Raw genomic sequence first — 57,671 nt, 5'->3', positions numbered from 1 at the left:
GCGAACAGGTTGACCCAGTCCATCGCGCGCATCGGATCGGAGGAGTCCGGGCGCGCCGTCAGCTTGACCGCCAGGGCGTGGGCGCGGCGCGGGACGTCCAGGCCGCCGGGGAGGATCCCCTGGGCCTCGCACCCCGACCGGATGCACGTCATCATCGTGTCGACGATGCGGTCCAGGTAGGCGTCGACCAGGCCGCGCGGCCGGGCCGACTCCTCGTTCGCGCGGACCAGGGACGCGATGGACAGCCCGCCTCGGGTGCAGAGGTCGACCAGCTCCCGTGCGGTCGCGAAGGGGTGGGGCGCCGGCACGTCCATGACGCGCGTCGCGTCGGGCGCCGCCAGGGACGCGAGCCGGGGGTGCGCGGGATCGTCGTTGACCTGGGCCATGACGAAGCCGCCGCCGACCGAGTAGTAGGTGCGTGCCAGAAGGGGCCGCGGCGGCCCGGCCGGCGGGGAGGGCCAGGCCGTGAGGGTGAGCGCGTTGACGTGGTACGGCAGGCGGGTCGACGGGCGGAACCGGATGTCCGCCGAGACGTCCATGGGGATGCCGCCGCCCGGCGAGCCGACCAGCGCGAGGCGTCCTGTGCGCGCGATCTCGGGCAGCACGGACTCGACGGCCGCGGTGCCGACGGTCTCCGGCGCGTGGCCCTCCAGGCCCAGCAGGATCGCGCGGTCGGTGGAATGCCCGCGGCCGGTGGCCCCGAGCGAGCCGAAGAGGTCGACGGTGAGGCGCCCGGTGCGGGCGGAGAGGGCCCCGAGCTCGGCGGCGAAGGCCCGGGCCGCGCGCATCGGGCCGACCGTGTGCGAGGAGGACGGCCCGATGCCGATGCGGAAGAGATCGAAGAACGACAGGGGGTGGGGGGCGTCGGCGGCCGCGACCGCGCCCGAGACCAGGGCGGCGGGCGCGGGGACGGGATCTCCGTCGGCGTGCGTCGGCGCCAGTCCCGGAGGGGTCGCAGAGCGTTCCATGGCTCCATTGTCGCGGTTCGCGCCCCGTGGCGTCGCACCGCCTGGCGCGGCGGGTGTTGCTAGCCTGTAGCGCACGGATCGAGGTCGGACCCGGTGGCGCCGAGGCGGTCGGTTCACGTCCCGTCCGCCTTCCCCTGGACACGGCAGCGAGGAGACCGGGGAGGCGACGCGCATGAGGGCCGGGACGAGCTTGCCGGATGTCGCGCGTTACAACCAGAACGTCGTCATCCACGCGTTCCGCCGGATGGGCCCGTCCAGCCAGACCGACGTCGTGGCGTCGACCGGGCTGTCGGCCCAGACGGTGTCGACGATCGTGCGGGGGCTGGTGTCCGGGGGGATGCTGCGCGAGATCGACACCGTGGTGGCGGGGCGCGGGCGTCCGAAGACGATCATGGACATCGTCGGTTCAGCGAGGTTCGCGGTCGGCGTGCACGCCGACCCGTCGCTCATGACGGCGGTGGTGCTCGACCTGCGCGGGTCCGTGGTCGGAGAGGCGAGGACGGCCGGGGTCGACACCGAGGACCCGGAGCGCGCCATGGACGAGGCCGCCGGCCTGGCCACGGAGGCCATGACCGCAGCGGGCGTGGACGGGAGCCGGCTGGAGGGAGCCTGTCTGGCGGCGCCCGGTCCGGTCGATGCCCGCAGGCAATGCCTGGTGAACCCGGTGTGGCTGCCCGGGTGGGCCGGCGCGCCGATCGGGCAGATGCTCGGATCCCGGCTGGGCATGCCGGTCCCCCTCGTCAAGGACACGCTGGCCGCGGTGATCGGGGAGAACTGGGTCCGCGGCGGACAGACCCTGGACTCGACCATGGTGTTCGTCTACCTGGGAGCCGGGACGGGGCTGGGGATCTCGGTCAACGGCGAGCCCCTCCGGGGGGCCTCCGGGAACGCCGGAGAGGTCGGGTCGATCCTGGTCGCCCTGTCGCCGGGCGGGAGGCGCGTCGGGGACGGGCTGGACAATGATCCCGCCGTCGTGGTGGAGAAGGCCCATGGGCTGGGGATCCTCGGGGGCGAGGCGCCGCCCAGGACCGTCCAGACCGCTGTCGCACGGGACCTCCGGCGTCTGTGCGAGGCCGCGGCGTCCGGGAACGCCGACGCCTCCCGCCTCCTCGGCGGCGGGGCGGCGAGGATCGCGGACGTGGCGGTGATGGCCGCGGAGATGGTCGACGCCGACATGGTGGTCTTCGGCGGGCCCTACTGGCAGATGGTCGCCCCGTGGTACGAGGGCGCCGCCCGTGAGGCCCTGGGGCGCCCGTCGGCGCGCGGTCCGCACGCGGTGGAGATGCTGTCCACGGTCATGGGGGAGCATGTCGGAGCGGTGGGCGCCGCCTCGGTGGTCCTCGACGACAGATTCGTCCCGCGGACCCCGCGCGCGGCGCGGTCCTGATCCCGAAGGAAAGTCACAGTTCGATCACGGCAGCGGAGGAAGGGTTGACGCCGTTTATTCTGATATTCAGAATAAACGGAGGTTCCCGGACGTCTCACATCCCTCGATGAAGAGGAGGAGCGGGCATGGTGATGACCGTCGCCAACGCGCCTGTGTCCTACGGGGTCTTCGGACTCGCACGACCCGACCGCGTCCCCCTGCCCTCCGGTGAGCGGCTGCTCGACCTCGTCCGTCGCGCCGGCTATCAGGGCATCGACTCCGGAGCGTCCGGACTGCTCGGCACCGGCACCGCCCTCGTGGACGCCCTGGACGCCCGCGGGCTGCGCCTGTGCGGCGGATGGGTCGACTTCCCCTTCGCGGGGACCGAAGGGGCCTTCGCGGAGGCGTGCGAGCGGGCCAGGCCCCTCCTGGACGACCTCGCGCTCGCGGCCGACGCCCAGGGAGGGCCTCTCCCGGTTCCGACCCTCGCCGATGCGGGATCCGACCTCAGGCGGGCGCACCCGGGAGGAGGGCCGGACCTGGAGCTGGACCCGCGGAGCTGGTCCGTCCTCGTGGACCGGGTCGAGCGCGTCGCCGAGGAGGTCCGGGAACGCGGGCTTGAGCCGACCTTCCACCACCACGCGTCCACCTACGTCGAAACCCCGCGGGAGATCGAGCGGCTTCTCAACGACACCTCGGTCGGACTGACGCTCGACACCGGGCACCTGGTGCTCGGCGGCGGTGACCCGGTGGCGTGCCTGTCGAGGTGGCGCGGGCGGATCAACCACGTCCACCTCAAGGATGTCGATCGATCCGTCCTCACCGGCGCCGCGGGGAGCGCCCATCCGATCCGGGACGTCTGGGAGAAACGGGTGTTCGTCGCGCTCGGGAGGGGCGACCTTGATGTCCCGGGGTTCATGGACGAGCTCGCGGCGACGGGATACGGCGGATGGGTCGTCGTCGAGCAGGACGTCGTCATGCTCGACCCAGGCGACGTGGATCGGGCCGCGGCGGACCAGATCGCCAACCGCGAGGCATTGAGGAGATGGATCCCATGACGCCGCCCCGTCTCGCCGTGATCGGCCTGGGCGGGATCGCGCAGGCCGTCCACCTCCCCCTCATCCAGAGGAACAGGGATCGCGTCGAGCTCGCGGCGGTGGCGGACCTCTCTCCTCGGGCTCTTGAGGAGGTCGCGGGCGGATACGGGCTCGGCCCCGCGCATCGCTACCGCAGCGCCGCCGAACTGGCGGAGGCCGTGCGGGAGCGCCATGAGCAGGTCGACGGCGCCATCCTCGCGACGTCCGGAACCCACGCGGACGACGCTCTGATGCTGGTCCGCGCGGGCGTGAGAGTCCTCGCCGAGAAGCCCCTCGCCTACTCCCTGGACGAGGTCGACAGGCTGGTCGACGGCGTCGAGAGGCTTCACCGGGATCCCGCCGAATGGATCCGCGTCGGGTACATGAAGGAGCACGATCCCGCGGTCGAGGTGGCGTCGAGGCTCCTGGAGAGCGCCTCCGTGCGCGCCGTGGACGTCGAGGTCCTCCACCCGGCGGACGACCGGCAACTGCGGTTCGCCCGCGCCAGGGCCTGGGGGGACGCGGATCCGGAGGCGCTCGCCCGGAGCAGGTCCAGGATGGACGAGGCGCTGGAACGGGCAGTGGGAGGCGTCCGGGACGACAAGTCCGGCCGCGCTCTCTACGCGACCGTCATCCTCGGATCGATCGTGCACGACCTCGCGCTCACCCGGCACCTGGGGGTGCCGCTCGAGCGGATCTTCCACGCCTCCCGGACCGGGCCGTCCTTCCCCGGCTCGGTGACGGTCTCGGGATCCACACGGGGCGCGCCATGGACGCTCGGATGGCACTTCATCGCCGGCTACCCGGAGTACCGGGAGACGATCACCATCCACCACGAGTCGGGAAGCCTGGAGATCGCCTTCCGAACGCCCTACATCCTCAACGCCCCCACGGTGATCACGTGCCGGAGCGCCGGCGGAGCCGACCGGAGCGACGTCGCCGCCAGTGCGTGGCCTCAGGAGGAGGCGTTCGACAGGGAGCTGACGGCGTTCCTGGGACTCATCCGAGGGGAGGACGCGCCCGGATCGGGGCCGCGCGAGGCGCGGGAGGACCTCGTCGTCGCGCAACGGCTGTGGCGGGCGTGCGCCGTGTCCGCGGGCGTCCGCGTCGACCCCTCATCTGAAGCGGGAGGGCGCGTTCCGGACGGCGCGACCTTCGACGACGTGAGGAACGGACGGGAGAGATGACCATGCGAGAGAGGAAGACGACGATGTCAGACGGCAAGCGCGGGCTGCCCGCAGCGGGCGCTGCGGCGGTGGCGGTGGGAATGCTGGTGGGAGCCTGCTCCTCCGGCGGTGCCGACCAGTCGGGAGAGGCCTCCGGATCGGGCGCGGCGACGCTGACGATCACGGCGAACGCGATCGCGGGCGGGAAGAACGCGGCGGAGGCCGAATGGATCGCCGATTGGGTGATCCCCCAATTCGAGGAACGGCAGAAGGCCCAGGGCAGGGACGTCACAGTGACCTTCGAACCCCAGGGCGTGGACGACGAGGACTACAAGACCAAGGTCGCCCTCGACCTGAAATCGGGGAAGGGCGCGGACATCCTCGGCATCGACGGCATCTGGGTGGGGGAGTTCGCCCAGGCGGGCTACATCGCCCCGCTCGAGGACGTCGTCGGGCAGTCCTCGGCGGAGTGGGACGGGTGGGAGCAGATCCCCGACGCGGTCCAGCAGGCGGCCTCCTTCGAGGGAAAGCGATACGGCATCCCCCAGGGAACCGACGGCCGGGTCCTCTACTACAACAAGACCCTGTTCCAGGAGGCCGGGCTCCCCGCCGACTGGGAACCGACGTCCTGGGATGACGTCATCAGCGCGGCGACGGCGCTGAAGGCCGTGGACGGGGTGACCCCCCTCCAGATCGACGCGGGCACGGCGATGGGCGAGGCGACCTCGATGCAGGGCGTGCTGCCCCTCCTGGCCGGCACCGGGGAAGAGCTCTGGACGGACGGCAAGTGGACCGGTGACACCCCGGGGCTGCGAGCGGTCCTGGACCTGTACAAGACGATCTACGTCGACGACGGCCTGGGCGACGCGATCCTCCAACAGGAGGCGTCCGGCAGGGACACGTCCTTCCAGGAGTTCGCCGACGGGCACATCGGGATCCTGCTGGAGGGCGACTACTTCTGGCGGTCGGTCATCAATCCCCAGGAGGGCGTGGGGACCGCTCCGATGGAGGATCGCGACACCGCCGTCGGATATGCGAGGATCCCGGCGATGAGCCCGGGGTCCGGGATCGACGGCCAGGACTATGTCTCGATGTCCGGCGGGACGGCACGTGTCCTCAACCCCGGCACCGCGGATCCGGCCCTGGCCTGGGACCTGCTCACCTTCATGAACTCGCCGGAGGCTTTCGAGGCGCGGGCCGCGGGCACGCTGTCGATCTCGCCGCGCACCGATGTCAACGAGAAGCTCCTCAGCTCGGACCCGATGCTGAGCTTCGTCAGCGACGAGGTCCTGCCGATCACCGCCTATCGCCCGGGGCTGGCCGAGTACACCGAGGTGTCCGCCGCGCTCCAGCAGGCCACCCTGGACGTCGTGACCGGCTCGTCCGTCGACGACGCCGTGTCGGCGTACGTGGACGCCCTCACGGGCGTGGTCGGAGCGGACAGCATCGACTCGGGGAAGTGACGGTCCCGTGACGACCACGGGGGCGCCGGGACGGGAGAGGCCGTCCCGGCGCCGGGCGACGGACGTCGCCGGGCTCGGAGCGCTCAGGGCTGGCGCCTTCATCACGCCGGCGCTGGTGGTCATCGCCCTCTTCCTCTTCTTCCCGGCGGTGTGGACCGTCTACCTCGGCATGACCGACTACCGCCTGACCGGGCTCGAGGCCGCGAACACCTCCTTCGTCGGGCTGGACAACTACGCCCGGGCGCTGGGGGACGCCTCGTTCTGGAACTCCCTGAGGCTGACCGTCGTCTTCGTGGCCGTCTCCGGCGTCCTCGGGCAGTCCCTGCTGGGCTTCACGCTGGCATGGTCGACCCGCCGCCTCGCAGGATGGGCGCGGACCCTCCTCGAGACGGTCGTGCTGGCCGCATGGGTCGTGCCCGGCAGCGTCCACGCGTTCCTGTGGATCGCGCTCCTGGACCGCAGGGGCGGGACGCTGAACATGCTCCTCGGCACGCCGGGGAAGGCCTGGCTGATCGAGCACCCGATGGCGGTCATCATCGTCTTCAACATCTGGGTCGGAACGGCGTTCTCGATGCAGCTGTTCTCCTCGGCGCTGTCGGCGGTTCCCCCGTCCCAGTTGGAGAGCGCCCGCATGGCGGGGGCCTCGGGCTGGCAGCAGCTGCGCGACGTGGTCCTGCCGACCATCCGCGGGCACATCCTGACGAACACCCTGATGATCACCCTGTGGACGTTCAACACGTTCACGCCCTACCTCCTGACCGCGGGAGGCCCCAACGGCAGGACGGAGATCCTGTCGGTCTACATCTACAAGACCGCGATCCCGGGCGGGCAGCTCGGCTTCGGAGCCGCGCTGTCGATGATCATGCTCCTCATCAACCTGGCGATCGCCCTCGTGTACATGCGCGTGGGAAGGAGCCGGCGATGACGGCCGCATCGCGGAGAGATCCGCACTCCCGGCGGCTCTCCGTCCACTTCCGCCGGATCGCGGGGCGGATCCTCTTCGTCGCCCTCATGGTGGCGATCGGCGTCTTCTTCGCGCTGCCCCTGGTCTGGCTGTTCGTCGCCCCCTTCGACGCGAACCCGACCATGGCGGTGAGATGGCCGGACTGGACGCTGGGGAGCTTCCAGCGCCTGGCGGACAACCCGTACGCCCTGCGATCGATCCTGAACTCCCTGATCATCGCCGGGGGGACGATGGCGGTGACGGTGGCCTTCGGGACCCTGGCGTCATATGCGCTGTCCCGCGTGCGGATCCCGGGCCGCGACGCCCTGCTCTACGGCCTCCTCCTGCTGTCCTCCATCGTGACGGGCACGGCGGCGATGGTCCCGACCTTCCAGCTGATGAACGCCATCGGGCTCATCGACACGCAGACGGGGGTCATGCTGGTCCTGGCCGGCGGCCTGCTCCCGACCGTGGTCTTCATCCTCAAGGACTTCATGGACTCGGTGCCGAAGTCCTATGAGGAGTCTGCACGACTGTACGGGGCGAAACCCCATCAGGTGCTCAGGGACGTGGTCATCCCCATCGCGCGTCCCGGGATCGCCTTCGTGGCGATCTGGACCGTCGTGCAGGTCTGGGGGAACTTCCTGGTTCCGTATCTGCTGCTCCGAGAGCCGACGAGCCAGCCGGCGGCCGTGCTCATGTACACCTTCTACACCGAGTCCGGGCAGGCCGACCTCAGGCTCATCTCCGCCTTCTGCCTCGTCTTCGCGCTGCCCGTCATCCTCATCTACTTCTTCGTCAACCGACGATTCGGATTCCGCTTCTACGGAGGGATCAAGTCATGACATCCGCGATCACCATGCGATCCCTGGTCAAGCAGTACCCGAACGGCGTGCGCGGAGTCGACGGAATCGACCTGGACATCGGGCAGGGCGAGTTCTTCGCGCTCCTGGGACCCTCCGGCTGCGGGAAGACCACGCTCCTGAGGTCGATCGCCGGGCTGGAGAGCATCACCGAGGGGAGCCTGGAGATCGACGGGGAGGACATGACGGAGCGCGAGCCCGGGGAACGCGGCGTCGCCATGGTCTTCCAGGACTACGCCCTGTTCCCCCACATGGAAGTCGCCGACAACATCGCCTATCCCCTCAGGATCCGCAAGGTCGACCGCGCCACCCGCCGGGAGGCCGCCTCCCGCACCGCCGCGGGCCTTTCGCTCGACGGCCTGCTCGACCGCCGGCCGGGCCAGCTCTCGGGAGGCCAGCAGCAGCGCGTGGCGCTGGCCCGCGCGATCGCCACCCGCCCGGACGTGCTCCTCCTCGACGAGCCGTTGTCGAACCTGGACGCTCGGCTGCGCCTGGAGGCCAGGTCCTTCCTCAAAGAGCTGCAGCGGGACCTCGGGGTGACGTCGGTCTTCGTCACGCACGACCAGGCGGAGGCGCTGGCGCTGGCCGACCGCATTGCCGTGATGAGGGAGGGGCGGATCCAGCAGGTCGGGACGCCCCGACAGGTCTTCCACGAGCCGGCGAACACCTTCGTCGCCTCCTTCATCGGGTCGCATCCGATGAACCTCAACGAGGGCGTCGTCCGCGGCGGAAGGCTCGTCGCCCTCGGCGCGGAGCTCCCCCTGCCCGCCCCCGGCGCCGACGGGTGCCCCGACGGCCGCGAGGTCACGTGGGGCGTGCGCCCCGAGTACGTCGAGTGGTCGGACGCGGAGGTCCCCGGCGCGATCCACGCGGACGTCTCCACCCTCGAGAACCTGGGCGCGCAGGTCCTGATGAGCGCGCGCATCGGGGAGGCGAGGTTCCAGGCGGTCGTCGACGAGGACCCGCTCCCCTCGGTCGGACAGCACTGCTGGTTCACGTTCCCGGTGGCGAAGACCCTGGTGTTCGACCGGTCGACCGGCCTGCGGATCGGGGGAGGCGAACGATGACGGCGCGCCGGGGGGAACCCGCGATGTGGCTGGTGCCCCACACGCACTGGGACAGGGAGTGGTACGAGCCGCACGACGTCTTCCGCGCGCGGCTCGTCATGATGGTGGACGGGCTCCTGGACCTCCTGGAGGCCGAGCCCGAGTGCCGTTTCACCCTGGACGGCCAGGCGGCGGCCGTCCTCGACTATCTCGAGATCCGCCCCGGGGCCGCGGGCCGCGTGCGCGGCGCGGTCGAGCGCGGACAGCTCGACATCGGCCCGTTCCTCATCCTGCTCGACGAGTTCTGCTGCGACGGCGAGTCGATCGTGCGGAACCTCGAACTGGGCGTCGCGGCGTGCGAGGCGATGGGCGGGGCCATGCGCGTGGGATACCTGCCCGACATGTTCGGGCACGCCGCCCAGATGCCGCAGATCCTCCGCGGCTTCGGGCTCGCCGACGCCGCCCTGTGGCGCGGCGTCCCGGCCGGGGTCGAGCGCGACGCCTTCATGTGGCAGGCTCTGGACGGCGAGGCCGTGCGCGTCGAGTACCTGTGGGACGGCTACGGCTCCGCCCTCAAGCTCTTCGAGCCCCCGGAGAAGGCGGACCGCCTGATCGGGGCCTACCTCGAACGCCATGCCCGCCGGTTCGCCGGCGCCCCGCCCGCGGGGATGTACGGGACGGACCACATGGCGCCCCGGACGGACCTCATGGGGATGGTGAGGGCGCACAACCGCTCGCATCCCGGCACCGCCGTCGGCGTCGCGACGCTCGGCCAGGTCGTCGCCTCCCGGGATCACTCCGACCCGGCCCTGGCGGCGCTCCCGGTCGTGCGCGGGGAGATGCGATCCCATGCGCTGGGCAACATCCTGCCGGGGGTCCTCTCCGTGAGGACCGGGCTCAAGCAGGCGATGGCCCAGGCCGAGAGGGCGCTGACCACGGCCGAGCGCTTCGACGCCTGGATCGGCGGGCCTGATCGCGCCGCCTTCTTCGCCCGCGGGTGGGGTCTGGTCGTCGAGTCCAGCGCGCACGATTCGGTGACGGGGTGCGGGGCGGACTCGACGGCGGAGGAGGTCGAGGCGCGCCTGCACGTCGCGGCCCATGTCGCCCGCGGCGCCATCGACACCGGCTTCGCCGATCTGGGACGGCACGCCCCCTCGGGAGACGTCGCCGTCTACAACCCCTCCGGATGGGACATGCCGGTCCAGGCCGAGCTGGTCGTCGAGGGGGAGCCGTCACAGCTCCCCGGCTCCGTCCAGCTCCTCGAGGTGCTGGGGACGACGCTCGGGGACGAGGACGTCGCCGCGCGCGACCTGCCCAGGATCCTGCGGAGGATCCACGGCCGGGAGCTCTTCGGCCGGCAGATCCGCGAGTGGGGATTCCCGGCGCCCGGAGAGCTGCGCCTCGTGGTCGCCGACATCGCGCCGGGGGTTTTCGACCTCGACGCGTTCGCCACCGAACTGGAGAGGCGGCGGCGCGAGTGCGATCCCGGACAGAGGTGGCGCGTGCGCATCGTGACGCCTCCGTCCATGCGCGTCCTCGTCGGCGCGAGGGCGCCGGGTACCGGCGTCGTCGCCGTGGGGATCGGGAGGCGCGGGCCCCACGGGCGCCCGGTCAGGGCCGGAGGGGCCTGGCTGGACAACGGCCTCGTCCGCGTCGAGGTCGAGGAGCCGGGGACCGTCTCCGTGACCGATCTGCCGACCGGCCGGACGGTGCGCGGCGCCCTCGCCCTCGTCGACGAGGGCGACCGCGGGGACTCGTACAACTTCGGACCCCTGGACGCGGGGGCGGTGGGCGAGCCCGCGCGCGTGTCGGTGAGCCTCCTGGAGGGAGGCCCCCTGCGCGGAAGGCTCGGAATCGACCGGACCTATCGCCTGCCCGCCGGACTGGACGCTGAGGACAGGTCACGGCGCTCCTCCGCCGTCGTCGACCAAGTCGTCCGCACCACGGTCGAGCTCCGGGAGGAGGAGCCGTTCGCGCGGGTGTGCGTCGACCTCGTCAACGCCGCCGCCGACCACCGGCTGCGCGTGCTCGTCCCCACCGGGGAGCGCGGCGTGGGCGGGTCCGCCTCGGCGGGCCAGTACGGGGTGACCATGCGGGGGCGCGGCGGCGAGGGCGGGTGGGGGGAGTACCCCCTTCCGACCTACCCCGCCACGCGGTTCGTGTCGGCTGGGGGCGTCGCGATCCACACCGACCGCCTCATGGAGTACGAGGTCGTCGACGGGGACCCGGCGGACGCGATCGCGCTCACCGTGGTGCGCGCCGTCGGGCTGATGAGCGTGAACCTGCACCCGCTGCGCGACGAGCCCGCCGGATCCGAGATCCCGGTCCCGGGCGCCCAGTACCTCGGCCGCCGCGTGCGCACGGAGTTCGCCATCGATCTGTCCTGCCCCGACTGGTCGGGATCCGATGTGGTCCGCCATTCGGACCAGTTCCGCCTGGCTCCCGTCGTCGCCGAAGGGACCGGGCCCGCGGCGGACCGGGGGCGCGCAGACGGGTTGGCGCCGAGGGGACGGCCGGCGGCGCGCACCACGGGGCGCGTCTGCCTGGAGTCCCTGCGGCGCCGCGGCGGCGGCCTCGAGGCGCGCTTCGTGAATTACCACCACCGCGACGAGGTCCTGGGGGCGATGATGAGGGGGCTCTGGGACCGCGCCGGCCTCGACGGCCGGATCGTCGAGGAACTCGTCGACCCGGCGACGATGGTCGTCCCGGCCTCGACGATCCTCACGCTCCGAACCCACGCGGGGACGACGACAGGAGCAGAGGCATGACCACGACACGCATGAGGCGCCACGTGACGCTCACGGACCAAGCGCGGGAACGGTACCCGGGACTTCCCTTCGACGTCGACGGAGCAGCCGAGTCCGTGGAGGTCTCCCTGCGGGTGACCACGACGGGCGCGCGTGCCGTCGTCGACCTCGGATGCGAGGGCCCGCACGGGCTTCGCGGGTGGTCGGGGGGCGCGCGCACCGGCTTCGTCATCACCCGCGCGGACGCCACCCCCGGATATCTGCCCGGGCTGGAGACCGGGCGCTGGAGGGTCCTCCTAGGACTGCACGTCCTCCCCGAGGACGGAGCCGACATCGAGGTGGTCGTCCGCTCTCCGGCGACGCGGCTCCCCGACCACGGCCGGGCCGAGGATCCGGTGTCGCGCGGGATCCGCGGCTCCGACCGCGGGCTGCCCGCCCCCGCCGGCCTCACCTGGTACGCCGGGGACCCGCACAACCATTCGCTGCACTCCGACGGGGAGCTCTCCTTGTGGGAGCTGGCCAACGAGGGGGTCCGCTCCGGTCTGGACTACCTCGGATGCACCGATCACAACACGGTCAGCCACCACGCCCACCTGGCCGCCGTCGGGGCGAGGCAGGGCATCACCCTGGTGCCGGGCCAGGAGATCACCACCCACCGCGGCCACGCCAACGCCTGGGGGGACATCGGCGTCATCGACTTCCGCAGGCCCGCGCAGACGTGGGTGGACGAGGTCGACGCCCGCGGCGGCGTCATGTCCGTCAACCATCCCGTGTCCGGCGACTGCTCCTGGACTCAGCCTCTGGAGCGCGCGCCACGGGGGGCGGAGCTCTTCCACGGGTCGTGGTACCGGAACCTGACGGACACCTCGATCTGGGCGTGGTTCCTCAACTGGACGCGCGACGTCGCGGTTCTGGGCGGGGGAGACTTCCACAACCGGTCGACTCCGCTGCGCCCCGGCATGCCGACCACATGGGTGGCCGCGGAGGCCTGCGAGCCCGACGCCCTCATCGAGGGGATCCGCGCGGGTCGCACGACCATCACCGGCAGTGCCCGGATGGTGGGCGAGGGGGAGGCCCGCCCCGTCCTCATGGACGCGCCCACCCTGATCCGCCAGGGGGAGGACCTCCTGGCCCTCGATGCCGCGGGGACCGTCCTGGTCGACCTGGGGGGTCGCCGCCTGGTCATCGGGCAACGGCGCCAGCTCGTGCGCGCGCCGCGCGAGTCGGGCCCATTCTGCCTGGTGAGGGCCGACCGTTCGGTCGTGGCCCTATGCGCCTGAGGAGGACGCCATGAGCGACACCGCGTCGACGGGAGCCGCGCGCGGGCCCCGGACCTCCCCCCTGCGCTATGCGGTGGGGATGTTCGGGACGTCGATCCCGATCAACGTCATCAAGGGGTCGATGGTCTACTTCTACGTGTCGATCCTGGGGATGGACGCCGCGGCCTACGCGGCCGTCTACTCCGTGTACGGCATCATCGACGCGATCGACAACCCCTTGTTCGGGTATCTCTCCGACCGCACGCGCTCCCGTTGGGGGCGCCGCCGGCCGTATCTCATCGTCGGAGCCCTGCTGCTCATGGTCGCGATGATCGCCCTGTTCTGGGTGCCCTCCGCGGTGACGGCGCGCACCGCCACCCTGCTGGTGGGGTGGTTCGCGGTCTTCGCGATCCTCTCCGAGGCGTCCGACTCGCTGATCAACGCCAACTACGGGGCCCTGCTGCCGGAGCTGTTCCCCGCGGAGAGACGCCGGGCGCTCGCGAATTCCCTGCGGCAGGGCTTCCAGCTGGTGGCGATGGTGCTGTCGCTGGGGCTCACGCCGGTCCTCGCGCGCAGTGTCCTGGGGTGCGAGGCCGCGGACCCGGCGTGCCTCGACCCGGCCGTCGGCTACCGCAGCCTGGCCCTCATCTACGGGGTCCTCGGCGCGGCGGTCATCATCTTCATGGCCGTGGGGATCCACGAGGACCCCGATGCGGCCGCGGGCGACCGTCCCCGGTTCTGGAGGTCGATCCGGGAGATCCTCGCCACCCGGTACTTCTGGACCATCGGCGTCGTCTCGGCCCTGTACCTCGCGGCGATGGCGATGATCATGGGAGGGCTGCAGTTCTATGTCGACCATTCCCTGGGAGGCGGCGCCCTGGAGGCGACGATCCTCCAGATCACGGTCATCGTCGCCTCGGTCGGGTTCCTCGCGCTGTGGACCCTGGTCGTGCGCCGGAAGGGCGCCATGTGGACGTGGCGCGTGGCCGTGCCCGTCGCGGCGGTGTCCTTCCTGCCGCTGTCCCTCGCGCGCACGCTGGCCGAGGCGGTGCTCGCGGGCCTGTGCGTGGGGATCGGGTACTCGGGCCTCCTGGCGACGAACGACCTGATGCAGGCGCGCGTGCTCGACGAGGACGCGCGCCTGCACGGCGTCCGGCGTGAGGGGATCTTCCTGTCGGCCTTCGGCGTCTTGGGAAGGCTCAACGCGATCCCCACGTCGATCGCCCTGGCCTCGCTGGGATGGTTCTTCGGATATCATTCCGGGGACGACCCGGGCACACAGGCGGGCACCGCCTGGCGCGTCTACATGTCCCTCTATCCCTTCGTCCTGCTGGCTCTGGCGACGCTGGTCTCGCGTTTCGCCGCGCTGCCAATCGCCGTGCGGGACGAGGACGGGGCCGGCGACTTGCCGACGGGAGAGGTGACCGAGGAATGACGCGACGCCGCGTGGTGCTCACGGCCGACGACTTCGGATACGACCGGGCTTCGGGGGAGCTGGTCCTCGAGCTGCTGCGCGAGCGCGCCGTCACGGCGACGACCGTCATCGCGGCCTCCGACTGCCTGCCCGATCTGGCGCCCGGCCTGGAGGCGGCGACCGGGGCGGGCGTCGGCCTCCACGTCGTGACGAACTCGGACGCCGGCCGCGAGCCGTGGCGCGCCCTGTCTCCCGAGGGCCGTGCCGCGTGGCACCGGGGCGCGCGTGCGGAGGCGGCGGCCTCGTCCGCCGCCTTCCCGGAGGACCCCCTCGACGCCGAGGCGCGGTGCACCCCGGTGGCCGCGGTCGCGGAGATGGAGGCGCAGCTCGCGCGGCTGGAGGAGCTCGGACTACACCCCGCGCGGATGGACTCCCACTGCGGGACCATGTACGGTCTGCACGGCAACGGCTTCCTGCCCGAGGCGATCGGCCTCTGCGCGCGGCGGGGGATGGGCCTGCGTCTGCCCCGCCTCCTGGAGCCCTACCTGGGAGAGGTCGTCCCGGATCCCGTGCGGAGCCTGCACGCCCGGGCCGTGGCGGCCGCCACCGCCGCGGGGGTGCCGCTGCCCGCCGCGATGGCGACCAGCACGACGCCGCGCGCGGAGCTCGGCTCCTACGGGCAATTGCGCGACGAGTACCTCGGGCTGCTCACTCGGCTGCCGGAGGGGACCAGCGAGGTCTTCCTGCATCCGGGCGCCGACACGACATGGGCCCGCACCCGTTTCGGGGCGGACTGGGACAAGCGGGTGTGGGAGGCGCGTCTGCTGCGCGACCCCGCGTGGCGCCGGGCCCTGGAGCGCGAGCGGATCGACCTGGTCGACCGGTGGTGAGGGTCCGGGGGACCTAGACTCGCCTCATGGCACAGCGGATGAATGTCGAGTCCTTCAACCTGGACCACCGCACCGTCCAGGCCCCTTATGTGCGCATCGCCGACCGCAAGCAACTGCCGGGCGGGGACGTGCTGATCAAGTACGACGTGCGTTTCGCCCAGCCGAACAAGGCGCACCTCGAGATGCCGACGGTCCACTCGATCGAGCACCTCACGGCGGAGCTCATGCGCAACCACACCGACCGGCTCATCGACTTCTCCCCGATGGGGTGTCAGACGGGGTTCTACGCGATCATGCTGGGCGTCGAGCCTGACGCGTTCCTCCCCCTGCTGGAGACGACCTTCCGCGACATCCTGGAGGCCACCTCGGTCCCCGCCGCCAACGAGGTCCAGTGCGGCTGGGGAGCCCATCACTCCCTCGAGGGCGCCCAGGGGGCGGTCCGGGACTTCCTCGCCCATCGCGGCGAGTGGGAGACCGTGACAGCGCCCGAGGCCGGGGCGTGAGCGGGATTTGGACTGAGGCGCCCTCGGACGGCGCGCGTCCGGGCGTGCGCGCCGTCATCCAGTGCGCGATGGACGTCGAGGCGGCTCCGTTCCTGGAGACTCTGGCTCCGGGCGCGGCGACGCGGGAGGTCGGGGCGCTGGGCCGCCGCCGGCAGTCCTTCACGGCCGGTGAGCTGGACGGGTCCACCGTCCTCGTCGTGACAGCGGGGATCGGGTTGGCCAATGCGGCGGCGGCCGCCGCCCGCGCCCTCATGATGGTGGATCCCGGCATTGTCATCGCCGCGGGCACGACGGGAGGGCTGGGCAGGGAGGTGGAGGTCGGCGACGTCATCGCCGGGACCGCGACGACCTTCAGCTCGGCCGACGCCACGGCCTTCGGCTACGCGCGGGGGCAGATCCCCCAGATGCCGGTCGACCACCGATCGGACGAGCTCACTGTGCGGCGCGCAGTGGACCTGGGACATCGCGTCGGCCAGACGGTGCGGGTCGGCCAGGTGCTGTCCAGCGACTCGTTCGTCACTGCCGCGAATGTCGGCACGACGCGTGAGGAGTTTCCCGATGCTCTGGCCACCGACATGGAGACCGCGGCGATGGCGCAGGTGAGCTGGAGCGTGGGCGTCGACTGGGTCTCGTTGCGCGCTGTGTCGGACCTGTGCGGTCCGCGCGCCGACCAGGACTTCCACATGGACTCCGCGCGCGCCGCCCGGCTCAGCTACCAGGCGGTCCGGGCCTTCCTCTCACTCTGAGCGGAGGCGTCCGGGGTCGCATTCCCCCCGGCATCGTGCACAATGGGAGCCATGTCCCCTTCCCCCAACGCTTCGGCGCGCCCGTTCCGCGTGCTCATGGTGTGCACTGGGAACATCTGCCGGTCGACCATGGCGCAGGAGGTCCTCGACGAGGCCGTCTCCGCCGCCGGGCTCGGCGTGCGGGTGGACTCCGCCGGGATCTCCGACGAGGAGCAGGGGCGGCCCATCGACGCGCGCGCGGCGCGGGCCCTGCGCGACGCCGGCCACGGGATCCCCGATCACCGGGCCCGCCGGGTGCGGGCCGGCGAGCTGGGGGACTGGGACCTCGTCCTCGCGATGACCCGATGGCATCTGGCGTCCCTCCGCCGCCTCGCGGACCGGGCCGGCGTCCGGGTGGAGTCCGGCGCGTCGCCCGGCACCCCGGGTGTCACCGATCTGAGGCTCTTCCGCGCCTTCGATCCGGGCCTGCGAGAGGACGACGATCCCGATCTGCCTGATCCGTGGTACGGCACGCAGCAGGACTTCACGCGGACGCTCCGGGTGATCGAGCGCGCGACCCCTGGCGTGGTCGCCCATGTCCGGGAGGCGCTGTGACGCGGCGCCGGACCCGTAGGAGGCGCAGCCGCCTGAGGACCGCGGCGGTCCTGGTGGTGGTGCTCGCCGCGGTGGCGGGCGCCGCCTATGCCGGGCTGAAAGCGGTGCGCGGGACGGTCGACGCGATCGGCTCCAGCGTGGGGGACTCGCTGGGGAACGCTCTGGGGTCCGACCGCGGGACGTCGCGCGAACCGCTCTCTGAGACCCTGGGGCCCACGACGCCGGAGCTCAGCTACGACGGCTTCGATCCCGCCGACATCATCGCCGACGACCTGTTCTTCGACGCGGACGCGATGAGCGAGCAGGACGTCGCGGACTTCATCGCCCAGTGGAACGACGGGTGCGTGACGGGCTCCGACGGCACCCCCTGCCTGGCCGACTACGAGGAGTCGACGCCGACCTATCAGCCCGACCAGTACTGCGCCGGCGGGTTCACCGGCTCGGACGGGGACACGGCCGCCTCGATCATCACGAAGGCCGCGCAGGGCTGCGGGATCAGCCCGAAGGTGCTGCTGGTGATGATGCAGAAGGAGCAGGGCCTCCTCACGGCGTCGGGCGCCGATCTGGGCGAGTTGCGGTACCGGACGGCGATGGGGTTCGCCTGCCCGGACAACGGCGCCTGCGACCCGGACTACTTCGGGTTCACCCGCCAGGTGTGGTTCGCCGCCCGGCAGTTCCGGGTGTACGAGGCCGACGCCGAGACCTTCAACATCCGCGCCGGCCAGAGCGCTGACATCTTGTACAACCCGACCGCGAGCTGCGGGTCCGCGACGGTTGAGGTCGCCAACCAGGCCACGGCCGATCTGTACAACTACACGCCCTACCAGCCCAACGAAGCCGCGCTCGCGGGCTCCGGCGACGACTGCTCGGCCTGGGGCAATCTCAACTTCTACGCCTACTGGAAGGCCTGGTTCGGCCCGACCCGCTGAGATCGGGCCGCATCCGACTCCAGAGGTCCGTTCGCGCCGTCAGCGCGACCGGTAGTCTTGCTCACCCCACGGGCGGTGGCTCTTCCGCGCGAGCTCGTCGCACTGCTGTGGGGTCAGCGGGCGTGGGTCCATCCCGGCGAGGCGGATGTACACGTCAGAGGCGTTCTCGATCTCGATGGCGCGTTCGACGGCCTGAGACACGGTGCCGCAGGTGATCGAGCCGTGGTTCTGGAGCAGGACCGAGTCGAAGGGGTAGGCGATCCGCGACAGTCCCGCCGCCTGCGTCGGGCTGCCCGGATGCTCGTAAGGGACCAGCGGGATGTTCCCGACCTTCATCACGAGATAGGGGGACAACGGAGGGAGCGTGCTGTAGTCGGTCCACGGCGCCAGGCAGGCCGCCGCCGCGGCCGAGGGCGAGTGCAGGTGGATGACGCAGGTGGCGTCGGGGTTCAGGTCGTAGAACTTCGAGTGGAGGGGGAGTTCCTTCGTCGGCTTGGGGCCCGAGAGTTCCTCTCCCCGGATCGTTGCGAACTGGTCCCTGGTGATTGAATCGAGCGAGGTGCCGGATCCCGACAGGAAGATCGTGCCGGCCTCCCGGCACGAGACGTTGCCCGTCGTCCCCGGGGACAGTCCGAGGGAGGCGAGGTAGTGGGCCGCCTCGACAAGCTCATCCAACAGATCACTCATGACGATCTCTCCTCATCGTGGGGCAGCGTGGTGGGGGGTCCGGTGGCAAACAGGAGTCGTCGAACGCCACGACCGCCAAGCAATAACTTATCGTCACAAATCGTAACACCCCGGCTGCGTTCCCTGCTGGCCGGCGATGTCGCGCTCACGGGGGATCACTCCCCTTCATCCCCTTCCGGCGGGAGGGGGACGATCTGGAGGGGGATCCCGAGATCGCGCAGTCCGCTGGCCGCGTTGCTCGACAGGCCGGCGTCGGTGATGACCCTGTCGAAGGCCGTTAGCGGACGGATCGTGTAGACGCCGAACGAGCCGAACTTCGAGCTGGAGGCCATGAGCACGGCCAGCGAGGTGCGTTCGATCGCTGCGGACTTGAGGCCCACCTTGGGCTGGCTCGGCGTGGTGACGCCATGGGTGATGTCCCATGAACTGGTGGAGATGAAGGCGATGTCGGTGTTGAGCCGGGAGGCGGTGGCGGCGGCCAGCGGCCCGGACGTCGATCGATTGTCGACCTCCACGTTGCCTCCCACGTGGATCAGTTGGATCGATGGCACCGGAGAGAGCTCCTCGACGATGGAGAAGTCGTTGGTGATCACGGTCAACCCGGAGTGCGCTCTGACGTAAGGAGCCAGGGCGCCCGTGGTGGTTCCGGCATCCATGTAGATCACCATGTTGTCGTGCAGCAGTTCGGAGGCGGCTCGGGCGATGGCCGCCTTCTCGCGCTGGTTCTGCTCGGCCTTCACCGTGAAGGGGGGCTCGTCGTAGATGTCGCTCGGCAGGCGCACGCCTCCCGTGGTGCTCAGGGCGAGCCCTTCGCGTTCGAGGGCCGCGATGTCGCGATACACCGTCATCGTGGAGACGCTGAGCAGCTGGGTGAGCTCCTTCACACTCAGCACCTTCTCCTGTCGGAGGTGGCGCATGAGGATCTCACGGCGTTGGGCGGGAATCATCGCGGATCTGCTCGGAGGCATGTGCCAATCTTGCCATCGAGCCGCTTCTGGATGGGCGGTCACGCGACGCTGATCCATATGGAAGGCGGTCGGGCAGCCGTCGTGCGACAACGTCGTGATAAGACATGAGAAGATCTGGTTTGCGATGTGAGATCTCGTGATACGATCTGGTGCGTCAAGGACGACAGTCCGTGACATGGAAACGTGGGTCGCCTCTGGTGCAGAGCCTCAGCGAAGCCGCTGGAGCCGGGGACCGGCATCGGGGGCGACCTCCAGACGGGTGGAGACAATGCAGAAGAAATTCAGCGTACGAGGGCTGCGATGGTGGATGCTCTTGTTCTTCGTGCTGATCATGCTTTTCAACTACATTGACAGGGCGTCGCTGTCGATCGCGCTGTCACTGATCACCTCCGATTTCGGCATCAACGAGGCGGCGGCGGGAATCCTGTCATCGGCCTTCTTCTGGTCCTACACCTTGATGCAGATCCCGGGAGGGATGCTCGTCAAGAAGTTCAAGCCCAGAAAGACGGTGTCCATCGCGATCATCGGATGGGGTATCGTCCAGGCGCTGACGGCCGTGGCAAGCAGCCTCAACGTCTTCGTGATCTTCCGCGTCCTGCTCGGGATCTTTGAGAGCCCCGTCCAGAACGGAATGAACACCGCCACCCTGACCTGGCTCCGCAAGGACGAGCGCGGCCGGGGGTCCACGATCATCGACTCCGGCGGTCCGTTGGGCTCCGCCATTGGCAGCATCCTCGTGACTGGTCTGATCGTCTGGCTGGGGACGTGGCGTGCGGCGTTCATCTTCCTCGGTGCCATCACCTTGCTCATCGGCGTTCTGGCGTGGTCTTTCATCCGCAACAGCCCGTCGGACCACCCCTGGATCACCCAGGACGAGGCGAACTATCTCGACGAGGCGATCGCGGAGGAGGTGGAGCAGGAGAAGACGGTCTCCGAGGCGCAGACCGTCGCATCGAAGCCCGCCCTCACTCGGCTCGCGCCCTGGATGCTCCTCATCGCCTTCGCGGCATACGACGCCGTGCAGTACGGGCTGCTGACCTGGGCCCCGTACTACATCTCGAAGAGCCTGGGCATCTCCTTCGGGATCACCGGTGTCGCGAGCATGTTCGTCTATCTCGGAGGATTCGCGGGGGAGATGGTGGTCGGCCAGCTCTCCGATCATTGGCTCAAGCGGGGAGGCACGCCGAACAAGGTCATGCGGACGCTCTTCGTCCTGGCCGGCATCGGCGTGACGGTGTGCACGCTCCTGGTCAACGTCGTGGCGAGCGTCGTGGTCGCGATTGTCCTTCTGACGATCGCCAACTTCTTCACCCGGTGGGGCGGCCTCTACTGGTCGGTGCCGCAGCAGATCGTGCACCGCGCAGAGGTCCCGACGCTGTCGGCCGCCATGAACTTCGCGGGGAATGCGGCTGGCATCGCGATCCCGATAATCGTCGGTTTCATCGCCTCTGCGACGGGAAGCTTCACCGGCGTGTTCATCCTCTTCGGGGTCTGCGGGATCATCATGGCGCTGTCCTCCGCGATCCTCAACTACGAGAGCGGGCCGACACAGTCCGTTCTGGCCGCCCAGGACAAGCCCGCCGTCGCCAAGTGATGACGGCATCGAGAGACGAGACGGCATGCTGATGAATGCGACGAACACCGGACGGATCCTGATCCTCGCGGACGACTTCACGGGGGCGGGTGACACGGGCATCCTCTTCCGGACGAGGACGGTGCCGGTGGCCATCAGCCTGCATCCCGACAGGCTCGACTCGGTCTCGGAGTCGGACGCCGTCCGGGTCATCCTCACGGACACGCGCACTTATCCGACCGACGAGGCCGCGCGGATCGCGGGCGCGGTCGCGCGAACGGCGATATCGGCCGTGGACTTCGCTCACGTCTATCAGAAGATCGACTCCACGATGCGGGGGTCGGTCGGGGCGGAGGTCGCGGCGGTGCTCGCCGCGCTCGGTCGGACGACGGCCGTGCTCTGCCCCGCGTTTCCCGAGATGGGCAGAACCGTCGTGGGCGGGAAGCTGCTCGTGGACGGCGAGCCGATCACGCGGACGCAGTACGCGCGCGACCCCAGGAAGCCGATCCTCCACGACCGGCTGTGCGACATCGTCCACGACACCGATCCCGGCATCGGGACCTGCGAGTGCCGGGCGGAGGACCTGCCGGAGATCCTCGGCGAGTCCTTCGGCGGTGCCGGTGGCGCGCGAATCGTGGCGGTGGACGCCCAGACCGACGGCGAGCTCCAGGCCATCGCGGAGGCCATCGCCGGTCGCCCCGACGTCCTCCCCGTCGGCGCGGCCGGGCTGGGCCGCGCCCTATCGGGGATCTGGCTCCGGGACGCTCCGTCGGCCTCGCCGGCGGACGATTCGGAACCTGCAGCGGGCCCTGGGGCGCGGCTGGCGGTCGTGGCGAGCGGCAGCGCCAACCCGCGCAGCATCGCCCAGCTGGCCGCTCTGGAACGCGAGATGCCCGGCCTGCCGATGATCCGGGTGGACAAGGAGAGGCTCACGACGCGCGGGGAGGCCGAGCGGGAGATGGACCGGGTCTGCCACGAGGTGGAACGCGTGGTCGCCCGCTCCCGCGTCTTCGCGATCGCGCTGAGCGACACCCGCATGGAGACTCCCCCCTACCAGGGTGAGTACGAGTCCTTCGTGGCCAGGGCCGTGGCCCACGCGGTCCGGGTCAGCGGGGTCGAGCCTGCCGGCATCGCCATCGTCATCGCCGGAGCGGACACGAGTCATTCGTGCTGCCGCGAGCTCGGCATCGATGAGCTGTATCCCCAGCGCGAGGTCGTCACGGGAATACCGTGGAGCACGACCGATGCCGGGATCCACATCCTCTCGAAGGCGGGAGGCTTCGGCGCGGACGACGCGCTGGCGCGATGCCTGCGCTTCTGCCTCCCCTCGGAGGTGAGCGCCCACTAGGCCTGAGCGGACCCTGCCGCCTGCGGGCGGATGACGTGACGACGTGTTTCGACGGAAGGAAAGACCATGAAAATCGCCGTGTTCGGAAGCGGCTTCATCACCCCGGAGATCTTCATCGACGAGATCGACCGGGAGGTGCCGGGATGCGAGTTCGTGACCGGCACGCTCCCGTGGCCGGGCGCGCCGCGCGGGAACGACGACGAGATCCAGGAGTACGCGGGCGACTTCGACGAGATCGTGCGCATCGCGGGTGACGCGGAGGCGCTGGTGACAGACCTCGCGCCCGTCAATGCGAAGATGCTCGCCCAGATGAGCAGCCTCAAGTTCATCGGCGTCGCGCGCGGGGGCCCCGTCAACATCAACATCGCGGAGGCCACCCGACGCGGCGTCGTGGTGACGAACGCCCCGGGGCGCAATGGGCCGGCCGTCGCCGAGTTCACGGTGGCGCTGGTCCTCGACATGGTCCGCCGGATCGGGACGGGCGTCGAGAACCTGCGCAGCGGGAGGTGGCAGGGGGACCTCTACTCCTATGAGACCTGCGGCTTCGAGATCGCAGGGTCGACGATCGGTATCGTGGGATTCGGGAAGGTCGGCCGGCTCGTGGTCGACCTCTTCCGGGCGTTCGGGATGAACGTGCTCGTCTACGATCCCTTTGTGGCGGCGGCGGATGTCGAGAAGGCGGGCGCGCGACTCGTCGGGCTCGACGAACTGCTCGCCTCCTCGGACTTCGTGAGCATCCACGCGCGTCTCACCCCGGAGACCCGCGGCATGATCTCGGCCGGCGAGCTGGCCGGGATGAAGGACGGCGCCTATCTCATCAACACCGCGCGTCCCGGCCTGATCGACTACCCGGCCGTCGCCGAGGCGCTCCGGAGCGGCAAGCTCGCCGGGGTCGCCCTGGACGTCTACCCGAGCGAGCCCCCCAGGCTCACCGACCCGATCTTCGCCTCCGACCGGGTCCTCGCGCTCCCCCACGTCGGAGGGGCGACGCGCGAGAGCGCGAAGCGGGGCGCGCATATGGTCGCCGAGGACCTCGCCCGGTTCATCCGGGGCGAGGAACTGCTGCACCGGAAGAACTGACCAGGTCGGGAGGCGGTCGAGAGGTCGAGAGAGGAAGGACGAGAGCCATGGACGCGAAGCCATTCGTCGCCGTCACCATGGGCGACGGGGCCGGAGTCGGCCCGGAGTGCACGGTGGCCGCGGCGAGCGATCCCGGGATTCAGAGCATCTGCATCCCGATCGTGGTCGGCGACAGGAGACGGCTCGGGCAGGCCGCTGAGGTCCTCGGGCTGACGGGCGTCGATCTTGAGACGGTCGGCGGCGTCGAGGACGCGGTGGACGCGCCCGGCCGGGTGAACGTCATCGACCTCGACCTGCTCCCCGCCGATCTGCCGTGGGGGGAGCTGTCCGCGGCCGCCGGAGACGCCGCGTACCACTACGTGAAGGTGGCGGCCGAACTGGCGGTCGAGGGGAAGGTCCAGGCGATCTGCACCGCGCCCCTCAACAAGAAGGCGCTCCACATGGGCGGGCACAACTATCCCGGACACACGGAGATGCTTGCCGCCCTGACCGGGACGCCGGAGGTCTCGATGATGCTGGCCACGCCCAGGCTCTGCGTCATCCACGTCACCACCCATGTCGGCCTCCTCGACGCGATCGCGATGATCGAGCCGGGGCTCGTCGAGCGCACCATTCGCCGGGGATGGGAGGCCCTGCGCCGCGCGGGGCTGGAGGACCCGCGCATCGGCGTCTGCGCGATCAACCCCCACGCCGGCGAGGGCGGGCTCTTCGGGTACGGCGAGGAGGAGACGAAGATCGCCCCCGCGGTCAGGAAGGTTCGGGCGGAGGGCATCGACGCGGTCGGTCCGCTGCCTGCGGACACCGCGTTCTACCTCGGAGGGCGCGGGGACTACGACCTCATCGTCGCGATGTACCACGACCAGGGCCATGGTCCGATCAAGGTGCTCGGGATCGAGGAGGGCGTCAACATCACGGTCGGCCTGCCGGTGATCCGGACCTCGGTCGACCACGGGACGGCCTTCGACATCGCGGGAACGGGCACCGTCAGCACGCGGTCGATGGTCGAGGCCATGCGCCAGGCCGTGGCGCTCGCGGACCGGCGTTCCCCGCAGTGACGGGCCCTCACCTCGCCATGACGACGGCGTCGGCCCGTTCTCGCCCGGCCATCACGAGGTCGATGTTCGCCGCGTCCACGGTGCGCACCCAGTGCGCCGCGTCGACGCGATCGCGGCCGAAGGCCTCCTGGCGGGCCACCAGGCGTCGCAGGAGCTCATCGCGGTCCGTGTCGATGAACACGAGCAGGTCGACCCTCGCGCGGGCCCGCCTCCATCCGGGGGCGTCGAGCGTCAGGTAGTTGCCCTCGGTGATCGCGATGCCGCGCGGCGCCACCACGTTCATCGCGGCGACCGGTTCATGCAGGTCACGGCGATAACCGGGGGCGAAGACGGTGCGGCGGACGTCCTCGACGCCGTCCTCGCCGGAGGGGCCGGGACCGTCGCCGGCCTGGATCCTCTCCAGCAGCGCGACGTACCCCCACACGTCGAAGGTGTCGGGTGCGCCCTTGCGGTCGGCCAGGTCCAGGTCCTCCAGCACCGCGTTGGAGAGGTGGAACCCGTCCATCGGCGCCTGCCCGGCGACGGCGATGCCGCGCGCCTCAAGCAGTTCCCCGACGAGGCCCGCCACCGTCGACTTGCCCGTCCCGGGCGGCCCGGTCAGCCCCAGCACCCGCACGGCCCGGTCGGTGGCGAGACGCCGTTCGACCAGGTCCGCGACCTGGCGGGCCACGGACTCGGAGGCGCCCAGGACGGTCATGTCAGTCTCCGGGGCGGATGACGGGCTTCGTCGACCAGGGGAAATTGATCCACCTGTCCGTGATCCGCCATTCGTAGTCGGGCACGATGACCGACCGCGGCTTGCGGTAGATGACCGCGCTGCGCGCGTCCACCGCCACGGCGTCCTGGCCGTCGAGGCTCAGTCCGTGCTCGCCCATGAGGTCCATGATCATCGCGAGGGTGCGCCCCGAGTCCGCGACGTCGTCGACGACGAGGACGCGGTGTCCGTCGATGGCGGAGACGTCCATGAGCGGGGGCAGCAGCTGGGGTTCGGGCAGGGTCTCCCCGACCCCCGTGTAGAACTCGACGTTCATCGTGCCGATCGCCTTGACGCCCATCGCGTAGGAGAGGGCGCCGGCCGGCAGCAGTCCGCCGCGCGCGATCGCGATGATGAGGTCGGGCATCCACCCGGACCCCACGATCGCGTGGGCGAGGTCTCGCGCCGCCCCGCCGAAGCCCTCCCAGGTGAGGGTCTCGCGCGCCGCCACCTCCTCCGCCGAGGGGGCGTGCCCCTCCACCGTCGCTCCGTCGTCGAAGGGTGTGGTCACGGGGTGCTCCTGGGGTCGGGGACGGGTCTTGCGGGACATCGTAGTTTGCCGATGACGAGGGCGGCACCGCCCGAGTGGGGCGGCGGTCGCGGGGCTCCGAGGAGGCGTCAGTCCCCCATGCACGTGCCGACGTGGCGCGCGGCGTCGAGCCATGGATGGTCCAGCGGCACCGTCTTGAGGGTGCCGGCGACCTCCTCCAGCGGGACGGGCGCGGCGCCCTGACCCTGGGCGGCCACCGTCACGCCGTACTCCCCCCGGGCGACCAGGTCCGCTCCGGCTCCACCCAGGATGGTGCCCAGAAGGCGGTCCTGAGCGTCGGGGGTGCCGCCGCGCTGGACGTAGCCCAGGATCGTCACCCGCGACTCCAGGCCCGTCGCGGCCTCCAGTGCCTCCGCCAGGCGGAACGCATTGCCGCGGTGGGCGGCCAGCACGTTGGCGCGGTGGGTCTTGGCGGCCTCCTTCGACTCGGGAGTCGCCGCTCCCGACACAAGGGCCTCGGCAGCCGCGAGATCCGCGGTGTCCTTGAGGTCGCGGGCGCCCTCGGCGATGGCGACGACGGAGAAGTTGTGCCCGGCGGCCGCGCGCTCGCGGATCGACTTGGCCACGGAGTCGATGGAATAGGGGATCTCGGGCAACAGGATGATGTCGGCGCCGCCGGCGATGCCCGCCCCCAGGGCCAGCCAGCCGGCCTTGTGCCCCATGACCTCCACGACGATGATCCGGTGGTGGCTGTGGGCGGTGGAGTGCAGCCGGTCGATGGCCTCCGTGGCGATGCCCAGCGCCGTGGAGAACCCGAAGCTCGTCTCCGTGTGGGCGATGTCGTTGTCGATGGTCTTGGGCAGGTGGATGACGTTGAGTCCAGCCTGCTGGAGGCGGTAGGCGTTCTTCGCGGTGCCGCCCCCGCCGATGCACACCAGGCCGTCGAGGCCGTCCTGGGCGCAATTGTCCAGGATCGTCGGGACCATGTCCGTGGGCTGGCCGTCCACCATCATCTTGTGGACCTTGTCGCGCGAGGTCCCCAGGATCGTCCCGCCGACGGTGAGGATGCCGGACAGCGCCTGGGAGTCGAGCTCGACGAAGCGGTTCTCCGCAAGCCCCCGGATGCCATCGCGGAACCCGATGAGCTCCATCCCGTGATGGCCGATCGCCGCCTTCCCGAACCCCCGGATCGCGGCGTTGAGCCCGGGGCTGTCCCCGCCCGCCGTCAGGATGCCGATTCGCTTCTTGGATGTGGCCACGGGTGTCCTCCTCGATGGGCTGGCGCCTCCCAGCGTAGCGACTGCCGGCGTCGTGGGGCCGGTCCGGACCGCTGCCGGATCGGTCCTCGCATGCCGGATCGACTGTTCGTGTGGAGCGAAAAGCCTCCGAGCTGTCCGGCATGCCCTACCGAGTATCCCCATACAGTCGCTTCAATGTCGAAGGTTCATGCGGGAACGCGGACTCACGTTCAAGGGTGCTCCAACGAGGCCATCGTGCGCGGACTCGCGGCACCCGCACAGTCGGTCGACACCCCGACGTTCGACCTGGGCCACGCGCGCGTCTCGCTCGAGCGGGCGCTGGAGCTCGCGGGTGAGCTGGAGGACGAGGCGCTGGTCTCATGACGGGACCTCGGGACATGAAGCTGGTGGACGCGAACGTCCTCGTGTACGCCGTCGGCCGGGTCGGCGGGGGACTTGGTGGATGGCGCACATCTCGCGGCACTCGGCCTCACTCTCCGACGCCGGACTCCTCCCCGTCGCGCACGTACGTCAGCGTGAACTCCTTGACGGCCCGGTAGCGCTGTTGGCGTAGCCGCAAGTCGAGCCAGTCGGTGTCGAAGGGCTGGAACACATCGAGGCCGCGCCCGAGGATGATCGTCCACCCCGTGTTGGCGTGGATCGAGCGGTCGTGGAGCGTCGAGCTGAAGTCGTAGTCGAAGTCGATGCCGGCGACGGCCGCGTTGGCGCAGATCGTCTCCAGGTCGGCGCGTTGCCTGCCGCGATACTCTTCGCTGTCGTCCGGCTTGGTCGTCAGGTGGACGTGGACCTCGGCCCCCGCGGTCGCCGCCTTCGCGATGGTCTCGAGGAACTCGACCAGGTTGCGCATCTGGTGGCGTGCGCGAATGTAGGGATCCACCACGCGGACGTTGGTCGCCCCGATCAGGTACGGCCCGAGGTACCGGTCGTAGCTGAACCCGTGCCGCCCCTCAGCGAAGCGCTGGATCCCTTCGGAGAGGGAAGGCGCGCGGTCGGGCTCCGCCGGGCTGGGCGCGGCGGGGTGGCCGGGGGTCCTGGACGAGGGCGGCGCTGCTGGTCGGGCACCATGGTCCCGAGAAGAGCTCACCGTGTCCTCAGCAGGGGAGTCGCCCTCGTCGATGGGAACGCGGTGGTAGAGGTCCGGGTACTCGTCCTCTTCGACGGTCGTGACGGGTGTCCACGCGCCGGCCGGGTCGGAGTATCGGAAGCGGACGGGCGCCATGGTGGAGTCGATGCGGACCAGTTGGTCCTTGACGCGCTTGCGGCCCTCCATCGCGATGCGCAGGAGTGCCTCGACGTCCTCGCGTGGGGCGTCGCCGGAAGGATGGATCAGTTTCATCAGACCGGAGAAGGTCTTGAGGACGCCGTCGCGGTCGCGGGTGGACAGGTCAGGGGACAGGGTGAACCACTGCTGATAGCGGTCGGAGTAGTCGATGTCGCGCATCGCCTTGAGGACCTCGGCCAGGTAGTCGACGACGAACCCGTAGTGGTCGGTGAACATCTCGGAGCGGATCTGCTCGAACTCCCACCCGGGCAGGTAGCAATGGATACGGTCGAGGAACGCGGGGTCGTGGTACTGCTCGGGCAGCTCGTCGAACAGGTCGGAGTTCTTGAGCATGTAGGGGACGGAGTGGGAGGTGTTGCCGATGAACACCAGGGAGGCTTCGGCGCCCAGGGTCTCCACACCGCGGGAGAACGACTTGTTCGCCATGTAGTTCTTGAGGATGTCGACCAGCGCCCGGTCGACGCGCTTCTTCCGGCCGGCGAACTCGTCGAAGGCGACGGTGTCCCAGTACCCGACCAGGCCGATCTGGCGGTTCGCGTTGTTGACGAACAGCTTGGCCACGGTGACCTCGCCGCCGGAGATCAGCATCCCGTGGGGGGAGAACTCGCTGTAGATGTGCGACTTGCCGGTGCCCTTGGGACCCAGCTCGATGAGGTTGTCATTGCGCTCGACGAAGGGGATTAGGCGGGTGAGCTGGAGGAGCTTCGTGCGGGTGCCGAACAGGGACGGCTCGAAGCCGATGGAGCGGATCAGCAGGTCGATCCACTGCTCCGTGGTGAACAGCGCCCGCTGGGTCGTGTAGGCGGCCAGGTCGAGGTGGGACAGCTGGATCGGCTTGAGGCTGAGCAGGAACCAGGGGATCGACTTCGGATCGCCCGAGTGCGCGTACGCCAGTTCGCACAGGCACCACACCCCGCCTGTCAACAGCTTCTCGCGGGCCTTGACGATGTCCGGGCTGACGGGGACCTGGGAGATCCCGAGGTTCGAGAACTCGGCCTCGTAGACGTCGGTCTTCGCGTTGAGGGCCACGGAGACCTTGTCGATGACCCGGTGACGTCCCTTCTCGCGGATCGTCGACTGCACCAGCCTAGCGTCGCCGCGATGGATGTAGTGGTCGCGGAGGATCCTGCGCACGTCCTCGATCCCCGACCGGATCGTGGCCGGATCGTCGGTGGCCGCGTACTGCGCCAGCAGGTACTCCAGGACGTAGGTTGGGACTAGGGCGTTCCCCTTGACGGCCTTCACCAGGTCCTTGCGGACGACCATGCCTGGGAAGGCCGAGATGGTGAGGTCGTCGAGGGGATCGCGGGCGGGGCCGTCCATCGAGGCTGGCGTCGACACTGCTGCAGGGTCACTCACGTGGATCCGTTACCTCGAAGGGCTTCCCGAACACGGTAGGTCGACGAAGGAACTCGCGCAGGCTGGCGTCGTCAGGCGGGGAGTTCAGAAGTGCCGTGAGCGCGTCAAACTGCTCCGGTGTGACTGTGAATCGAGTCCGGTCTGCCGAGGCCGGTGGGGTTCCACGTTCAGAGTCGTCCATGATCCCTTCTCCGAGTCTGCGATCACGCGGGGTTGTACGCGTCGAGACGGCTGTCAGTGGTCCAGATTCTCACGTCGCTGAGCTGCGAGCGTGCCCGGTACTGTGCAGCCTCCGCGAGGATGGTGAGGTCCCCGACCCCGACGTCATTGGTCGTGACGCGCTGCGTCAGCGGTGCTCCTGTTCCGCATCCATCGCACAGGTCTGCCAGGAACACCGCGCCCCATCTGGCGTCATTGAGCTGCCAGGGCGCCGTGTTCTCGATGGTCTGTCTGAGTGTCCACTCGAAGCGCGCGGCCGCCTCGCGGCGCTCGTGCCCATTGTGCACATGAGAGATGTGGTTTCCTGTCTCGACGACAGCAGCTGCAGGGATCAGAAGGCTGGCCTTTTCCTGGTGCAGAGTGCTCAGCTGGCAAAGGACCGCCTCGTGGTCCTGGTCGCGTCCGGGAACCCGCAGGATGTTGCAGAGCACGGATGTGTCGACGAACCTCACGGAGGGGGCCATGGGATCAGCCACCGATCGCCGAGAGGAAGGCGTCGAGGTCGACCGAGCGCTCAGGAGTCGGCGCAACCAGTTCGGATCGCGTCACCAGGTCGCCGATCTCGCCATGGGCCATTGCCTGCGCATATCCGGACAGCTCCACCAATGGCGAGAGGCGGCTGTGCCCCTCCTCGTCGCGGTAGCACACCACGACCTTGTCGTTGAGTTCACCGGTCAGCGCATTGAGCAGCGCAGGGCTGTGGGTCGTGACCGTGACTTGAAGGCCGGAGGATGTCACGGCGTCCTCGATCATCCGCAGAGCCACGCGCGCCTGTGAGGGATGGAGCCCGTTCTCGATCTCCTCCAGGACCACGCGGACCTTGCCGGTGACGGGTTCGGAATCCGGCGTCAGGGGAACGGCGTCGTCGTCGGCGTCGACGTCCAGATCCTGCGCAGTCGACTGGAGGGCGGTGGCCACGGCTGCGAAGCGAAGCAGCCCGTCACTCATCTCCCGGGCCGAGGTCCTGCTCCCGTCGTGTTCGGTGAGCGAGAGCATGACCTCGTCGCGCGTGGTGGTCTCAAACTGCACGCCGGTCACCTGGTTGGCAGCGATCGTGGAGATCGCCTCGACAACCTTCTGAGCCCGCGCGGGCTGGGTGTGCTGCAGGTTGAGGATTGCGGCGGACAGGTTCGATCCGTCTCGCTTGAGGGCGGCGTCGCTGCGGCGAACGTAGTCGCGCATCGCGATCGGCACCGGGTCGAACTCGAAGACTGCCTGCAAGGCGCTCTGCACGACATCCACCCCGTGGAGGACCTCGCGTCCAGCAATGCTCGAGGTCCTGACCAGGATGGGCGCCTGTGCGAGGACTGAGCGGTTGTCCCGGACGAAGGTTGCCGGGTTGACTCCTCGCCTCCCGTTGTGGATGCGGACGTCAAGACCGGGAGCGTTCTCCTCGCCTGTCGCGGTGATGAGGTCTCGCCTCCGGATTTTCTTCGACTTCTCGGCGCGGGCCGGTCCCTGGAGCTGTTCCCGTTCGATCCGCAGATCAGGGGCGACCCGAACGGTGACGGAGTACTCGAAGACCTCATCGCCCAGCTCGACAGTGCAGCCCAGCTCGAAGGTGTCGGTCCCGTGGGGAGGGCATCCTGCTGAGCCACCGCGCACTTCTCCTGGGCCGTACTGGCCCCGTCCATCCAGCACGTCCGCCAAGTCGCCCCCGGTGGCCAGCCGGGACAGGACGTCCAGTCCGTCGAGCGCGTTCGACTTGCCCGAGCTGTTGAGGCCCGTGAGGATCGTGAGGTCAGACAGCGGGAGGACTTCATTCACAAAAGACTTGAAGGCCGTGAGGTGCACGGCAGTGATCCTGGCCTCAGCCATGACTCCCCCTCACCAGTCGGACTCCCGCCCGAGTATACGGCCTCACCATTCGTCGAAGTCGGTGGTGAAGGTCCGCTGCAAGGTGAACGTCAGGGACCTCGGGTACCGGCGCCGCTGGGTGCTCCCGCGCGGCTCGTCCATGCGCAGTTCGATCGTCTGCCCGTTGTAGTCATCGGCCTGGTGGGAGAGTACCAATTGCACCTCTTGGTAGCGGTCGCGCTGCTGGTCCGAGGTCTGGCCGAAGTGCACCGTCGCCTCGTTCGAGATCAGCGTCCCGTCGGGCGCGTACAGGCCGGCGATCAGGGTGATGGGCTGGACCTTGTCGCTGACCGGTGTCTCCTGGTACAGCGTGATCGTCACCTGCGCCGTGGTGATCCGGTTCGTCGAGGGCAGCGGCCGCACGGCCACGGGGCGCACGTCGCGCTGGCCGGTCCGCTTGCTCTTGTTGACGGTCAACATTGGCACCACGACCTCCTGCAGGGAGGCGCCGCCGTGGACGTAGCGGGAGCCGGAGCCGCTGCTGCGCAGGCGAAGGACGGAGTTCGGCGCCTGCGCCTCGATGTCGCCGGTCAGTCCCAGTTGCGTGGACGTGAACGTGGTGAAGGAGTCCGACCGCTTGAGTCGGCGCCCCAGAACGAACCGGTGAGATGCCTTCGGTGGAGCATCGGCCTGCGGGGACTCCGCGACGAACTCGGAGTCCTCCAGCGGGGAGTGCTGGAACAGGAACCCGTGATCGGCGGTGATGATCATGTTCGAGACGTTCGCCCCGGCCAGCCTCTTGACCAGCGCGACAAGGTCGTCCACAGCGTCCGACACCGCCTCCGGCACCTCCCCTTCAGTGAGGATGTCCTCGCCTGCCCGGTCGATCCGGTTGTGGTACACGTAGAGCACCCTGTGCGCCTTGACGCGCTCCCGGGCCTCCTCCTTGCGCAGGTTCATGAACGCCGTGGACTGGATGGCGGCCCCCTCGACAGACGCCAGCATCCGCGTGCGGTTGTCTGTCCCGGAGGTGGCAGCGCCGTCCGACGTCACCAGTCCGGTGCCCGCCGGGTCGAACGCCAGCTCTCCGTGCGGCAGCAGGGCCGCCATGCCGAGCTGGGTGTAGGACGGGAACGCGGCAAGCATCGGGGCGATATCCGCGGTGTAGTTGTTCTCCCGGCGGATGTGTTCGGCCAGTTCCTGGCCGACCTCGTAGCGCAGGGCGTCGGAGACAATGACGACGACCTTCTGGCCATGGTCGAGGAATCCCCGCACAACCCTCTCCCGGAAGAACTCCCGCTGCTCGGGCACGCCCGGGATGCGCCACGCGTCGAGCGTGTCCACTTGGGCCTGCCAGGCGACCCCCAGCGCGGACAGGAAGTCGACGGTGTAGCGCCCCTCCACCAACCGCCCCAGAGACTCGGGGATGGCGTCCGGCGTGCCCGGGGCGCACCGCCAGTAGTCCCGGTAGGCGCGGTCGATCGCCGACCACTCCGCGGCGTAGCGCCGGACGCCGTCGGCGGGAGCCGCCATCGAGACATCGAGGGTGTCGACGCGGGTGAGCAGGTCCGAGGCTGCGCGCAGTGCCGCGTAGGCCTCTAGGTACGAGGGCGCCCACGGGCCTGCCGATCGCCGGCCCACGATGTCCCGCACGTCGGCGTCCGACACGGTCCGCTCGGCGATCCCGTCCGCGAGCAGGCGCAGGATCTGACTGTCGACCTGGCGGAACACCCCGCGGTCCACCAGGTCGGGCAGCGCCATGTCCTCGATCTCCGCGTCGACGCCGAGTTCGTCGGCCGCGTGGTCCGCCAGTGCCCGATAGGCATCGCGGAACCGGATGTCGTTCACCCACACGCTGAAGTCCCGCAGGATCCCGCGATCCTCCGGCCGGAACCCGCGCCACGCCTGCCCGAACAGCCACAGCGTGAAGTCCTCGACGGAGGGTTCGGGGCTGTCATAGCCGTAGATGCGCCGAGTGCCCGACCAGTGGAAGTCCGCTAGGCCCAGCCGTCCCAGGGCGTCGATGCCGGTGGTGGCTCCCCTCGCATGCTCAGTCAGAAGATGGCGCCACACGGCCGACAGTGAGCGGTCGTCGGCGCCCAGGGCGACCCGGACCATCGAGGCTGTGATCTGGTCAGGCGTGTCGTCCGGCGACACGAGCGGGCGCAGCGCCTCCACCCGGGAGCGGGCGCGGAAGAACTCCGGGTGAGCGGCGACCACTGCGCGCAATGCCTCACCGCCTCCCAGTTCGGTGGCGATCAGCCAAGCGGTGTCGGCGACGAACACGCCGTACGCCAGTTCCAGGTCCGCCAGCCAGTCGTCGACCGCCGATTCCGGCAGAGGCCCGGTCCGGTAGACCAGGAAGCGCCGGTCCGGCTCCTTGGACAGCAGGCGTTCCTTGACCGCGAACTGAGTGGACTCGTCCACCCGCACGACGGTCACGTCGCCCAGGTCCAGCCCGTCCACCTGCTCGGCGTACTCGGCGTTCGCGTCGTGCCAGATGACCAGGCGCCCGGCCTCGCCGGCCACGGCGAAGCGCTCGCGGAGCTGGCGCACGACCAGGTCGAGGACGCTCATGGCTGCTCCTCCAGTGGGTGGTGCGGCCACGTCCAGGTCGCGACCTTCGCACGCTTCTTCTCCATCGTCGGCACCTCCACCACCGCGTCGCCCATGCGCAGGTAGTTGACCAACACACCGTCGTCCAGGTCGACATCCACCCGGCGGGTGGCCAGGGGGTACAGGACATCGCGCTCGTAGTCGCGGCACTCCGTCAGACGCGCCCGCAGGTCGTCGGCCTTCCGCGCATCCGCGGTGGCCCCGGTTGAGCCCAGGTACTCGATCTCCGCAGCGAGCTTGCTCTGGAATGTGCGCAGGTACTCGCCGAGGATCAGGCTCGGCGTCGAGGGCGTCCATCGGTGGAGGTACACGAGCGCGCTGAAGGCGCCCGCCCCGTCCTTCCGGGCGGAGGAGAACTTCCAGTAGATGGGCCGGTTGTTGAAGCGGCCGAGATGGTCGCGGAAGAATCCGGTGCGGAAGTACTGGGCGATCGGCATCGGCCGTCGGGGCGTCCCGAGCGCCGCCTCCACGAACCGCAGGTTCTCCTCCAGGTGGTCGCCCCCGAACGCGGCCGCCAGGAATGCGCGGAACCTCATCGAAATGTCGTCGTCGAAGCGCTCGTCGCGGGTGATGGGGATGATGCCATCCTCATCGGGGCGGAACGTTGGGTCGGGCACCCGAGCCAGATAGTCGTCGAAGGTCTGACCCTGACTGGCCAGGATCAGGCCCGGCACGTCCAGGCTGTACCGGCCCATCATGCAGCCCACCGCGTAGCTGATGAGCTCCTTCACCAGGTCGCGCGTCGCGAGATCCTGGTACTCCCGGTCGCTCCTGCCCGCTCCGTACGTGAACGCGACGTTGCGCGTGAGCGAGACTCTCTCCAGCGGCACATCGGTCGGGACCTCCCCGACGACGTCGTAGAGCTCGGCGACGAGTTCGTTGTTACGAGTCTCGCGCGCCTGCTGCTCCCGCGACCGCTGTGCCCATTCCGCCAGGAACGCCTCCACGCGCGTCTGCAGGGTGCGCGTGGATCCGTCATTCACGAGGGCGGAGCCGGTGAAATCCCACGACGTCTCGAAGCTGTCCCAGTCGGCGCGGGCGGTAGACACGAGGGCCTCGACGAGGCTCGGCACCTCGGCAGGCACGGACTCCAGGATCGGAAGAGACGCGACCTGTCCGACCTCGAAATGAGCGGTCGGGGCGACCGCGGCCAGAATCGCGCGGGATGACGTGGAGTTCGCGAGGCTGAGAAGTGCGGGCCGCAGACCGGTCGCTGGGAAGGCCGATGGTCCGACGTCGGAGAAGACGAACCCGTTCGGATAGGAGCGCATGGCCAGCTCCCCTGAGCTGATTCGAGACCACGAGACGGACTCCCGGAAGTAGAGCTCCATGTTCTGTGGCCTGGAGCGAGTTCTGCCTCCATCGGATCCGAAGGTTCGAATCACTCTGCCGTCATCGCTCCAGTTGACCACCATCTCCTGGTTGCCGTACCACTTCCGGAAATCGCCGCCCTTGTTGAACGGGAACCACCGCCGCCCGCTCGCGGCGGCCTCGTCGCGTGACGCGCAGTGCATGGCGTCGGGGTGCCAGTCCACCTCCCACCACTCCCGGACGAATCGCGCATCCATTCCGGTCTGCAGCCCGACACGTGGTTGCGCGACCTCACCCAGAGGCCGCCCCTTCGTGAACGTGCTCCGTATCGCCTCCGACAGCCAGTACACGATCGGCTCACCGGGGATCTGCCGGAAGCTTGAGGAGGCGGCTTCGAACCATCCGGCGTCGGTGTTTCTGGTGCTCAGGGCATGGGCGAGGAGGTTCCGCTTCGCCGCCTCGTTGCTGCCCTCGACCAGGCGCAGGTACCGACCTTGATGATGCGGTGCGGGAGCATTGATCAGGACGAACGCAATGGACGACACGACTTCGCCGCCAATGGTGTCGAAACCGCGCGCACCCAGATGCACCATCGAGTCGATGGTCTGGTTCGTCAGCAGCGAGGCTCGGAGGTCACTGAAGGACTTGAGGAACATCCATGATTGCATGGTGATCATCGCGACCGCGCCCAGAGGGCGGGCGAGTTCCCGACAGCGCAGGATGAATGCCGCGTACAGGTCCGACCGGCCGGCCGTGAACTCACGTGTGATGTGTTTCTTGAGGTCATCCGACATGTGACCGGAGCCCATGTACGGCGGGTTCGTGACGACAACTGTGTACGTCTGGCTGAGTGGGTGCGCTTGTTCGATCACGCGGGTCGCGCCTTGGTGCAGCGGGTCCCCGCGCAACGTGTGCGAGTCGATGCGTTCGGCGACCGTGCGTGCCGTGGCGAGAATGGCCGCATCCGGCTGGGTCAACGAACCCAGAGAGTCCGCCTGGGCGAACGCGTTCCAGAACGCGGTCAGCGCCGCATGCTCCCGAACCGGAACGTCCCGGGTCAGCTCCTCAAGGTCGGCGTCGTCAAACCTGACCGGGCGGATCACCGTGACGTGCGGCTGAATCGGATCCTCGCGTCGGAGGAACCGCGGGTCCATCGCGCGAGCCTTCATCGTGAGCGCGAAGGCGGCCAAGGATCCGGCGCGACGGTCGATCTCGCACCCGAACAGGTTGTGCGTGAGGATCCGCGCAGGGATCTCGGAGCGTGGGTACCCCTGCTCCTCGTAGATGCGCGCGAGCAGGTCGAAGGCGTAGGTCAGCATGTGTCCCGACCCGCAGGCCGGGTCCATGACGGTGAGGTCCTCCGGGCGCTCGATGCGCAAGAACTCCCCCGGCTCACCCGCCGGTGGGATGAAGGAGTCCATGCTGTCGACGAGCCGAGAGTCCGGGTGGTTGAGCATCCATAGGCGCCCAACCGAGTTCTGCACCAGATAGTGGACGATGTAGTCGGGTGTGAACAGCTGGGTCGCGGCCGGGATCTGGTCCGGGCCGGCCTTTCCGCCACTGCTGAAGCCGGCGAACGCCTGGTCCTTCTTTTCTGAGACGTAGAACTGGTACAGCCAGCCGATCACTTCGACGCCACTCCTGCAGACGTCCGCGCTGAGGACCCGCACGGCCTCGCTCCTCACGCTGCCGCGGGCTAGCAGGTCCGTGGGCATCAGTAGCGTGGAGTACGCCTCCCCGGCATCGAACATGAACGGCATCCGTCGGCTCCAGAACGCGCAGTGTGCGGCGAGGATCCGGCCGTAGGCCTCCCCCTCGCGGTCATGGGCGGTGACGGTGCCCCGCAACAGGCCCGCGATGTGCTCGACGCACTTGGATCGTGTTCCATAGACTGCCGGATCGAACTCGCCCCTCTTGGCCGCCGCCAGGACCCCCGGCTGCCCGTTGGCCATCTCGCCCTCGGGGGACACGACCGGCGTCGCCGTGAACCCGAGGGCGTCCATGTAGCGCAGTGCGACAAGGCGGTTGAACCACATGTACGCCTGCTCCTCGACGACGTGGCGGCGTCCAGTCGCCCCTCCGCCGTTCCGGGCGATGTCGTCCTCCAGCGCGGTGACGGCGGACGGCGATTCGAGGCGCGCGACCGACGTGGGGGCGAGCACCGTCGTGACCAGGCCGTCGATCTGGCGGATCAGGTGGGTCCGCGACGTCGTGGCGAAGGACTCCAGCTGCCTGAGGTCCATCACAGCGACACCCGCCGACCCTGCTCGATCGCCTCATGCAGCACCCCGCGCAGCTCCTCGACGTAGGCGTCCGCGTCCTGCGTGGTGGCGAGCAGGCGGCGACGGGGGATGGGCAGATCCCGGATCGCGACGATCGGTGCGGGGCGAACGACGGGTTGCGGGCCGGGCCGAGAGGGGACCGGAACGACGGGAGAGGGTGCGCGTCTTGTCTCGAGGACTCCGATCAGCAGCGCTAGGCCGCCCTCGTCAACCTCGGAGCGGAGCTGACGCAGAGCGGGGATGCTGGCACTCGCGGCCACCTGGGACCGCCAGTGCTCGACGCGTTCCGACGCCTTGGCCCGCCCCGCGTCGGTGGCGCTGCTGGACTGCTCCATGGTCTGGACGCTGTCCCACACGGCGTCGATGGTGGCCAGCACGGCGTCGCGCTCAAACTGCACGGCGCGGTCCAGGATGGTCCGCAGTGCCTCGGTGGACTCCTTGAGGCGGGCGATTCCGCGTCCGCGCACGATGTTCGGGTCGGCCAGACGTGTGCGGAGGTCCGCCACCGGCTCGTTGTCGGGGAGGAACTCCAGGGACTCCCTGTTCTCATGGAGCAGGCGCCGGGCATCGTCATAGATCGCGCAGCGCGACTCATCATGGAGGAACCCCAGGATCGGGTCGACGTGGTCCTCCTTGTCGGCCAGCAGGTCCTGGGCCTGGTCGGCCGCGAACTCCTCCAGGTACCACGACGCGGTCCGTCCGGCGATCTCTCCCAGGCTCCGGATCGGCTGGTCGAGCTCCACGAGGAACGGGTAGCGGTCGGTACCCGTTCTCCGCGCCACCGTCCAGCTTGCCACCGACGCGTCCAGCAGCTCGCGCACACGTTCGGCCAGGTCGCGGGCGTCCCCGGGCAGATCCGAACCACTGGAGGTGAAGAAGCGGGTCGCGAAGGACCGCAGGCGCTGCACGCGGGCGGGATCGACCTGCTGGACCTCAAGAACCTGGGTGGTGACCCGCTGGTCGCGGTTGAGCAGAAGGCCGGCAACCTCGGTGCGCGACACGGGCCTGCCTGCGGACTCCAGGCGGACGCGGCCCGCGGCCAGCAGTCGGGCGAGCGCGCACACGGTCGCCAGGAGCGGCCATCCGTAAGGCGGCTGGTCGAAATGGGCGACGAGGGTCGCCACGGTCACCCGGGTGGCCTGGCGGCGTTCACTCGCGACGTGGGCGGCGACCTCGTCGGCGGGCGACTGCAGGGTGTCGGAAGACCGGTCGACCAGCGTCGGGTCCGTGGCGAGGACGGTGCGAAGGTCCTTCTCCGTGTACTGATGGGCGCCGATGAGCTGCAGCTGGGTGTAGACGCGGTCCACCAGCTGGGCCAGACCCTGGTCGATGCGCGTCGGCGGGTCAGAGGCGGGAACCTCGATGGTCGCCCCGTGGATGACCAGCTCCGCCTCCGAGATGGCACGCGCGACTCGGGTTGTGAGGTCGCGGCGCAGGGCGTCGTGGGAGCGGCGCTTCTGCTGGATGAAGAACTGACGGCTCTCGCTGGCGTCCTCGCCGGTGACCAGGCGCAGGTACCGGGCGGTTTGGACATGGCGGCGCAGATCCGCATAGAGCCGGGGATCCTCGGCCAGGAGTACACGCAGCTCGTTGCGGTCGAAGGACTGGGCGAGCACCGTTCCACGGTCGAGGCCGATCGCCTTCGAGATGTAGTGGACCGCCAGGGGCTCCTGCCCGGTGGAGCGGGTGACGCCGTCGAGCTCGACGACGTACTTGAAGTCGCGCCCGGTGCCCGGATCCCGGTAGGTGCGGGTGCGGATCACCTCGGTGGTGATGATCTCAGCCAGCTGGCGGGAGATTTCGTCCGAGGTGACGTCGATGTCGCGGATCGCCCGTTCGATGTCCTCCTCCTCGTTGGTGAGGTAGGAGTACTGGTCGCCGGAGCGCTGAACCAGTGTGTGCGCCTCGAGCAGGCCCAGCGCGGCCTGGACCTGGGCGCTCATCGCCCGAGTGTCCTGGTCGAAGGAGTCCGTCAACAGGACCGTCAGGTTGCGCGGCGTCGTGTCGAACCCCTGGACCCACTTGACCAAGAAGAGCGCCCGGAGCAGGCGGATCGCCGTCTCCCGTTCCCGGCACTGCGGCAGGTCCTGCTCGGCCCGGACGATGTTGCGGGCGGCCTGCGACTTCACCGACGTCCGGATCCCTGCGTACATCCGGTCGAAGGGGACCAGCGCGCCCACCGGAGCATCCGCGATCTCCTTGCCGACCTCCTGCACGACGCTCAGCAGGGAGCGCTCGCCGACGGACGCGTGGCGGCCCTCGAACGCGTTGTTCTTGGACAGGCCGATCAGGGCATCGGGGAACAGCGAGAACTGGGACGGGACGAACGGATACAGGGCGATGAACTCCTCGGCATCGCGGTACACCGTGTTGACCGGTCCCGTGTCCGGGAACTCCAGCAGCGTGCGGAAGCGGGGCTTCTCCACGTCATAGAGACGGCCCAGGGCGCTGCGGGCGGCAGCGTTCTTGTCCAGCAGGCGCCTCTCGATGACCTCCGTGACGTCGCGGCTGGACAGGTTGACGCGCGTCGCGAAGCGCGCCTGGATCTTCGAGAAGTCGTAGGACTGGGACTTCGTGCGGTCGCCGATGACCGCCTCCATGTCCTCCTGGGAGGTCACGCACACCCAGGCGCGGCCCCGGCACTTCGTGTTGAGCTGCTCGACGACGCTCTGCAAGTTGAGCATCCGCTGGGTGTTCGAGCCGATGAACTGGCCGACCTCGTCCACCAGGAAGACCAGGCGGTGGTCGGCGGGTTGCGCGGCCAGCCATCGGGCGACCTCGTTGGCGAAGTCCTCGATGGACAGGGAGTAGGTGCGTTCATAGCGAGCGAGGATGTCCTCCTCGGTGCGCTGTCCCGTCACCTCCTCCCAGGCAGCGGTGATGTCGGGCCCGACGAAGACTGTCTGCTCCCGCCCCGTCTCCCACGCGGTGCCCGTGCGCTCGTGGAACGCCTCGCGGAAGCGGCCCAGCAGCCCGTGGTCATCGAGGTCGCGCTCCAGGCGGGCGACCGCCGGGCTTTCGCCGTAGTAGCCGCGGGCCTCGTCGAACACGCGAACGAAGACCCGCAGCAGCGCGTCCTCGCGCGACCGGTCGATGACCGGCGCCTTCGCGTCGATGTTGAACAGCAGGGCAGTGGCGGGGATCTGGCCGACGCGGGCGAGCACACCGGCCAGCAAGCCGTCGTCGACGCTCCGCGCCTTCGCGGCGAACTGGTCGACCACCCACGCGCGGGACACCCCGGATTGCCCGGGCACCTGACCCAGCAGGTGGGCAAGCATCTTGAGCAGGTGCGACTTCCCGGACCCGAACCAGCCGGAGATCCACACGCCGTTCCCGGATCCGTAGACCGGTTCGGCGTAGGTCTCCAGAAGTGCGGACAGCGCGGAGGCGACCTCGTTCGTCAGGACGTACTCGGCCACCTCCTCCGCGACGTGCGCGGAGTCATCGGCCTTGACGACGCCCTCGATCGGGCGGGCGATGTCCTTGGTGAACAGGTCGTGGATGACTGTCGGGGCGTGGGTTCTCACTGAGGGATTCATGGGTCTCTTCGTGCGTCAGGGGATCTGGTCGAGGATGCTGGAGGCGCGGTAGTACTGGTCGGGCTCCGTGCCGAACAGGATCAGGGCCGACCCTGTCTCCGGGGACTGCGTGTACTGGCCGGGGAAGAACAGGAGGACGGGAACGCCGGTCGCCACGGACTCCAGGGCGCCCAGCACCGTGTGCGAGCGGATGAACGGGAACGCGTGCCCGACCCCGGTGAGGAACACGAGGTCGCTTCCTGGCTCCTCCTGGATGCGCTGGAGGATCCGCGGCGCCAGGTGGCGCTCCGGCGTCAGCATCCGTTGGACGGCGACGCGGAAGTCCTCGGGATCCAGGCTCGGCTCCATCAGGAGGATCCGGTCGAGCATGCCGGTGCCGCGCAGGACGTCGATCATGAGGTCGTAGAGGTCGATGACGACGACGGTCAGGCCGTGTTCGGTCCGGAGCCGCGTCCTCAGGCGCGCGCAGGCCTGCCGGGCTTCCAGTTCGCGGGTCGCGGGGTACGCCCACACGTAGAACGGCACACCCGAGAGCCGGCCCCGTTGGTGGAGGAAGTCATCCGAGGCGAGGACCTGCGCGATCTGGGACTCTTCCTGGCCGAGGTCGCGGACGGATGCCGCCTTTGCGACCGCGACTGTGTCGTCGTACCAGCTCATGCATCCTCCGTGTCGGCCAAGCCGCAGATCCCCAGCGTCTGTCGCCCCAGACTACGGCCTCCCGCAGGCACCTGGGCGCGCTTCCGCGGTCACCGCACCGGGAAGAACCTCAGGTCCGACGGGAGACGTCGGCGCAACAGAGCAGAGACGCCCTCGGACATGAGTGGAGGGACGATTACGCCCGCGGGGGAGAGCATCCCCGACTGACGCAAGGCGAGAAACAGGTTCGTGCGCAGCTTCCTGCGCGTCGATGCGCTGATGCCGTCCAGCTCGGGATGCCAGAGGGCACGTCCCGCCCAGAATCGGTCGAAGTCCTCGGGTGTGAGCGTCTGCTGGCCCAGGAGGAAGTGCTCGCGCAAGACGCTTTCGGCGAAGTCAGCGACCAGAGGATACCGTCGGCACATGGCCGCCCACATGAGGTGAGCGCGGTCGGGGGCGAGTGAGGTGGCGAGCGCCGAGACCTCCTCCTCGGTGAGCATTGCCATCCGCTGGACGAGTTCGCGGGCGAGGCGCACCGAGGTGGCGCGGGTGCGCGCGTGCAGCAGGTTCCCCTCCACCAGAGCGACCCTGACCCCAGCCCACAAACGGAGTTCCATCTGGAGTGGAGCGGCGATAGCCGCCTCGTCGGCCATCAACCCGCCGACCACGAACGAGAGGCGGTCTCGGGATGCGGGCTGCGCGGACACGGGACGAGCATACGGTGCGCTGCATGGACCCTGTGTTGTCCGCGCGATGTCACCGACGCGACAGACCAGAGGCCGCCCTCGTCCCCGGCGCTGCGACCGCGAAGGGGACGAACAGGGACGAAGGCGACCCATACCGGTCAGAACCGGGCGGCCACGAGCGGACCGGTCACCGCTCGACCTCGCCGCGGATGAAGGCCTCGACGGCTCTGCGTGCGGCCTCATCGGGACGCTGCTCGGGCGGGGACTTCATGAAGTAGGCGGCCGGGCTCACCAGCGGCCCGCCGATGCCGCGGTCCAGCCCGATCTTCGCCGCGCGGATGGCGTCGATGACGATCCCGGCGGAGTTCGGGGAGTCCCAGACCTCGAGCTTGTACTCGATCTGGATCGGCACGTCCCCGAAGGTCGTCCCCTCCACGCGCACGAAGGCGAACTTGCGATCGTCGAGCCACGGAACGTAGTCGGAGGGGCCGACGTGGACATTGCGGGGGTCCAGGTGCCCGCGCATGTTCGAGGTGACGGCGTTCGTCTTCGAGATCTTCTTGGACTCCAGGCGGGAGCGCTGCAGCATGTTCTTGAAGTCCATGTTGCCCCCGACGTTGAGCTGGTAGGTGCGGTCGATGCGCACGCCGCGCTCCTCCATCAGGCGCACCAGGTCGCGGTGGGAGATGGTGGCGCCGAACTGGCTCTTGATGTCGTCGCCGATGATCGGCAGGCCCGCATCGGCGAACTTCTGCGCCCACTCCGGCCGGGAGGCGATGAAGACAGGCATGCAGTTGATGAAGGCGCATCCCGCGTCGAGGGCGGCCTGCGCGTAGAACTTGTCGGCCTCGTCCGAGCCCACCGGCAGGTAGGAGACCACCACGTCGGCGCGCGCCTCGCGCAGAGCGGCCGCGATGTCCACGGGCTCCGCCGGGGACTCGGTGATCGTGTCGCGGTAGTACTCTCCCAGGCCGTCGCCGGTGTGGCCGCGCTGGACGACGACGCCGGTTCGCGGCACGTCGGCGATGTGGATCGTGCAGTTCTGGGAGGCGGTGATCGCATCGGCCAGGTCGAGCCCGACCTTCGCCTCGTCGACGTCGAAGGCGGCGACGAACTCGATGTCGCGGACGTGGTAGCCGCCGAAGTCGACGTGCATGAGGCCGGGGATGGTGTCCTCGGGGCTCGCATCGTGGTAGTAATGGACTCCCTGCACCAGGGAGGAGGCGCAGTTGCCCACGCCGACGATCGCAGTGCGGATTGGTGTCATTTTGTGTCCTTCTTCTGGGTAGGTGCGGCGCTGGCACGCCGCGAACCCGGGCGGGGGGTGTTCGCCCTCGTCGCGCGCCTCTTCGTGGGAGGCGTGGACGAGGGCGGCCCCGCCTGGGGGGTCTGTGAGGCCGCGATGAGGCGGTCGAGCCACGTGATCTCGCGATCGGCCGCCTCGGCCTCCATCTGGCGCTGCGCGAACCTCCAAGGATCGCGTTCCGGGGAGGCGCCGCCCCGGTCGCCCGCGCGGCGGCGGGCCTCCCGTCGCTCCAGCACGCGCGCGCGGCGGTCCTGGAGCAGGCGCAGGCGCGCGGCGGGCGAGGCCTTCGACATCAGGCCCATCGCCACGCCGAAGGAGTCGTCGTCGCTGTCGACGTGCTCGAGCTCCTCGGCGAGGTGGGAGCGGCCGGCCTCCGTGATGGTGTAGAGCAGCTTGCCGGGCCGGTCCGGCGAGGTCTGGGCGGTGATGAGCCCCCCGCGCTCCAGCCGGTGCAGCGCCGGGTACAGGGAGCCGAAGGACAGGCGGCGCAGGGTGCCGACCGATTCCGACAGGCGCCGACGCAGCTCGTAGCCGTGGGTCGGCTGGTCCAACTCGCCCAGGACCGCCAGCTCCAGCATCTCGGCTCGTACGCCCATCGTCGTCCCCCCTCGTGGTAGCGGCACGATATATCGCCACGCTACATCCCCGCCACTGACATTTCCGTCGATCGACCGGAGAAAGCAGAAGCCGCGGCTGACATGAGGCGCTCCCGCCGATCCCCGCCTGCTCCGCAATAGACTGGGCGCGCCCCTCGGACGGGCGGCGCGGAACGGGCATGCGGAGGGGGAGCGATGGGTGACATGACGGCTCCGGAGGTGGCGGCGATCGCAGGGCGGATCCGGGCCTCGGTCGCCACCGTGATCTCGGGCAAGCCGGAGGCGATCGACGCCGCCGTGTGCGCCCTGCTCGCAGGCGGCCACATGCTCATCGAGGACGTCCCCGGCGTCGGGAAGACGACGCTGGCCCGGGCGCTCGCGCGCAGCATCGACGCGCGCGCCACCCGCATCCAGTTCACGTCCGACATGCTGCCCACCGATGTCACGGGCGTCTCCGTCTTCGACCGGTCCACCCAGGAATTCCGGTTCCACCCCGGGCCCGTCTTCACGCACGTCCTCATCGGCGACGAGGTCAACCGCGCCACCCCGAAGACCCAGTCCGCCCTGCTCGAGGCCATGGGCGAGCGTCAGGTCAGCATCGACGGCGCGACCCTGCCCCTGCCTGACCCGTTCATGGTCGTCGCTACGCAGAACCCCCAGGACATGGAGGGGACCTTCCCCCTGCCCGAGGCCCAGCGCGACCGCTTCATGATCCGCCTCTCGCTGGGCTACCCGGAGCCCCGGGCAGAGCTGGCGATGCTGCGGGCGCGGAGCACCGCGGCCGGAGCCTCCGACCCCCTGGACGCTGTCGCCCCCGTCGCCTCCGTGGATGACATCCTGCGTGCCCGGGCCTGCGTGGCCGGCATCGCGATGGCAGACGGCGTCGCCGGCTACCTGGTCTCCCTCATCGGCGCCACCCGCGCCCACCCGGGGATCGCGCTGGGCGCCAGCCCCCGCGCGACCCTGCATCTGGCCGCCATGGCGAGGGCGCGAGCGGGCGTCCTCGGACGCTCCTTCGTGTCGCCCGACGACATCGCGGCCCTCGCGGGCGTCGTCCTGCCCCACCGTCTGGTCCCTCGCGGGCGCCACGCCTCCTCGCTGGACGCGCTGGCCGCCGCGGCCGAGGCCGTCTCCGAGATCCTCGGCCGCCTCCCGGTGCCGGGACTGGCGTGAGCGCCCGGGTCCGGGTCCGGCTGCTCCCCACCCCGCGGGGATGGGGCGTGCTCGCCCTGGGAGGCGCGGCCGCCGTCGCCTGGGCCGTGCTGCGCCTGCGCGAGGTGCTGCTGCTGGCCGCCCTGTGCGCGGCCGCCCTGCTGGTCGCCCTCGTGTGGGCCGCCCTCGCCCTCGCCTGGGCCCGTCCGTCCGTCCGGTTGACGGCCCCGGTGCCCACTCCCACCGTGGGGGAGACCTCGACGGTGCTGGTCCAGGCCCACCACCGCTTCCCCGCGCTGCTCCCCCTGACCCTGGCCTGGCGCGTCGACGAGGGCGCCCGGCGGACGGCCCGGATCGACGCGCCCTCCGGACGCGGCGCCCAGGCGGAACTGCGGGCGCCCCTGGGCAGACGAGGGCGCCACACGGTGTCGGCGGATCGCGTCACCGTCGAGGACCGGCTCGGACTGGCCCGGATGACGGCGCGGCCCGCGGGGAGGAGCAGCGTGGACCTCGTCGTCCTTCCCCGGGTGCTCGGGATCGAGGCGCTTCCCATGGGCGCTGGGGGAGAGGGCGCGGAGGCCGCCCGCCCCGGGGCCGGCGAACCCGCGGGGAACCTCCGCGACTACCGCGCGGGGGACGCCCTGCGCCTCGTCCATTGGAAGCAGACCGCCCGGCAGGGTCGGCTGCTGGTCAACATCCCGGAGGCCGGATCCGGCAGGCGGCACACGATCGCGCTGGTCACCGCCGCGGAGGCCTACGCCGGCCGGGACGAGGCCTTCGAGCTGGCCGTTTCCGTGGTCGCGACCCTGTCCCTGGAGTGGCTGGGACGCGGCGAGGACGTCACGGTCGGTCTCGGCGCCCGGACGCTCGCCTTCCGCCCCGGGGACGCGGACCGGCTCATGCTGGCACTGGCCGAGGTCATGCCCGATGGCGGAGCCGCGGAGGCGGCGGAGCGCGGCCCTGAGAGCGGCGCCGTCCTCGTCGACGCGGATGTGGCGGTCGCCGGATCCCTGACCCAGGGCCTGCGGCGAACCCTGGATGCCGGATTCCCGGGCCTCCCGCGCGGCCTGTTGCTGCTCACCGGCCCGGGGGCGGCCCCCGCCGGTATGCCAGCCGGCTGGCGGGCCGAGATGGTGGCGAGCGGGGGCGGCGACGGTGCGTGAGGCGCATCGGAGGGACGACGGCCCCCGCCTCAGGCCCCTTGCCGCGGCTGCGGTGGTCATCGCCCTGTTCGGCGTCGCCCTGACGGGACTCGGCTCCGTGCTGGCCTCCGGCGAATGGGCCCGCTGGTCTCTGGCCGTCGCCGGCGCGACCGTTGGGGTGGCCGCGCTGGCGCGCTCCCTCCTGCCCCGTTTGCGCATCGGGGCCTGCGTCGAGGGGCTCGCTGCGGGCGCCGTCGTGGTCGTCGCGCAGGTCCACGCCGCCGGGAGGCTGGGGGAATGGGCCACGGACCCGGACGCCCTGGTGCGCGAGGCGCGGCTGGCGATCTACGCCGGGTCGGCGCCCGTGGAGGTGGGCGGCGGCCTCGCCGATCTGGTGCTGGTCGCCTGCCTGGCCCTCGCGTGGATCGCGGCGCTGCTCCTGGTCGGCATGGGGGCGCTGCTGCTGGCCGGCGTGGTGCCGGCCGCCCTGCTGGTCATCGGCCCCGTCGTGACCTCAATGCATGTGTCCGCGGGCTTGATGGCGGCCTGCGGCGCGCTGCTGGGGGCGCTGCTGTGGATCGGGGCGCCGCCGCGGCGCGGATGGTGGCGCGGAGCCCTCGCCGTCGCCCTGACCGTGGCGCTGGCGGCGGGCCTGGGCGCCCTCCTGCCTCCCAGCCGGGACCGGGTGTGGAACACGGCGGCGATCGCCACCGGGCCGGTCTGGGACGGGGTCCCCGACGTCACCGTGACCTTGGGCGAGGACCTCCGCGAACGCGGCGACACCCCCGTCCTGCGCTACACGGGCCCGTCGGAGGGCACTGCGACGCGGTTCACGCTGGCCGTGCTCACCGACCTCGAGGGCGGCACCTGGCGCCCTGAGGAGGACACGGGCGAGGACTCCGTCTTGAATCCGCGCTCGCCGCTGGACCCCGGCGATCCCATGGCCCCGGTGTGGAGCCCGTCTCTCGTGGCATCCGGAGCGATGTCGATCCGCGTCGAGGGACTGCTCAGCACCTGGCTGCCCCTGTCCCAGGGGACGCAGCGGGTCGTCCCCGACGGGGCGACCGGATGGGCGGCCTCCGACTGGCGATGGGTGGCGGAGACGCAAACCGCGCGCTCCGAGTCCGGCGTGACCGCTCGCGACGACGCCTACACCGTGGTGGCCTGCCCCCTCCTGGCCGGCCAGATGCCCAACGCCTGCGGATCGCTGGACGACGGGTCGTCCTGGCCGGTCGCCGACCCGGCTCCCGGCCTCGCCGCCTACCGGGCCCTCCCCGAGGGCGTCCCCGCCGAGATCGCGGAGGCCGCCGGACAGGCGACGCTCGGGGCCCTCACCCGCAAGGACGCCGCCGAGGCCCTCGCCGGCTGGTTCCGCTCGGGCTCTTTCGCCTACGACGAGGACGCCCCCTACACCCCCGGCGCCGACCCCGACGACCCCTATCAGACGATGTCCGCGTTCCTCGAGACGCGCCGCGGCTACTGCGTCCATTTCGCCACGGCCTTCGCCGTGATGGCGCGTTCGCTGGGCATGCCGGCCCGCATCGCCGTCGGATACGCCTCCCGTTCCGAGGGGTCCGGATGGACCACGGTCACCGCCCGCGATCTGCACGCCTGGCCCGAGGTCTACTTCGAGGGCGTCGGCTGGGTCGCCTACGAGCCCACCCCGGGCGGGGCGGGTGCGCGGGCGGACGACGGATCAGGCGCCGCCGCGGGCACCGCCGATCCCGGCCCGTCCGGGTCCCCCGCCTCCGCTCCCACTCCCTCCGGCGCGCGGTCGGCGGATCCCGGAGCGGCCTCCGGCCCGTCCGCGGCCGATCCGGCGGACGGGTCGGGTCCCGTGAACGGCGCGGGGAGCGGCTCAAGCGGCCTCGGTCCGGCTGGGCCGGTCGCAGGCCTCCTCGCGGCTCTCGCGATACTGGTCGCCGCCCTCGCGCCAGCGGCCATCCGGTGGAGGCGCCGGCGCCGCCGGCGCAGGGGCATCGAGGAAGGCGCGTCGCCGGCGGCCGATGCCTGGGCCGAACTGGTCGACACCGCGCTCGACACGGGAGCGCTGGCACCGGTCTCCGGTCGCGCGCCGTCGGGCGGACGGGCGACGGCCTCGTCACCCCCGCCGCGCGCCCGCACACCCGAGGCCGTCGCGGAGCGCCTGGGGACCGCGATGGGGGCGGGCGGCGCCGCCGCGGCGCGCGCGCTCGCGGACGCGGTCGTGGCGGAGCGGTTCGGCGGCGCCGTGTCCGACCGTGCCGGACTCCGCCGGGACCTGGCTGACGGCATCCGGGATCTGCTCCGCGCGGCGCCGCTGCGCGCCCGGTTCTGGCCGCGGTCGGTCGTCCCCCGCCTGCGGGCCCGTCCGTGGAGACGGTAGCGGACGCGGCCCCTTTGAGGGGATGCCTCCCCTCAGCGCGTCCGGACGCCGTGCGGCAGACGCGCGACCAGGGCGCTCACCTTCGACAGCGGCGCGGTCACCGGCCCGTCGGCGGCGCTCAGACGGATCGAGGCCTCCCGGGTGCGCCAATCGACGTCCAGCCGGGCGAGATGCTCACCGCGGTCCCCGCCGCGCCACTCGAGGGACATCGCCGTCGCGTCCGCCGAGAGGAGGGAGAACTCCCCGTCGAAGGCCGGGTGTGTCGAGCGGATCCGCATGAGGGCCATCAGTTCGCGGACCACGGGACGTCGGAGCTCGCAGCGGACTTCCTCGGGTGTGTAGCGGTGCCGGTTGATGTCCCGGCCGACGCCGGTGGCGGCGAGCAGATCCATGTCGTTGCCGCCCGCCAGCGCGCCGACGTAGTAGACCTGGGGCACTCCGGGGACGAAGAACTGGACGGCGCGGGCGATCAGGTAGGCCTGGTCGTCCCCGCCCAGAGCCGCGTAGTAGGTCGAGTTGACCTGGTAGAGATCGAGGTTGGAGGCGGCGGCCCCCGTCGCCTGGCGGCTCTCCCCCCGGGTGCGCCGGTGGATCTCCTCGACCAGGGCCTCCACCTGGCCGGGCGTCAGCAGGCCGTCGGGGCGTGTCCCGTCGGCCCGGAGCTCACCCGGGCCGGCGTCGATGACCCCGATGCCGTCGTGGGTGTCCAGGACCGTCATGGCGTTGTGCGGGCGCACCCTCAGCCAGTGCAGCAGAGCGGTTCCGTCGCCCGTGAACAGGGTGTGCAGGAGCAGCGGAGGCAGGGCGAAGTCATAGACCCAGTCCACCTGCGTGGCGATCCGCACCTGGTCCTCATAGTGGGAGTGCACCTCGACGAGGACCTCCAGGCCGCGTTCGTTGGCGGCGGCGCGGATCCGGTCGATGAAGGCGAAGGTCTGCGGGATCATGAAGCACGTGGTGCCGGCCCGTTTGATGGCGTATCCCACGGCGTCGAGGCGCACCAGCGACACCCCGGCGCCCGCCAGGGCGTCGAGGATCTGCAGCAGGTAGGCGCGCCCCGGCTCCGACTCCACGTCGATGTCGACCTGCTCCGAGGTGAAGGTCGTCCACATCAGGCGCTTTTCGGCGCCGACCCGCATGGCCGTGAAAGGCAGCCCCGGGCGCGGACGGTAGATCCGGGTGAGATCGTCCTCCGTGGCGCCGTCGGGGAACACCGTCGACAGGCTGAGGAACATCGGGGCGAAGGGGGAGTCCTGGCCGCGGGCCAGCACGTCGCGGAACTGCGCCGAGTGGGAGGACACGTGGTTGACGATCATGTCCGTGGTGACCTGGTAGTCGCGTGAGATGTTCCGGATGTCCTCCCACGTGCCCAGACGCGGGTCCACAGCGGTGTGGTCGACCGGGTCGAATCCGGCGTCGACCCCGTCGAAGGGGGTGAAGTACGGCAGCAGGTGGACCCCTCCGATCGCGTCCCCGAAGCCGGAGCGGAGCAGCTCGCCGGTCTGGCGGATGGTGCCTCCCATCCGGGCGGTGTAGACGATGAGGTGCACGCTGTTGCGCATCGAGGAGTTCCTTCGTGACAGAGGGGAGGACGGGGCGGGCCGGCGCCCGAGGGGCGGCCGGACGTCAGGTCCACACCGGGCGCAGGTCCCAGGCTCGGAGCCGGCCGAGATGCGCCCCGGCCCCGACGGCGGACAGGCTGACGGCCGCGGCCCCCGGGGAGGCGGGATCCGTGCGCAGCGTGAGCGCGCGCCCGTCGAGGAAGACCTCGGCCACCGACCCGTCGACGACGATCCGCAGTTCCAGCGCGCCGGGCCCGCAGGGCAGCACGTCACCGGGATCGCCGGCGTGGTGGCGGTCCGGGTGGCGCTCCACCCGGACGCCGTCGCCGGTCCGGGTGAACCGGAGACCGAGTACCAGGGTGGGGCCGGGGTGGTCGCCGACGCGCACCACGGCCTCGTCCCCGGGCCGGTCCAGCGTCAGCTCGGCCTCGGCCTCGAAGGTGCCGGACAGACCGGGGACGAGGCCGGTGCCGGCCGCGCCCCGGCGGGCGACGCGCACAGGTCCGCGCAGGGTCTCCAGCTCGCGGAGCGGGGCCGCCCGCAGCGTCCCGTCCTCCCCGAAGCTCAGCTCGCGTGGCAGGGACAGCGCCCCGCTCCAACCGGAGCGTTCGATCGACGCGCGGTCCCGGTCCTCCTGGACCCACCCCAGCTGGATCGTCCGCCCGTCCGGGATGCGGAGGCTCTGCGGCGCGTAGTAGTGCCGGCGCCCCAGGTCGAGCAGCCGCGCGGGGCCGTCCGGGGTGAAGCCCCGACCGTCGCTGCGCCCGGGCACCTGGACGGTGTGGAGCGTGCGGCCCTCGTCCCAGGCCGAGAACACGAGCGCGGCGCGGTCGGAGCCTGGTTCGCGGATCAGGTCGGGGCACTCCCACATCGTGCCGACGCCGACGCCGCCCCCCGGCAGGTCCTCGTGGCGCAGGAGGACGCCGCGGAACTCCCAGCGGCGCACGTCCGTCGCCGTGTAGTGCAGCACCGCTCCCGAGCCGGGTTCCAGGCACGCGCCGACCAGCTGATGCCACGTGCCCTCGTGGGCCCACACGCAATGGTCCCGCATGTGGCGCGGCGCGGGGTCCGCGGGCGGCAGGAGAACGGGGCGGCCCGCCTTCGTCCAGCGAGCGAGGTCCTGCGACCCCACGGCCAGGCATCCCACCTCGGTGGGCTGGCGGCGCGGGGCGTGGCCGGAGTACAGGAGGGCGGGGGTGCCGCCGACGTCGAGGAACACGCCGGAATAGCAGCCGTCCTCGTCGGGGCCCGGCGACGGCTCCAGAGCCAGGGGAAGGTCCTCCCAATGCAGCAGATCGGCGCTCGCGGCATGGCCCCATCGGATCCGGTGATGGACGGGCGCGTCGGGGTTGTGCTGGTAGAAGAGGTGGTATCGGCCCCTCCACCACGTCAGGCCGTTGGGGTCGTTGATCCAGCCGGCCGGGGGGACGAAGTGGACGCGGGGGAGGGCGGGGTCCCCGATCGCCTGGCGCGGGGTCCGTGTCGCGCCGGGGGTCGTGGCCTCGGGCATCGCGCGTCCTTTCCGTTCGAGATGATGCAATCGTGTGCACAGCAACACGGACCGTGTCGAGGCGGCAGTCTTGTCAGGATATTGGGTATTTCAACAATGAGTGACCGCCTGGTTGTCGAGAGACAACGTACTCGAACCGAGAATGCTACGCAAACGCTTGCACTCTGAGAGGCAAGTCGCTAGCATCCTCTGCGTGAGTGGTCGGCGCAACGACGTGTGGCGACCGGTGCAGATGTGAAGGAGCAGTCCTGTGACCCCGTTGCCGATCCCGGATCTCAGCCGGCCGATCCGCAGTCGAGCCATCACCGCCGAGAACCCGCAGGGCGATCCCGGAGCCGGCGGGACGGCCTCGTCCCATCTGGGGCCCTCCCGCAAGGGACGCCCCTGCGTGACGATCCAACCCGGGGAGACGGCCACCATCGCCCGGATCGAGGGGCCCGGGGAGATCCGGCATATCTGGTTCACCTGCCCCGACCTCACCGACGCCGTCGGCTACGTGCTGCGCGACCTCGTCCTGCGGATGTACTGGGACGACGATGAGAACCCCGCCGTCGAGACCCCGCTCGGGGACTTCTTCTGCAACGGCTTCGGCGCCCGGTGCCTGGTGAACTCCCTGCCGATCGTCGTGGCACCCACGGGCGGGATGAACTGTTACTTCTCCATGCCCTTCTGCCGCAACGCGCGCATCACCGTCACCAACGAGCACCCCGGTCCGATCGAGGGCTTCTTCTACCAGATCGACTACGTCCTCACCGAGGTCGACCCCGGCACCCCCCACTTCTTCGCCCAATGGCGCCGTCAGCGCCTGACCGCCCCTGGCATCGACTACATCGTGCTCGACGGCGTGGAGGGCCGGGGCGCCTACGTCGGGACCTACTTGGCCATCGCCGCCCTGGAGCGGCACTGGTGGGGCGAGGGCGAGATGAAGTTCTACATCGACTCCGACACCGACTACCCGACGATCTGCGGGACGGGGACCGAGGACTACGTGGGCGGGGCCTGGGCCTTCCAGGACCGGATGGACCCCGGAGGCGATGTCGAGGTGCTCACCTACAGCACGCCGTTCCTCGGCTACCCCCACCACTCGACGCGCGACCGGGGCCGGATGGACCCCTACGCGAAGGACATCGCTCCCGAGCACGGAATGTACCGCTGGCACCTGCCCGACCCGATCCACTTCGAAGCCTCGCTGAAGGTGACGCTCCAGCAGATCGGGCAGGTGGGGACCGGCTACTTCGAGCGGTCCGACGACGTCGCCTCGGTCGCCTACTGGTACCAGGCCGGCCGGCACCGGCCGTTCCCCGACCTGCCGGACCGCGAGGCCCGGCGACCGCGCTGAGACCACTCGGCGGTGGAGGAGACACCCGGACGGCTGCGAGGCGGCGGCCGTCCATCCCGGGTCCGCAGTCGCGGCCCGGCCACACGGAAGGGACAAGAAGCATGTTGCACCATCATTCCCGCCGGCCCCTGATCGGCCTCGCGCTCGCGGCCGCGCTGGGCCTGACCGGCCTGACGGCCTGCTCGAGCGGATCGCAGAGCGGATCCTCGTCGAGCGCGGACTGCTCCGCCTACGAGAGCTACGGCGATCTGTCGGGCTCCTCGGTGTCGATCTACTCCCCCTACACCGGCGCCGATCAGGAGCGCCTGGAGAACTCCTGGGCCGACTTCTCCACCTGCACGGGCGTCGAGATCGTCTACGAGGGATCCTCCGACTTCGAGTCGCAGGTCCAGGTCCGCATCCAGGGCGGGAACCTCCCTGACATCCTCTTCGTCGCCCAGCCAGGGCTGCTCACCTCGCTCGCCGACGAAGACCTCCTGGTGCCGGCCACCGACACCGTCCAGCAGAACGTGGAGACGGGATGGTCGGACGGCTTCCGCACCTACGGATCCGTGGACGGCACCCTCTACGCCTCGCCGCTGACCACCGGCCTGAAGTCCTTCGTGTGGTATTCCCCGAAGGCCTTCGCGGAGAAGGGCTACGAGGTCCCGACGACCTGGCAGGAACTGCTCGACCTGACGGACACGATCTCCAAGACCGGCGACCGGGTGTGGTGCGAGGGCTTCGAGTCCGGGGCGGCCACCGGCTGGCCGGGAACGGACTGGCTGGAGGATCTCGTCATCCGCAGCGCCGGCGCCGACGTCTACGACCAGTGGATCAGCCACGAGATCCCCTTCAACGACCCCCAGATCGTCAACGCTTTGGACGAGGTCGGCAAGATCCTGAAGAACGACGCCTACGTCAACGCCGGTTTCGGGGATGTCAGCTCCATCGCCTCCACGAACCAGCTGGACGCCCTGTACGCCATCGGCGACGGCTCCTGCTACCTCAGCCACCGCAACGGCTCGGCCACCTGGGACGAGGAGTACGACGTGGCTCCCGACGGCGACGTGTGGGGCTTCGCGATGCCCGTCATGGACGAGGGCGACACCCAGACCCTGGTCGGTGGCGGCGAGTTCGTCGCCGCACTGTCCGACGACCCGGCCGTGACCGCCGTGCGGGAGTACTTCTCCTCCGCGACCTTCGCCAACGACATGGTCAAACAGGGCCTCGTCAGCGCGAACCAGGGGGTGGACCCGGCCAACGCGACGAGCGAGCAACTCGAGAACGTCATCACCATCCTCCAGGACAAGGACGCCGAGTTCCGTTTCGACGCCTCCGACCTCATGCCGACGGCCGTCGGGTCCGGCACCTTCTGGACCGGGATGGTCGATTGGATCCTCGGCGCGGACTCGCAGGACGTGCTCGACCAGATCGAGGCGAGCTGGCCCGAGAACTGAGGCGGGCCGCCACCGGACAGGCGGGGTGGCCGCGGATCGGCCGCGGCCACCCCGCACCGCAGGAGGAACGAGGAGTGCGTCATGCTGGCTGATTGGCAGGGGAAGGTCTCGCAGGCGCTGGTCGCCGTGATCGCGATCGTCGCGGTCGTGGGTCTGGTGCTGGCGCTCGCTCGGCTCACGGAGCGCGGCCGCGGGCGCGAGGGGGTCACGGCCCTGGTGTACGCGGCGCCGGCACTGGGCCTGCTCGCCATCGGCCTGGTCTATCCGATGGTCAAGACGGCCTGGCTGTCGTTCCTGGACGCAGACTCCTCCGGCTTCGTCGGCCTCGACAACTACGCGTGGATTTTCTCCGACCCGGACTCGCTCCGCGCCCTGGTGAACACCCTGGCGTGGCTCGCCCTGGCGCCGGCGCTGTCGACGGTCCTCGGACTGCTGTACGCGCTGATGGTGGACGGATCGCGTTTCGAGTCCCTCGCGAAGACCCTGATGTTCATGCCGATGGCGATCTCCTTCGTCGGCGCGTCCATCATCTGGAAATTCGTCTACACCTACCGGGACGCGAGCCGCCCCCAGATCGGCCTGCTCAACCAGATCCTCGTGTCCCTGGGGATGGAGCCGCACCAGTTCCTCGTCGACTCCCCGTGGAACACCCTGTTCCTCATCGTCGTCATGATCTGGACGCAGACCGGCTACGCGATGGTGCTGCTCTCGGCGGCGATCAAGGCCATCCCGGGGGACATCGTGGAGGCGGCTCGGTTGGACGGGGCGAGCGGCCTCCGGATGCTGCGCGAGATCACGATCCCGATGGTGCGGCCCACCCTGGTCGTCGTCCTCACCACGATCTCGATCGGTGCCCTGAAGGTCTTCGACATCGTCCGCACGATGACGGGCGGGCAGTACGACACGCAGGTCATCGCGAACACGATGTACGACCAGTCCTTCCGCTACGGCGAACCGGGACGCGGGTCGGCCATCGCCGTCCTGCTGCTGATCATGGTGATCCCGATCATCGCCTACAACGTCCGCCAGATGCGCAAGAACAAGGAGGTCAGGGGATGAGCGCGCAGACGATCTCCCGGGAGGGGACGCCCGGCCCCGAGACGCCGATCTGGACGAGAGCCCACCGGATGCTGACGAGCAGGGGCGCCTCCGCGCTGGCGCTCGTGATCGCCCTCGTGTGGACGGTCCCCACTCTGGGGCTGTTCGTCTCCTCCTTCCGGCCCAAGAGCGACATCAAGACCACCGGGTGGTGGGAGTTCTTCGCCCACCCCTCCGTCACGCTCGACAACTACACCGAGGTCCTCGTCGGGTCGAGCGCGTCGAACAACCTCATCAACTACTTCCTCAACTCCGTGCTCATCACCGTCGTCGGCGCGACGCTGCCGATGATCCTCTCGCTGTTCGCGGCCTACGCCTTCTGCGTCATGCGGTGGAAAGGCCGCGATGCGGTGTTCACCGTGGTCTTCGCCCTGCAGATCGTCCCGATCCAGATGACCCTCGTGCCGCTGCTGAAGATGTTCGTCTCCAGCGGGATGACGAAGGCGATGCCGTTCATGACGGTGTGGATCGCCCACACGGTCTTCGCCCTGCCGCTGGCGACGTTCCTCATGCACAACTTCATGTCGGAGATCCCGGGCGAGGTCATCGAGGCGGCGAAGATGGACGGCGCCACCCACGGCGTGATCTTCACCAGGATCGTGCTCCCGTTGATGAAGCCGGCGCTGGCCTCCTTCTTCATCTTCCAGTTCCTGTGGGTGTGGAACGACCTGCTGGTCTCGCTCACCTTCGCGGGCGGGACAGCCCGGACCGCGCCGCTGACCGTGCGGCTGGCAGACCTGGCCGGCAGCTACGGCGAGGACTGGAACCTGCTGACGGCGGGCGCCTTCGTGTCGATCATCGTCCCGGTGGTCGTCTTCCTCCTGCTGCAGCGCTTCTTCGTGCGCGGCATGATGGCGGGTTCGGTGAAGAGCTGACAGGCTGGTTCCCGGGGGTACGGTGTCGTTCCGAGGTGGGGCGCGAATGGCGATGACGGCATCGAGGAAAGGGCGTGTATCGATGAGCACGATCACGGACGTGGCCGCGCTCGCGGGGGTCTCCCCCTCGACGGCGTCGCGCGCCCTGCGCGGGAGCGGCCAGATCTCCGCGGCCACCCGGGCGAGGGTCGAGGAGGCCGCTCGGGAACTGGACTACGTCGCGAACCCCTCCGCGGTGCGCCTGGTCAACGGGAGGACGGATGCGATCGGGCTGGTCGTCCCCTTCGTGACCCGGTGGTTCTTCGCCCAGGCGGTGACGGGGGCCGAGGACGTGATCCGCGGCGCCGACCACGACCTGCTCCTGTACAACCTC

46 protein-coding genes (2 of these 46 running past the window's edge) are annotated in these 57,671 nt (G+C 70.2%); 28 read left to right on the top strand and 18 right to left on the bottom strand.

The genetic code is table 11. From position 1 onward, the window contains the following. Positions 1–968, bottom strand: partial view of an L-serine ammonia-lyase, iron-sulfur-dependent, subunit alpha gene (locus tag ACFQWG_RS11145; protein WP_380975321.1) — the 5' portion only. It extends 628 nt beyond the left edge of the window; the window shows 968 of its 1,596 coding nt (coding positions 1–968); the start codon lies at positions 966–968; the stop codon falls past the left edge of the window. Positions 969–1,140: 172 nt separating this feature from the next. On the opposite strand from ACFQWG_RS11145, the gene ACFQWG_RS11140 reads away from it, so the two are divergent. The 15 genes from ACFQWG_RS11140 (at position 1,141) to ACFQWG_RS11070 (ending at position 17,973) form a co-directional block, all read left to right on the top strand. Beyond that, a complete protein-coding gene (locus tag ACFQWG_RS11140; protein WP_380975319.1) occupies positions 1,141–2,355 on the top strand; it encodes an ROK family transcriptional regulator in 1,215 nt (404 codons plus the stop codon). A 125-nt stretch (positions 2,356–2,480) separates the two neighbouring features. After that, a complete protein-coding gene (locus tag ACFQWG_RS11135) occupies positions 2,481–3,392 on the top strand; it encodes a TIM barrel protein (RefSeq protein ID WP_380975317.1) in 912 nt (303 codons plus the stop codon). Further along, positions 3,389–4,597 (top strand): Gfo/Idh/MocA family protein, encoded by a 1,209-nt coding sequence (locus tag ACFQWG_RS11130; protein ID WP_380975315.1) that lies wholly within the window; start codon positions 3,389–3,391, stop codon positions 4,595–4,597. Before ACFQWG_RS11135 ends, ACFQWG_RS11130 begins: the two co-directional genes overlap by 4 nt. 23 nt (positions 4,598–4,620) lie before the next feature. Further along, the gene (locus ACFQWG_RS11125; RefSeq protein ID WP_380975313.1) at positions 4,621–6,039 is read left to right on the top strand and encodes an extracellular solute-binding protein; all 1,419 of its coding nucleotides are present in this window, start codon (positions 4,621–4,623) and stop codon (positions 6,037–6,039) included. 7 nt (positions 6,040–6,046) lie between these two features. Beyond that, positions 6,047–6,964 carry a carbohydrate ABC transporter permease gene (locus ACFQWG_RS11120; RefSeq protein WP_380975311.1) on the top strand — a complete coding sequence of 306 codons (918 nt, stop codon included), beginning with the start codon at positions 6,047–6,049 and terminating at the stop codon, positions 6,962–6,964. After that, positions 6,961–7,827 (top strand): carbohydrate ABC transporter permease, encoded by an 867-nt coding sequence (locus ACFQWG_RS11115; protein ID WP_380975309.1) that lies wholly within the window; start codon positions 6,961–6,963, stop codon positions 7,825–7,827. The genes ACFQWG_RS11120 and ACFQWG_RS11115 overlap by 4 nt, the downstream gene beginning before the upstream one ends. After that, positions 7,824–8,912 carry an ABC transporter ATP-binding protein gene (locus ACFQWG_RS11110; RefSeq protein ID WP_380975307.1) on the top strand — a complete coding sequence of 363 codons (1,089 nt, stop codon included), beginning with the start codon at positions 7,824–7,826 and terminating at the stop codon, positions 8,910–8,912. Before ACFQWG_RS11115 ends, ACFQWG_RS11110 begins: the two co-directional genes overlap by 4 nt. After that, entirely contained in the window at positions 8,909–11,659 is a 2,751-nt protein-coding gene (locus ACFQWG_RS11105; protein WP_380975305.1) for a glycoside hydrolase family 38 N-terminal domain-containing protein, read from the top strand. The genes ACFQWG_RS11110 and ACFQWG_RS11105 overlap by 4 nt, the downstream gene beginning before the upstream one ends. After that, entirely contained in the window at positions 11,656–12,918 is a 1,263-nt protein-coding gene (locus ACFQWG_RS11100; RefSeq protein ID WP_380975303.1) for a CehA/McbA family metallohydrolase, read from the top strand. Before ACFQWG_RS11105 ends, ACFQWG_RS11100 begins: the two co-directional genes overlap by 4 nt. Positions 12,919–12,928: 10 nt before the next feature. Continuing rightward, entirely contained in the window at positions 12,929–14,332 is a 1,404-nt protein-coding gene (locus ACFQWG_RS11095) for an MFS transporter (protein WP_380975301.1), read from the top strand. Then, positions 14,329–15,201 carry a ChbG/HpnK family deacetylase gene (locus tag ACFQWG_RS11090; RefSeq protein WP_380975299.1) on the top strand — a complete coding sequence of 291 codons (873 nt, stop codon included), beginning with the start codon at positions 14,329–14,331 and terminating at the stop codon, positions 15,199–15,201. The genes ACFQWG_RS11095 and ACFQWG_RS11090 overlap by 4 nt, the downstream gene beginning before the upstream one ends. Positions 15,202–15,227: 26 nt before the next feature. Continuing rightward, on the top strand, positions 15,228–15,704 hold the full coding sequence (locus tag ACFQWG_RS11085) for an S-ribosylhomocysteine lyase (protein WP_380975297.1): 477 nt from the start codon (positions 15,228–15,230) through the stop codon (positions 15,702–15,704). Further along, positions 15,701–16,450, top strand: a complete 750-nt coding sequence (mtnN, locus tag ACFQWG_RS11080; protein WP_380975295.1) for a 5'-methylthioadenosine/S-adenosylhomocysteine nucleosidase — start codon at positions 15,701–15,703, stop codon at positions 16,448–16,450. Before ACFQWG_RS11085 ends, mtnN begins: the two co-directional genes overlap by 4 nt. A 51-nt stretch (positions 16,451–16,501) precedes the next feature. Continuing rightward, positions 16,502–17,044 carry an arsenate reductase/protein-tyrosine-phosphatase family protein gene (locus tag ACFQWG_RS11075; RefSeq protein WP_380975293.1) on the top strand — a complete coding sequence of 181 codons (543 nt, stop codon included), beginning with the start codon at positions 16,502–16,504 and terminating at the stop codon, positions 17,042–17,044. Further along, the gene (locus tag ACFQWG_RS11070) at positions 17,041–17,973 is read left to right on the top strand and encodes a hemagglutinin (RefSeq protein ID WP_380975291.1); all 933 of its coding nucleotides are present in this window, start codon (positions 17,041–17,043) and stop codon (positions 17,971–17,973) included. Before ACFQWG_RS11075 ends, ACFQWG_RS11070 begins: the two co-directional genes overlap by 4 nt. A gap of 39 nt (positions 17,974–18,012) precedes the next feature. Here ACFQWG_RS11070 and ACFQWG_RS11065 read toward each other — a convergent pair whose 3' ends face one another. Next, positions 18,013–18,660: a class II aldolase/adducin family protein gene (locus ACFQWG_RS11065; protein ID WP_380975289.1), complete on the bottom strand. Its 648-nt coding sequence runs from the start codon at positions 18,658–18,660 to the stop codon at positions 18,013–18,015. A gap of 155 nt (positions 18,661–18,815) precedes the next feature. After that, positions 18,816–19,628 (bottom strand): DeoR/GlpR family DNA-binding transcription regulator, encoded by an 813-nt coding sequence (locus ACFQWG_RS11060; RefSeq protein WP_380975287.1) that lies wholly within the window; start codon positions 19,626–19,628, stop codon positions 18,816–18,818. Positions 19,629–19,896: 268 nt separating this feature from the next. Between ACFQWG_RS11060 and ACFQWG_RS11055 the strand changes: the two genes are divergently transcribed. The 4 genes from ACFQWG_RS11055 (at position 19,897) to pdxA (ending at position 24,684) form a co-directional block, all read left to right on the top strand. Next, positions 19,897–21,222: an MFS transporter gene (locus tag ACFQWG_RS11055; protein ID WP_380975285.1), complete on the top strand. Its 1,326-nt coding sequence runs from the start codon at positions 19,897–19,899 to the stop codon at positions 21,220–21,222. Positions 21,223–21,247: 25 nt separating this feature from the next. Then, positions 21,248–22,549 carry a four-carbon acid sugar kinase family protein gene (locus ACFQWG_RS11050; protein WP_380975283.1) on the top strand — a complete coding sequence of 434 codons (1,302 nt, stop codon included), beginning with the start codon at positions 21,248–21,250 and terminating at the stop codon, positions 22,547–22,549. Positions 22,550–22,615: 66 nt separating this feature from the next. Then, positions 22,616–23,629 (top strand): 2-hydroxyacid dehydrogenase, encoded by a 1,014-nt coding sequence (locus ACFQWG_RS11045; protein WP_380975281.1) that lies wholly within the window; start codon positions 22,616–22,618, stop codon positions 23,627–23,629. Positions 23,630–23,676: 47 nt separating this feature from the next. Then, positions 23,677–24,684, top strand: a complete 1,008-nt coding sequence (pdxA, locus tag ACFQWG_RS11040; protein WP_380975279.1) for a 4-hydroxythreonine-4-phosphate dehydrogenase PdxA — start codon at positions 23,677–23,679, stop codon at positions 24,682–24,684. A gap of 7 nt (positions 24,685–24,691) precedes the next feature. Here the strand turns inward: pdxA and ACFQWG_RS11035 are convergent, their stop codons facing one another. The 3 genes from ACFQWG_RS11035 to ACFQWG_RS11025 all read right to left on the bottom strand — a co-directional run bounded on the left by ACFQWG_RS11035 (position 24,692) and on the right by ACFQWG_RS11025 (position 27,187). Next, positions 24,692–25,381, bottom strand: a complete 690-nt coding sequence (locus ACFQWG_RS11035; protein ID WP_380975277.1) for a phosphoribulokinase — start codon at positions 25,379–25,381, stop codon at positions 24,692–24,694. A gap of 1 nt (position 25,382) precedes the next feature. Beyond that, on the bottom strand, positions 25,383–25,988 hold the full coding sequence (locus ACFQWG_RS11030; protein WP_380975275.1) for a phosphoribosyltransferase: 606 nt from the start codon (positions 25,986–25,988) through the stop codon (positions 25,383–25,385). Between the two features lie 68 nt (positions 25,989–26,056). Then, complete coding sequence (locus ACFQWG_RS11025) at positions 26,057–27,187, bottom strand: 6-phosphofructokinase (protein ID WP_380975273.1); 1,131 nt, start codon at positions 27,185–27,187, stop codon at positions 26,057–26,059. A gap of 174 nt (positions 27,188–27,361) precedes the next feature. On the opposite strand from ACFQWG_RS11025, the gene ACFQWG_RS11020 reads away from it, so the two are divergent. Then, complete coding sequence (locus ACFQWG_RS11020; RefSeq protein ID WP_380975271.1) at positions 27,362–27,550, top strand: hypothetical protein; 189 nt, start codon at positions 27,362–27,364, stop codon at positions 27,548–27,550. A gap of 106 nt (positions 27,551–27,656) precedes the next feature. On the opposite strand, the gene brxL is transcribed toward ACFQWG_RS11020, so the two are convergent. From brxL to ACFQWG_RS10970, 10 genes are all read right to left on the bottom strand, one after another. Then, positions 27,657–29,810 carry a BREX system Lon protease-like protein BrxL gene (gene brxL, locus ACFQWG_RS11015; RefSeq protein WP_380975269.1) on the bottom strand — a complete coding sequence of 718 codons (2,154 nt, stop codon included), beginning with the start codon at positions 29,808–29,810 and terminating at the stop codon, positions 27,657–27,659. A 221-nt stretch (positions 29,811–30,031) separates the two neighbouring features. After that, the gene (locus ACFQWG_RS11010) at positions 30,032–30,511 is read right to left on the bottom strand and encodes a hypothetical protein (protein ID WP_380975267.1); all 480 of its coding nucleotides are present in this window, start codon (positions 30,509–30,511) and stop codon (positions 30,032–30,034) included. Between the two features lie 4 nt (positions 30,512–30,515). Then, on the bottom strand, positions 30,516–31,865 hold the full coding sequence (locus ACFQWG_RS11005) for an AAA family ATPase (RefSeq protein ID WP_380975265.1): 1,350 nt from the start codon (positions 31,863–31,865) through the stop codon (positions 30,516–30,518). A gap of 42 nt (positions 31,866–31,907) precedes the next feature. After that, positions 31,908–34,421 carry a BREX-1 system phosphatase PglZ type A gene (pglZ, locus tag ACFQWG_RS11000; RefSeq protein WP_380975263.1) on the bottom strand — a complete coding sequence of 838 codons (2,514 nt, stop codon included), beginning with the start codon at positions 34,419–34,421 and terminating at the stop codon, positions 31,908–31,910. Further along, positions 34,418–38,014: a BREX-1 system adenine-specific DNA-methyltransferase PglX gene (pglX, locus tag ACFQWG_RS10995; RefSeq protein WP_380975261.1), complete on the bottom strand. Its 3,597-nt coding sequence runs from the start codon at positions 38,012–38,014 to the stop codon at positions 34,418–34,420. Before pglX ends, pglZ begins: the two co-directional genes overlap by 4 nt. Beyond that, positions 38,014–41,580 (bottom strand): BREX system P-loop protein BrxC, encoded by a 3,567-nt coding sequence (brxC, locus tag ACFQWG_RS10990; protein WP_380975259.1) that lies wholly within the window; start codon positions 41,578–41,580, stop codon positions 38,014–38,016. Before brxC ends, pglX begins: the two co-directional genes overlap by 1 nt. A 27-nt stretch (positions 41,581–41,607) precedes the next feature. Then, a complete protein-coding gene (locus ACFQWG_RS10985) occupies positions 41,608–42,249 on the bottom strand; it encodes a DUF1788 domain-containing protein (RefSeq protein WP_380975257.1) in 642 nt (213 codons plus the stop codon). Between the two features lie 89 nt (positions 42,250–42,338). Further along, entirely contained in the window at positions 42,339–42,935 is a 597-nt protein-coding gene (locus ACFQWG_RS10980) for a DUF1819 family protein (RefSeq protein WP_380975255.1), read from the bottom strand. Positions 42,936–43,101: 166 nt separating this feature from the next. Beyond that, positions 43,102–44,181 carry an inositol-3-phosphate synthase gene (locus tag ACFQWG_RS10975; protein ID WP_380975253.1) on the bottom strand — a complete coding sequence of 360 codons (1,080 nt, stop codon included), beginning with the start codon at positions 44,179–44,181 and terminating at the stop codon, positions 43,102–43,104. Next, the gene (locus ACFQWG_RS10970) at positions 44,178–44,816 is read right to left on the bottom strand and encodes a PadR family transcriptional regulator (protein WP_380975251.1); all 639 of its coding nucleotides are present in this window, start codon (positions 44,814–44,816) and stop codon (positions 44,178–44,180) included. Before ACFQWG_RS10970 ends, ACFQWG_RS10975 begins: the two co-directional genes overlap by 4 nt. Positions 44,817–45,011: 195 nt before the next feature. On the opposite strand from ACFQWG_RS10970, the gene ACFQWG_RS10965 reads away from it, so the two are divergent. From ACFQWG_RS10965 to ACFQWG_RS10955, 3 genes are read left to right on the top strand one after another with little or no spacing between them, the layout of a single operon-like run. Next, complete coding sequence (locus tag ACFQWG_RS10965; RefSeq protein WP_380975249.1) at positions 45,012–45,989, top strand: AAA family ATPase; 978 nt, start codon at positions 45,012–45,014, stop codon at positions 45,987–45,989. Then, entirely contained in the window at positions 45,986–47,131 is a 1,146-nt protein-coding gene (locus ACFQWG_RS10960) for a DUF58 domain-containing protein (RefSeq protein ID WP_380975247.1), read from the top strand. Before ACFQWG_RS10965 ends, ACFQWG_RS10960 begins: the two co-directional genes overlap by 4 nt. Continuing rightward, the gene (locus ACFQWG_RS10955) at positions 47,124–49,475 is read left to right on the top strand and encodes a transglutaminaseTgpA domain-containing protein (RefSeq protein WP_380975245.1); all 2,352 of its coding nucleotides are present in this window, start codon (positions 47,124–47,126) and stop codon (positions 49,473–49,475) included. The genes ACFQWG_RS10960 and ACFQWG_RS10955 overlap by 8 nt, the downstream gene beginning before the upstream one ends. A 32-nt stretch (positions 49,476–49,507) precedes the next feature. On the opposite strand, the gene gtfA is transcribed toward ACFQWG_RS10955, so the two are convergent. Further along, positions 49,508–51,037, bottom strand: coding sequence for a sucrose phosphorylase (gtfA, locus tag ACFQWG_RS10950; protein WP_380975243.1), 1,530 nt, complete (start codon positions 51,035–51,037; stop codon positions 49,508–49,510). 64 nt (positions 51,038–51,101) lie between these two features. Further along, the gene (locus ACFQWG_RS10945; protein ID WP_380975241.1) at positions 51,102–52,547 is read right to left on the bottom strand and encodes a glycoside hydrolase family 32 protein; all 1,446 of its coding nucleotides are present in this window, start codon (positions 52,545–52,547) and stop codon (positions 51,102–51,104) included. Positions 52,548–52,797: 250 nt separating this feature from the next. Here ACFQWG_RS10945 and ACFQWG_RS10940 point away from each other — a divergent pair, with 250 nt between their 5' ends. From ACFQWG_RS10940 to ACFQWG_RS10920, 5 genes are all read left to right on the top strand, one after another. After that, complete coding sequence (locus ACFQWG_RS10940; RefSeq protein ID WP_380975239.1) at positions 52,798–53,886, top strand: glycoside hydrolase family 172 protein; 1,089 nt, start codon at positions 52,798–52,800, stop codon at positions 53,884–53,886. Positions 53,887–53,987: 101 nt separating this feature from the next. Then, a complete protein-coding gene (locus tag ACFQWG_RS10935) occupies positions 53,988–55,325 on the top strand; it encodes an ABC transporter substrate-binding protein (protein ID WP_380975237.1) in 1,338 nt (445 codons plus the stop codon). An 81-nt stretch (positions 55,326–55,406) separates the two neighbouring features. Further along, the gene (locus tag ACFQWG_RS10930; RefSeq protein ID WP_380975235.1) at positions 55,407–56,384 is read left to right on the top strand and encodes a carbohydrate ABC transporter permease; all 978 of its coding nucleotides are present in this window, start codon (positions 55,407–55,409) and stop codon (positions 56,382–56,384) included. Further along, positions 56,381–57,298: a carbohydrate ABC transporter permease gene (locus ACFQWG_RS10925; protein WP_291497510.1), complete on the top strand. Its 918-nt coding sequence runs from the start codon at positions 56,381–56,383 to the stop codon at positions 57,296–57,298. The genes ACFQWG_RS10930 and ACFQWG_RS10925 overlap by 4 nt, the downstream gene beginning before the upstream one ends. Positions 57,299–57,380: 82 nt before the next feature. Further along, positions 57,381–57,671, top strand: partial view of a LacI family DNA-binding transcriptional regulator gene (locus ACFQWG_RS10920; RefSeq protein WP_380975232.1) — the 5' portion only. It continues 717 nt past the right edge of the window; 291 of the gene's 1,008 nt are visible here — the first part of the coding sequence; the start codon lies at positions 57,381–57,383; its stop codon lies off the right edge, out of view.

It is taken from the genome of Schaalia naturae (assembly GCF_042665795.1).
GTDB classification, from domain to species: Bacteria; Actinomycetota; Actinomycetes; order Actinomycetales; family Actinomycetaceae; genus Pauljensenia; species Pauljensenia naturae.
The sequence above is the reverse complement of the archived record's forward strand: the minus strand, read 5'-3'. Positions and strand labels throughout refer to the sequence as shown.

What these genes read in the sequence shown, in the direction of transcription:
- ACFQWG_RS10930 (WP_380975235.1), top strand. Translation starts at nt 55,407, where the DNA reads ATGCTGGCTGATTGGCAGGGGAAGGTCTCGCAGGCGCTGGTCGCCGTG.
- gtfA (WP_380975243.1), bottom strand. Translation starts at nt 51,037, where the DNA reads ATGCGCAACAGCGTGCACCTCATCGTCTACACCGCCCGGATGGGAGGC.
- ACFQWG_RS11140 (WP_380975319.1), top strand. Translation starts at nt 1,141, where the DNA reads ATGAGGGCCGGGACGAGCTTGCCGGATGTCGCGCGTTACAACCAGAAC.
- ACFQWG_RS11125 (WP_380975313.1), top strand. Translation starts at nt 4,621, where the DNA reads ATGTCAGACGGCAAGCGCGGGCTGCCCGCAGCGGGCGCTGCGGCGGTG.
- ACFQWG_RS11030 (WP_380975275.1), bottom strand. Translation starts at nt 25,988, where the DNA reads ATGTCCCGCAAGACCCGTCCCCGACCCCAGGAGCACCCCGTGACCACA.
- pglZ (WP_380975263.1), bottom strand. Translation starts at nt 34,421, where the DNA reads ATGAGCGTCCTCGACCTGGTCGTGCGCCAGCTCCGCGAGCGCTTCGCC.
- ACFQWG_RS11105 (WP_380975305.1), top strand. Translation starts at nt 8,909, where the DNA reads ATGACGGCGCGCCGGGGGGAACCCGCGATGTGGCTGGTGCCCCACACG.
- ACFQWG_RS11010 (WP_380975267.1), bottom strand. Translation starts at nt 30,511, where the DNA reads ATGGCCCCCTCCGTGAGGTTCGTCGACACATCCGTGCTCTGCAACATC.
- ACFQWG_RS10965 (WP_380975249.1), top strand. Translation starts at nt 45,012, where the DNA reads ATGGGTGACATGACGGCTCCGGAGGTGGCGGCGATCGCAGGGCGGATC.
- ACFQWG_RS10975 (WP_380975253.1), bottom strand. Translation starts at nt 44,181, where the DNA reads ATGACACCAATCCGCACTGCGATCGTCGGCGTGGGCAACTGCGCCTCC.
- ACFQWG_RS11095 (WP_380975301.1), top strand. Translation starts at nt 12,929, where the DNA reads ATGAGCGACACCGCGTCGACGGGAGCCGCGCGCGGGCCCCGGACCTCC.
- ACFQWG_RS10925 (WP_291497510.1), top strand. Translation starts at nt 56,381, where the DNA reads ATGAGCGCGCAGACGATCTCCCGGGAGGGGACGCCCGGCCCCGAGACG.
- ACFQWG_RS11035 (WP_380975277.1), bottom strand. Translation starts at nt 25,381, where the DNA reads ATGACCGTCCTGGGCGCCTCCGAGTCCGTGGCCCGCCAGGTCGCGGAC.
- ACFQWG_RS11055 (WP_380975285.1), top strand. Translation starts at nt 19,897, where the DNA reads ATGCAGAAGAAATTCAGCGTACGAGGGCTGCGATGGTGGATGCTCTTG.
- ACFQWG_RS11045 (WP_380975281.1), top strand. Translation starts at nt 22,616, where the DNA reads ATGAAAATCGCCGTGTTCGGAAGCGGCTTCATCACCCCGGAGATCTTC.
- ACFQWG_RS10970 (WP_380975251.1), bottom strand. Translation starts at nt 44,816, where the DNA reads ATGGGCGTACGAGCCGAGATGCTGGAGCTGGCGGTCCTGGGCGAGTTG.
- ACFQWG_RS11090 (WP_380975299.1), top strand. Translation starts at nt 14,329, where the DNA reads ATGACGCGACGCCGCGTGGTGCTCACGGCCGACGACTTCGGATACGAC.
- ACFQWG_RS11135 (WP_380975317.1), top strand. Translation starts at nt 2,481, where the DNA reads ATGGTGATGACCGTCGCCAACGCGCCTGTGTCCTACGGGGTCTTCGGA.
- ACFQWG_RS10985 (WP_380975257.1), bottom strand. Translation starts at nt 42,249, where the DNA reads ATGAGCTGGTACGACGACACAGTCGCGGTCGCAAAGGCGGCATCCGTC.
- ACFQWG_RS11130 (WP_380975315.1), top strand. Translation starts at nt 3,389, where the DNA reads ATGACGCCGCCCCGTCTCGCCGTGATCGGCCTGGGCGGGATCGCGCAG.
- pglX (WP_380975261.1), bottom strand. Translation starts at nt 38,014, where the DNA reads ATGGACCTCAGGCAGCTGGAGTCCTTCGCCACGACGTCGCGGACCCAC.
- ACFQWG_RS11050 (WP_380975283.1), top strand. Translation starts at nt 21,248, where the DNA reads ATGCTGATGAATGCGACGAACACCGGACGGATCCTGATCCTCGCGGAC.
- ACFQWG_RS11085 (WP_380975297.1), top strand. Translation starts at nt 15,228, where the DNA reads ATGGCACAGCGGATGAATGTCGAGTCCTTCAACCTGGACCACCGCACC.
- ACFQWG_RS11020 (WP_380975271.1), top strand. Translation starts at nt 27,362, where the DNA reads ATGTCGAAGGTTCATGCGGGAACGCGGACTCACGTTCAAGGGTGCTCC.
- ACFQWG_RS11065 (WP_380975289.1), bottom strand. Translation starts at nt 18,660, where the DNA reads ATGAGTGATCTGTTGGATGAGCTTGTCGAGGCGGCCCACTACCTCGCC.
- ACFQWG_RS11060 (WP_380975287.1), bottom strand. Translation starts at nt 19,628, where the DNA reads ATGCCTCCGAGCAGATCCGCGATGATTCCCGCCCAACGCCGTGAGATC.
- pdxA (WP_380975279.1), top strand. Translation starts at nt 23,677, where the DNA reads ATGGACGCGAAGCCATTCGTCGCCGTCACCATGGGCGACGGGGCCGGA.
- ACFQWG_RS11115 (WP_380975309.1), top strand. Translation starts at nt 6,961, where the DNA reads ATGACGGCCGCATCGCGGAGAGATCCGCACTCCCGGCGGCTCTCCGTC.
- ACFQWG_RS11075 (WP_380975293.1), top strand. Translation starts at nt 16,502, where the DNA reads ATGTCCCCTTCCCCCAACGCTTCGGCGCGCCCGTTCCGCGTGCTCATG.
- ACFQWG_RS11100 (WP_380975303.1), top strand. Translation starts at nt 11,656, where the DNA reads ATGACCACGACACGCATGAGGCGCCACGTGACGCTCACGGACCAAGCG.
- ACFQWG_RS11005 (WP_380975265.1), bottom strand. Translation starts at nt 31,865, where the DNA reads ATGGCTGAGGCCAGGATCACTGCCGTGCACCTCACGGCCTTCAAGTCT.
- ACFQWG_RS10935 (WP_380975237.1), top strand. Translation starts at nt 53,988, where the DNA reads ATGTTGCACCATCATTCCCGCCGGCCCCTGATCGGCCTCGCGCTCGCG.
- ACFQWG_RS11110 (WP_380975307.1), top strand. Translation starts at nt 7,824, where the DNA reads ATGACATCCGCGATCACCATGCGATCCCTGGTCAAGCAGTACCCGAAC.
- ACFQWG_RS10945 (WP_380975241.1), bottom strand. Translation starts at nt 52,547, where the DNA reads ATGCCCGAGGCCACGACCCCCGGCGCGACACGGACCCCGCGCCAGGCG.